The 57,671-nt window shown below is 44.9% G+C and carries 42 protein-coding genes (2 of these 42 cut by a window edge); 22 read left to right on the top strand and 20 right to left on the bottom strand.

From position 1 onward, the window contains the following. From purH to L2717_RS09415, 4 genes are all read left to right on the top strand, one after another. Positions 1-111: the final stretch of a bifunctional phosphoribosylaminoimidazolecarboxamide formyltransferase/IMP cyclohydrolase gene (purH, locus tag L2717_RS09430; RefSeq protein WP_220772249.1), read on the top strand. The gene continues 1,521 nt to the left of window position 1, outside the view; the window shows 111 of its 1,632 coding nt (coding positions 1,522-1,632); its start codon lies off the left edge, out of view; the stop codon is at positions 109-111. A 71-nt stretch (positions 112-182) separates the two neighbouring features. Beyond that, positions 183-1,481: a phosphoribosylamine--glycine ligase gene (gene purD / locus L2717_RS09425; protein WP_220772248.1), complete on the top strand. Its 1,299-nt coding sequence runs from the start codon at positions 183-185 to the stop codon at positions 1,479-1,481. A 177-nt stretch (positions 1,482-1,658) separates the two neighbouring features. Then, complete coding sequence (locus L2717_RS09420; protein ID WP_220772247.1) at positions 1,659-4,889, top strand: ImpA family metalloprotease; 3,231 nt, start codon at positions 1,659-1,661, stop codon at positions 4,887-4,889. Between the two features lie 161 nt (positions 4,890-5,050). Next, positions 5,051-5,278, top strand: coding sequence for a hypothetical protein (locus L2717_RS09415; RefSeq protein WP_220772245.1), 228 nt, complete (start codon positions 5,051-5,053; stop codon positions 5,276-5,278). A gap of 4 nt (positions 5,279-5,282) precedes the next feature. Here the strand turns inward: L2717_RS09415 and L2717_RS09410 are convergent, their stop codons facing one another. From L2717_RS09410 to hemE, 3 genes are all read right to left on the bottom strand, one after another. After that, entirely contained in the window at positions 5,283-6,086 is an 804-nt protein-coding gene (locus L2717_RS09410) for an SDR family oxidoreductase (protein ID WP_220772290.1), read from the bottom strand. A 74-nt stretch (positions 6,087-6,160) separates the two neighbouring features. Beyond that, positions 6,161-8,740, bottom strand: a complete 2,580-nt coding sequence (locus tag L2717_RS09405; RefSeq protein WP_220772243.1) for a putative bifunctional diguanylate cyclase/phosphodiesterase — start codon at positions 8,738-8,740, stop codon at positions 6,161-6,163. 350 nt (positions 8,741-9,090) lie between these two features. Continuing rightward, complete coding sequence (gene hemE, locus L2717_RS09400) at positions 9,091-10,155, bottom strand: uroporphyrinogen decarboxylase (RefSeq protein WP_220772241.1); 1,065 nt, start codon at positions 10,153-10,155, stop codon at positions 9,091-9,093. A gap of 458 nt (positions 10,156-10,613) precedes the next feature. Here hemE and rsd point away from each other — a divergent pair, with 458 nt between their 5' ends. Beyond that, entirely contained in the window at positions 10,614-11,099 is a 486-nt protein-coding gene (gene rsd, locus L2717_RS09395; protein WP_220772240.1) for a sigma D regulator, read from the top strand. Between the two features lie 135 nt (positions 11,100-11,234). On the opposite strand, the gene acnB is transcribed toward rsd, so the two are convergent. Further along, positions 11,235-13,832, bottom strand: coding sequence for a bifunctional aconitate hydratase 2/2-methylisocitrate dehydratase (gene acnB, locus L2717_RS09390; RefSeq protein WP_220772238.1), 2,598 nt, complete (start codon positions 13,830-13,832; stop codon positions 11,235-11,237). Positions 13,833-14,261: 429 nt separating this feature from the next. Here acnB and hxpB point away from each other — a divergent pair, with 429 nt between their 5' ends. Further along, on the top strand, positions 14,262-14,927 hold the full coding sequence (gene hxpB / locus L2717_RS09385; RefSeq protein ID WP_220772235.1) for a hexitol phosphatase HxpB: 666 nt from the start codon (positions 14,262-14,264) through the stop codon (positions 14,925-14,927). 77 nt (positions 14,928-15,004) lie between these two features. Here hxpB and L2717_RS09380 read toward each other — a convergent pair whose 3' ends face one another. From L2717_RS09380 to ampD, 9 genes are all read right to left on the bottom strand, one after another. Beyond that, positions 15,005-17,047, bottom strand: a complete 2,043-nt coding sequence (locus tag L2717_RS09380) for a M13 family metallopeptidase (RefSeq protein WP_220772233.1) — start codon at positions 17,045-17,047, stop codon at positions 15,005-15,007. Positions 17,048-17,284: 237 nt separating this feature from the next. Beyond that, positions 17,285-19,498 (bottom strand): patatin-like phospholipase family protein, encoded by a 2,214-nt coding sequence (locus L2717_RS09375; protein ID WP_220772231.1) that lies wholly within the window; start codon positions 19,496-19,498, stop codon positions 17,285-17,287. A gap of 236 nt (positions 19,499-19,734) precedes the next feature. Then, positions 19,735-24,177, bottom strand: a complete 4,443-nt coding sequence (locus tag L2717_RS09370) for an EAL domain-containing protein (RefSeq protein ID WP_248938036.1) — start codon at positions 24,175-24,177, stop codon at positions 19,735-19,737. 140 nt (positions 24,178-24,317) lie between these two features. Beyond that, the gene (lpdA, locus tag L2717_RS09365) at positions 24,318-25,745 is read right to left on the bottom strand and encodes a dihydrolipoyl dehydrogenase (protein WP_220772227.1); all 1,428 of its coding nucleotides are present in this window, start codon (positions 25,743-25,745) and stop codon (positions 24,318-24,320) included. Positions 25,746-25,892: 147 nt separating this feature from the next. Continuing rightward, on the bottom strand, positions 25,893-27,884 hold the full coding sequence (aceF, locus tag L2717_RS09360; protein ID WP_220772225.1) for a dihydrolipoyllysine-residue acetyltransferase: 1,992 nt from the start codon (positions 27,882-27,884) through the stop codon (positions 25,893-25,895). A 12-nt stretch (positions 27,885-27,896) separates the two neighbouring features. Then, positions 27,897-30,563, bottom strand: coding sequence for a pyruvate dehydrogenase (acetyl-transferring), homodimeric type (gene aceE / locus L2717_RS09355; RefSeq protein WP_220772224.1), 2,667 nt, complete (start codon positions 30,561-30,563; stop codon positions 27,897-27,899). Positions 30,564-30,645: 82 nt separating this feature from the next. Further along, a complete protein-coding gene (gene pdhR / locus L2717_RS09350) occupies positions 30,646-31,398 on the bottom strand; it encodes a pyruvate dehydrogenase complex transcriptional repressor PdhR (RefSeq protein ID WP_220772222.1) in 753 nt (250 codons plus the stop codon). A gap of 325 nt (positions 31,399-31,723) precedes the next feature. Further along, positions 31,724-32,575, bottom strand: a complete 852-nt coding sequence (gene ampE, locus L2717_RS09345) for a beta-lactamase regulator AmpE (RefSeq protein ID WP_220772220.1) — start codon at positions 32,573-32,575, stop codon at positions 31,724-31,726. Positions 32,576-32,653: 78 nt separating this feature from the next. Then, positions 32,654-33,217 carry a 1,6-anhydro-N-acetylmuramyl-L-alanine amidase AmpD gene (gene ampD / locus L2717_RS09340; protein WP_220772219.1) on the bottom strand — a complete coding sequence of 188 codons (564 nt, stop codon included), beginning with the start codon at positions 33,215-33,217 and terminating at the stop codon, positions 32,654-32,656. A 249-nt stretch (positions 33,218-33,466) separates the two neighbouring features. On the opposite strand from ampD, the gene nadC reads away from it, so the two are divergent. Then, positions 33,467-34,348 carry a carboxylating nicotinate-nucleotide diphosphorylase gene (gene nadC / locus L2717_RS09335; RefSeq protein WP_220772217.1) on the top strand — a complete coding sequence of 294 codons (882 nt, stop codon included), beginning with the start codon at positions 33,467-33,469 and terminating at the stop codon, positions 34,346-34,348. 523 nt (positions 34,349-34,871) lie between these two features. Next, positions 34,872-35,234 (top strand): prepilin-type N-terminal cleavage/methylation domain-containing protein, encoded by a 363-nt coding sequence (locus L2717_RS18130; protein WP_281421763.1) that lies wholly within the window; start codon positions 34,872-34,874, stop codon positions 35,232-35,234. A gap of 81 nt (positions 35,235-35,315) precedes the next feature. Here L2717_RS18130 and L2717_RS09325 read toward each other — a convergent pair whose 3' ends face one another. Continuing rightward, on the bottom strand, positions 35,316-36,692 hold the full coding sequence (locus L2717_RS09325; protein WP_248938035.1) for an O-antigen ligase family protein: 1,377 nt from the start codon (positions 36,690-36,692) through the stop codon (positions 35,316-35,318). 383 nt (positions 36,693-37,075) lie between these two features. On the opposite strand from L2717_RS09325, the gene pilB reads away from it, so the two are divergent. From pilB to L2717_RS09285, 8 genes are all read left to right on the top strand, one after another. Continuing rightward, entirely contained in the window at positions 37,076-38,788 is a 1,713-nt protein-coding gene (gene pilB, locus L2717_RS09320) for a type IV-A pilus assembly ATPase PilB (protein ID WP_220774286.1), read from the top strand. 177 nt (positions 38,789-38,965) lie between these two features. Continuing rightward, entirely contained in the window at positions 38,966-40,234 is a 1,269-nt protein-coding gene (locus tag L2717_RS09315) for a type II secretion system F family protein (protein ID WP_220774287.1), read from the top strand. Between the two features lie 51 nt (positions 40,235-40,285). Further along, entirely contained in the window at positions 40,286-41,212 is a 927-nt protein-coding gene (locus L2717_RS09310) for a prepilin peptidase (RefSeq protein WP_220774288.1), read from the top strand. 161 nt (positions 41,213-41,373) lie between these two features. Next, entirely contained in the window at positions 41,374-41,991 is a 618-nt protein-coding gene (gene coaE / locus L2717_RS09305; RefSeq protein ID WP_220774289.1) for a dephospho-CoA kinase, read from the top strand. After that, complete coding sequence (gene zapD / locus L2717_RS09300) at positions 41,984-42,718, top strand: cell division protein ZapD (RefSeq protein WP_220774290.1); 735 nt, start codon at positions 41,984-41,986, stop codon at positions 42,716-42,718. Before coaE ends, zapD begins: the two co-directional genes overlap by 8 nt. Positions 42,719-42,809: 91 nt before the next feature. Next, on the top strand, positions 42,810-43,019 hold the full coding sequence (yacG, locus tag L2717_RS09295; protein WP_220774291.1) for a DNA gyrase inhibitor YacG: 210 nt from the start codon (positions 42,810-42,812) through the stop codon (positions 43,017-43,019). A gap of 79 nt (positions 43,020-43,098) precedes the next feature. Next, positions 43,099-43,491 carry an 8-oxo-dGTP diphosphatase MutT gene (gene mutT, locus L2717_RS09290; protein ID WP_220774292.1) on the top strand — a complete coding sequence of 131 codons (393 nt, stop codon included), beginning with the start codon at positions 43,099-43,101 and terminating at the stop codon, positions 43,489-43,491. 212 nt (positions 43,492-43,703) lie between these two features. Beyond that, the gene (locus tag L2717_RS09285; RefSeq protein WP_115406838.1) at positions 43,704-44,240 is read left to right on the top strand and encodes a thioredoxin family protein; all 537 of its coding nucleotides are present in this window, start codon (positions 43,704-43,706) and stop codon (positions 44,238-44,240) included. A 58-nt stretch (positions 44,241-44,298) separates the two neighbouring features. Here L2717_RS09285 and L2717_RS09280 read toward each other — a convergent pair whose 3' ends face one another. Both L2717_RS09280 and rhlB read right to left on the bottom strand, forming a co-directional pair. After that, entirely contained in the window at positions 44,299-45,225 is a 927-nt protein-coding gene (locus tag L2717_RS09280) for a Ppx/GppA phosphatase family protein (protein ID WP_220774293.1), read from the bottom strand. Further along, on the bottom strand, positions 45,226-46,542 hold the full coding sequence (rhlB, locus tag L2717_RS09275; protein WP_220774294.1) for an ATP-dependent RNA helicase RhlB: 1,317 nt from the start codon (positions 46,540-46,542) through the stop codon (positions 45,226-45,228). Positions 46,543-46,696: 154 nt separating this feature from the next. Between rhlB and trxA the strand changes: the two genes are divergently transcribed. The 5 genes from trxA (at position 46,697) to L2717_RS09250 (ending at position 52,419) form a co-directional block, all read left to right on the top strand. Further along, positions 46,697-47,023, top strand: coding sequence for a thioredoxin TrxA (gene trxA / locus L2717_RS09270; RefSeq protein ID WP_076498805.1), 327 nt, complete (start codon positions 46,697-46,699; stop codon positions 47,021-47,023). Positions 47,024-47,230: 207 nt separating this feature from the next. Further along, a complete protein-coding gene (gene rho / locus L2717_RS09265) occupies positions 47,231-48,496 on the top strand; it encodes a transcription termination factor Rho (RefSeq protein WP_220774295.1) in 1,266 nt (421 codons plus the stop codon). Between the two features lie 419 nt (positions 48,497-48,915). After that, positions 48,916-49,638, top strand: a complete 723-nt coding sequence (locus L2717_RS09260) for a fumarate reductase cytochrome b subunit (RefSeq protein ID WP_220773871.1) — start codon at positions 48,916-48,918, stop codon at positions 49,636-49,638. Positions 49,639-49,681: 43 nt separating this feature from the next. Continuing rightward, the gene (locus L2717_RS09255; protein ID WP_220773870.1) at positions 49,682-51,688 is read left to right on the top strand and encodes a fumarate reductase flavoprotein subunit; all 2,007 of its coding nucleotides are present in this window, start codon (positions 49,682-49,684) and stop codon (positions 51,686-51,688) included. Next, positions 51,688-52,419 carry a fumarate reductase iron-sulfur subunit gene (locus L2717_RS09250; protein WP_115406834.1) on the top strand — a complete coding sequence of 244 codons (732 nt, stop codon included), beginning with the start codon at positions 51,688-51,690 and terminating at the stop codon, positions 52,417-52,419. Before L2717_RS09255 ends, L2717_RS09250 begins: the two co-directional genes overlap by 1 nt. 98 nt (positions 52,420-52,517) lie before the next feature. Here the strand turns inward: L2717_RS09250 and L2717_RS09245 are convergent, their stop codons facing one another. After that, on the bottom strand, positions 52,518-53,084 hold the full coding sequence (locus L2717_RS09245) for a phosphoribosyltransferase (protein WP_220773869.1): 567 nt from the start codon (positions 53,082-53,084) through the stop codon (positions 52,518-52,520). Between the two features lie 273 nt (positions 53,085-53,357). Then, positions 53,358-55,124 carry an alkaline phosphatase D family protein gene (locus tag L2717_RS09240; protein WP_220773868.1) on the bottom strand — a complete coding sequence of 589 codons (1,767 nt, stop codon included), beginning with the start codon at positions 55,122-55,124 and terminating at the stop codon, positions 53,358-53,360. Between the two features lie 242 nt (positions 55,125-55,366). Here L2717_RS09240 and L2717_RS09235 point away from each other — a divergent pair, with 242 nt between their 5' ends. Beyond that, on the top strand, positions 55,367-55,792 hold the full coding sequence (locus tag L2717_RS09235) for a CBS domain-containing protein (RefSeq protein WP_220773867.1): 426 nt from the start codon (positions 55,367-55,369) through the stop codon (positions 55,790-55,792). A gap of 63 nt (positions 55,793-55,855) precedes the next feature. Here L2717_RS09235 and L2717_RS09230 read toward each other — a convergent pair whose 3' ends face one another. Further along, entirely contained in the window at positions 55,856-57,217 is a 1,362-nt protein-coding gene (locus L2717_RS09230; RefSeq protein WP_220773866.1) for an MATE family efflux transporter, read from the bottom strand. Between the two features lie 336 nt (positions 57,218-57,553). Continuing rightward, positions 57,554-57,671, bottom strand: partial view of a prolipoprotein diacylglyceryl transferase gene (lgt, locus tag L2717_RS09225; protein WP_220773865.1) — the end only. Its footprint extends 662 nt past the window's final position; only the last 118 of its 780 coding nucleotides appear in the window; its start codon lies beyond the right edge, outside the window; its stop codon occupies positions 57,554-57,556.

Genomic DNA, 57,671 nt, shown 5'->3' with positions numbered 1-57,671 from the left:
AGCTGCATCATCCAACCGGGTGGCTCAATGCGCGATGCTGAAATCATTGCCGCAGCCGACGAGCACGGTATGGCGATGGTAATGACAGGTATGCGCCACTTCCGTCATTAATCACCAATTAAATCAAACTTAGCCCTAAGGATTTAGGGCGTTTTCTTTTACGATGTGTGGGAGTTTTAACCATGAAAGTGTTAATCATTGGTGGCGGTGGCCGCGAACATGCCCTAGCGTGGAAAGCCGCCCAATCGGCTCAAGTTGAAACTGTCTACGTGGCGCCTGGCAATGCCGGCACCGCCCTAGAGCCTAATGTTGAAAATCTGGCGATCAGCGCCACCGACATTCCTGCCCTACTTGATTTTGCCCAAACCCATAAGATTGAACTGACCATAGTCGGCCCAGAAGCGCCATTAGTGATGGGCGTTGTTGATGCATTCAATGCCGCTGGTTTAGCGATATTTGGCCCCACTAAAGCCGCAGCGCAACTTGAAGGCTCAAAGGCTTTCACCAAAGACTTTTTAGCACGCCACAATATCCCAACAGCGGGTTATAAAAACTGTACTGACATTAGCGATGCCAAAGCGTTTGTGCGTGAATTAACCGCGACCACAGGTTATCCAGTTGTGATTAAAGCCGACGGTTTAGCCGCGGGTAAGGGCGTTATCATCGCGTTAAATCAAGCAGAGGCCGATGCTGCGATTGATGACATGCTCGCCGGTAACAAGTTCGGTGATGCGGGTTCGCGCGTGGTAATTGAAGAATTTCTTAAAGGCGAAGAAGCCAGCTTTATCGTAATGGTCGATGGCAAAAATATTCTGCCAATGGCTACCAGCCAAGATCATAAAGCACGCGATAACGGCGACTACGGCCCAAATACCGGAGGCATGGGCGCTTACTCGCCAGCCCCCGTAGTCACTCAAGCAGTGCACGACTGGACGATTAATAACGTTATTCGCCCAACGGTTGATGGTATGGCCGCCGAAGGCAATGTCTACACTGGCTTTTTGTATGCCGGTTTAATGATCTCGCCAGATGGCAGCGCTAAAGTGCTTGAATATAACTGCCGCTTTGGCGATCCAGAAACGCAGCCCATCATGATGCGTTTACAGTCTGATATCGTTGAACTGTGCTTAGCCGCCACCCGCGGCGAGTTAGATAAAGTCACAGCCGAGTACGACGAGCGCGCCGCCGTGGGTGTGGTGTTAGCCGCAGGCGGTTATCCTGATGAGTACCGTAAGTTTGATGTGATTGACGGTCTAAGCCTTGGTGACAATAACGGCAAAGTCTTCCATGCTGGCACTGAGATGAAAAACGGCCACGTAGTCACTAACGGTGGCCGCGTCCTGTGCGCAACGGCCCTTGGCAATACAGTGACTGAAGCGCAAAAAGCCGCTTATAAATTAGTTGATGAAATTCACTGGGATGATGTGTATTTCCGTACCGATATTGGTTATCGCGCCATTGCGCGTGAGCAGCAAGGTTAATAATTAAACCATTAAAAAAACCGGTATCTCACCGGTTTTTTTATGCCTGTATTTTGACGCGGCGTCAATTATAAACACATGATTTTAAATGAAATTATAGAATTAAACCTATTTAAAATGATAATGACAATATACAATACCCCCAAAATATTAAGCCCCTACATACCAAGGACTCCCATGAGGATTCGACTGTTTTATGCCGCCATTACTCTACTTCTTAGCGGATGTGGGGGTTCTGAGGACGCGGGCACCACTCAGCCCCCAGTCCAACCACCTGTAACGCAATATACCGCCAGCAGCGTAGCAGCCACGGGCGGCGTACTAAGCCCCAACAGCCAAAAAGTCGAATCAGGCACCAGCGCTATTTTTAGCGTTATTGCCAATAGCGGTTTTACACTCGATGGCATAACGGGCTGTGGGGGAAATCTTAATGGGCTGACTTACACAACTGCGGCAATGGTGACCGATTGCACTATCACGCCGATATTTATCAGTAATGCCGAAAATGCCATTAAGCACCAAGACCACAAGCTTGCCAGTGCGAGTGAGTTAATTGATTTCAGCATCGCCGAACTCGCTAATATCGACGTCAAACGTAAAGTCCAGATAAAACAGTTATATCAAGGAGTAGGTAACAGCATAACTTGGCACCCGAGCCATGACTCCATTACTTTTTCGAGCTTTATGCCGGAAAACACTTTCACCGTGCTGCCATCAAATATCGATGCGAGTGGCGCAAGCACTGTGCGCGGTTTAGTGATGGCGGGCGAGCAACAGGGACAAAGATATGCGGCCATGGCGGAAAATCTTTTTTCCGTTAATACCTCAGCTCAAACCGATGCTTTACTGAAAAACCTTTTAGGCTGGCTGACCAAAGGCGCCGATAAAACCTGTGGCCTCAGCACCGATGTATTCAGTATAGTCACCGCCCAAATGCCAAGCGCCACCGACAGTTGGTACTTTCCTCATAATGAGGGGATCCGCACTTGGCTCACCAAAAACTACCCAGATGCCCATAGTATTAATGCCGCAAATACCTGTGACTACAGCCAGTTAAGCAACTGTATCGAAACGCTTAAACCAGATCTGATTGTGATTAGCGATATCGACCGTCAATCACTGGGTTTTGCCGGTATAAAAGCTGCTATAGCCAAAGCTAAGGCGGCGGGCATCCCCTTGCTGCTCTCTAATTACTGGCGTGATGAAAGCCCAATGCTCTCACCACTTTACGTTGATATGGGGCTGTCGACCGCAGGCAATTACTGGTCAAAACTCAATGCCAATAACCTCAGTGTCACCGATATTCTGGCCGAAGATACAACCCTGACCAAAGTAAATAATCTGCTTAGCAGTCTTAGTGAAGGCCGCTTCGATACCTCAGTGCTTAACGATTGTGGTGGCAATTATTTAAGCTGCAATGCTGCCGCTTTTATCGATTCATTCAAAGCTGGCGCCGATTGGTATCGAACCAATGCCGAAACCTTAGATAACCATGCTATCGATGTGTTTACCAAAGCTGAGTTCCCTTTAATGAAAGCTGGACTGCTGCTCGCCGACAAATACCGCAGCGAAATTGATTACCCTATTGCCTATAACGAATACGCCCAGTGGCAGCAGGCTCTATTTGCCGACTGGACAATAAGTTATGTCCGCGCCCATAACTTAGCCCAGCCTGATTTGGGGGAATATGTTACCAACAGTGCTAATCTCAGCAAGGGCAATAATGCCCATTACGCTTACCCTGCCACCATCTCCGAGCAAAAAACCATTAGCGTACCTTATGCTGGCCAATGGACGACCACCGGTTGGTATGCTCTACCGGGCCAAACCATCAAACTCACTCGTCTCGACAGCAGCACTGCTAATGTAGAGATAAAACTCAACTATCATAGACGCAATACTAACCGCGCCTATGAACAGAAAATTTATCGCGGCCCATTGGAGTTGGCGCAGCAACGCCTGCGCTTAGTACAAGGGAAAAGTATTGAGTTTTCCTCCCCCTACGGCGGGCCGATTTATCTATACATCAATGGTGATGCTTCGAGTGTTGATGGCGCGTTAAGTGTTGATGTCAACGCTGAGCATGTCGCTAAACATCCGACCATTATGGATTTCTCAAACCCCACTGAAATCGCAGCCTTTAACGATCGCATCCAAAATACCGAATTACCCCATGTGGACTTGCGCACCGATGGTGCCGAGCAGCATCTGCGGCGCGACCGCTTTTTAAACGCTATCGGCGGGGATGTACCCGATGTAAACGCGCTACTCAACAGTATTATCGATGACCATATCAACAGCGTTTACACCCTTGCGGGACTTAAGATCCAAGGCAAGAGCTTAAGTGAATCCTTACCCGCCGATGTGCTAGCGGCCTGCAAAGGACTGTTTGGTGGCGACTGTATCGATAATAGTCTGCATACCCGCACTATTGTTCAACACGCCAATTATGACCAAAATGCCCAGTGCGGCGCAGGTTGTAGCGGTAATCCTTGGGATGCAGCCTGGAACATCGACCCAACCGGTTGGGGTGATAACCATGAGTTAGGCCATAATCTGCAAACTAATCGTCTTAATGTGCAATATGCTGCGGCAAGTGACAGTGACAACTGGGCCGGTTATAGCAGCCGTGCAGGAGAAAACTCCAACAATATCTTCCCTTATGTAGTGAAGTGGAAAACCCATTATCTGCGCGATGGCAATACAGATACAGTGACAGATGGCCACATGAACCACAAAGATCTCTTCTATGTGTTTATGTCCGATGCAGCCGGCACAAAAGATACCCGCGGTAAACGTGTAGTATTTGGGGCTAACTGTAAAGTGCTTGATGCGGGTGAAGACAGATACACAGCGCCCTGGGCCAGCAATGATTATGCTGTGCATAACGGCTATCGCATGGCGTTTTACATCCAAATGGCGCTAAAGGCTCACGGCATAACGCTGAACGATGGCACCACATTGGAAAATGGCTTTAACCTGTTTACCTTGCTGTATCAACACAATCGCATTTTTGGCAAATATGCCAATAATGTCAGTGATTGGGAAGCAAACCGCAGCAAACTGGGCTTTAGCCAATTCCCGTTTGATGCTAATAGTGTCTACAGCGGCAAAACCGTGAGGGATATTCCGGGCAACGACTTTATGTTGGTGTCATTAAGTCAGCTCACAGGCAAAGATTGGCGTAGCCATTTTGATATGTTGGGTTTGCGCTACTCAAGCCTTGCGGCCGCACAAACCACCGCCAACGCAACATCGGGCGTAATGCCCATGGGCATGTATCAGTTAGAAACTGAGCTGCCGCCCGCCAATATGAGCCGAGGATTAACCTTTATACCTTTGTCGCTAAACGAGGGGACTACGCTGTGGAAAGGTGCAAACTCTCCCTCACAATGCGCAAAACCTTAGCTATAATAAGCAACTAAACAAGTTTCATTAGTTATAAACCTCGTATCAGCGGGGTTTATTTCACCTAAATATGTGAGCTAAATCGCATACCTTGCAGTAGATGACGGGCAACATCTATCTTCTTATATTTTAAATAATCATAAAATGAATGGGGTGAATATATGGGTTATTCGGTAAAAGATCTTATTTATCAAGGTGAAAAATCTGGCGTACATAACTGGCAAACCTTAGAAGGAAGTAGTTTTTACTGGCATCCAGACTGGCTGCATATTGCAGAGGATATAACAGGCTATAGTGCAACAGCAACGATAGCTGCAGATGGAAAAAAAGCGACTCAAAATGAGGCCACGCAAACCATCGTTGACCATCTCAATAAAAACGACAAATAAACTTTTAATGCCCGGAGGCGATAGCCCTACGGGCAATTTTGTCGATTAATCTCGGCGCGATTAATTTAAGCCAGCGCCCTAAACGCCCACGTAATGAAGTGATCAGTAAGCGTTCTCGCATAGCAATGACGGGCAACATCATCTCAGCACATTGTTCAGCGGTGAGAATTTTAGCCTCTTGCATAGGGGATTTACCTAGCGGTTTACCTGCACCATCCAAAGCACGTTTATGGATTTGTGACACCACAAAGTCAGGGCAAACAACGGTTACAGCCACATTATCGTCGGCTAATTCAATCCGCAATGAATCGAAAAAACCAATCACAGCATGTTTCGATGCGGCATAACCACTTCTGGTCGGCACGCCTGTTAAGCCCGCAACCGATGCCACGACCACGACTTGGCCTTCACTGGCTTTTAAATGGGGTAACGCGGCATGGGTTAAATATGCCGGCCCAAGATAGTTCACCCGCATAATATCATCGAGCACAGAGAGTTGTGTTAATTCATCAAAACGTGACCACATGGTCATGCCAGCATTATTAATTAAAATATCGAGGCGGCCATAATAGGCAACCGTGGCAGCAACCAAGGCTTGGCACTGTTCAGCACTCGATACATCGGCCGCAAAGACAAAGGGCGCTGGGCCATAATGAGCGATTTCTAAGGCAAGTGATGCTAGACGTGTTTCATTACGGGCGCTAATCACGAGCTGACACCCCTCTCGCGCCATAACCATCGCTAGTGCACGGCCAATGCCTTCTGAGGCACCCGTGATAATCACGACCTTACCTGTGAGTGTGTTTATCGCCATTGATTTGTCACCAGCTTGTTAATTATACCTTTTCTTAAATTGGCATAATCACGTTAAAAGCGCAATCCTCACGCGCCTTGTGCGCGCCTAATGTCATATTGCTCACGATAGTTAGCTAAAGGTTGTGGACGGCCAATCGCATAGCCTTGGGCGTAGTTGATACCTATGGTGTTCAATTTATCAATAATTTCTTGAGTTTCAACAAACTCAGCAACCGTTTCGATACCCATTACCCGGCACACATCCTGAATCGATTTCACTATGGCGTAGTCTTTAGCATTCACTGCAAGATTCTTAATAAAGCAGCCGTCGATTTTGACATAATCAACCGGTAATTCCCGTAGGTAACCGTAAGACGCGAAACCACTCCCAAAATCATCTAATGCAAAGGAAAAACCCCGTTTACGTAGCTGTTTGAGCATTTCCATGCCGCGATTACGATTTTGGATCGCGGTAGTTTCAGTAATTTCAAAGCAAATACATTGACTTGGAATATCAAAAATCTGCTGTTGCTGGATGATATATTCCACCATACCTTCAGCGCCCAAACTATTACCCGAAAGATTAATTGAAATACAGTGATCAGGCCAAAGCTTGGGGTGTAAAGACAACCATAAAAAGGCTTTGCGGATCACTTCTTTATCTATATCAGGCATTAACCTAAAACGCTCGGCGGCAGCAATAAACTGTGCAGGAGGCAGAATGCGACCACAGGGCTCTTGAATGCGTAACAAGATTTCCATACGTTGTCGCAGCGAGCCACCGCTTAAACCACGGATTGGTTGGTAATAAAGGATTAGCTCATTTTCTTCAATAGCCTGTGCAATACGCACCGCCCACTTAGGCGCGTTTCGCTGGTAGGTCAATTCTTTATCTTTATCATCATAAAAATGAATTTGATTAGCGCCCTTAGCTTTAGCGGCAATACAGGCAATGTCGGCGTCTTTCAATGATTCTTGCGCATTAATATAGGGCGCACGGCCAAAGGCAACGCCTATGCTTAGCCCCACCTTATAATGCGTATTCCCACTACTTAATACCTGTAATGAGACTTGTAAAATCAATTGCTTGAGTAGTTTAGCGACCGATAGTGCACTTCGACCACAAATCACTAAACCAAACTCATCGCCACCAAGACGCGCCAATAACTCCTGCGGCCCAAGACACGACTGCATCGCTTTCGAAACCATCGCCAGCATCCGATCGCCCGCTGCGTGACCACAGCTATCATTAATCAACTTAAACTGCTCGAGATCGAGATAACACACGGCGATGGTTTGCGCTGTTGCGGTAAAGTGGGGTAATTTTTCTTCAAAAGCCTGACGATTCAACAGCCCTGTAATACTGTCAAAATTGGCTCTTTTTTGTAATTGATGTTTAAGTAATTCTTCTTGAGTGATATCCCGCAATACCACCACAGTACCGACGATTTCTTTATCGTGACTACGCAAATTGCTGATACTGCGTTCCATAATTCGAGGGGAAGCGGTTAATAGCTTAATTTTCGCGATCTGTGGAGTTGAGTCGCAGCGGCTAATACAGCTAAATACCGCCTGATTAAGTTGCTCACTAGCCTTTAATAAACTCGCCAAACTTTGATCTATCGCGTGACAACTGGCTACGCCCAAGAGCACTTCGGCTCGCGGATTCATGTAAATAACCTTGGCATCAACATCAGTTAAAATAACCGCCTCGGCTATTGATTCTAAAGTAATTTTAGCGCGTTCTTTTTGTTGGTAAATTCTAGCTAACAGGCTATTAACTCTACTAGCAAGTAGAACGAGCTCCTCAATTCCTTCTCCCTTCACGGGTTGATAGACGCTGGCCATAGGATCAACCTGCGCCAACTGTTGAATTAAATTCTTAAAGGGCTTAAGTAAGCCCGCGCGCAGCCACATATAACCAAGGGCAACAATAAACACACCAAGCAAAATAAATCCAAGCGATACCCAATCGAGTTTAAATTTGACCTCTTGAAAAGGGCTCTCAAAGAACTGTACTTGAAGATAAACTGGCGTTTCTTTTAACAGGCTTGGGATTTCAATCGCATCATTATAAGTACCATTAACCTTTGACTGAGCCATATTCTCATGGCTTATCGCCACCTTAGACACCAAGGAGGCTTGGGCATATTCAAGTAAGTCACTCTCTGTCAGTTGTCGAACTAACAGCACATATTCATTGGGTGCAGAAGCCACTGCGGTGACCACATAAGCCTGAGCATCAATCAAATAAACGCCTGCAATACTTTGTTTGCCTGCACGACTGATAGCACTGGCAATGTTCTGCAGTTGATCCTTGCTTAAAGGACGTTCATTGGGAAAAAAACTCTGCAGTTCGCCATTGCGCAAAATATACCAACTGAGATTGGCCGATATAGCACTCTCGCGCCACGAGGACTCCAGTTTATTACGTTGTTCTTCATCTAATTGAGATAAAGGTAAGGCGTAGATATTATTGAGAAAGGTTAAGCGGCTGACATCAATTTGAAACTGCTGCTGGATATTGACCAGCTCGCCGTTAGCGCTGTCTTGACGCAATAGCTCGACACGATGGTCGTACCAATAACCAAGACAATAGGAGACAATGACGACCGCAGGCAGGCAAAATCCTGCAATAAAGACCAATATTTTTTTGCCAATGTGCATTTCATTCCACGGCTTATGATGACTAAATTAACTCACGATTTGGCATAACACTTAATTGCGCCACGCAACATATCTCATTGACCCATAGTATTAAACATTGCTTCACTTTATTCGTTGCGAAAATAAGCAATAGCTTGCAATTAAATTAATATTTCACCTTTGATTTAACGCATTAATTACCTCAATAACGGCTTGTGAGGGGTCATTTTATTTCGATAATGCAGGTTACATTTGATATGGCAATAACGTTTAATGTGCCGATAAGTCACATCGTCCCTGCCGCGCAATAATCAAGTTAAAGGTAAAAATAAAACAGGCCCGCAAGCGGGCCTGTTTGAATAAAACTAAGCTTACTTATGATACTGCTTTGATTGCGCATGCACAGCTTTAATAAAAGCACCGGCATGTTCTGGATCTACATGCTGATGAATACCATGGCCTAAGTTAAACACATGACCAGTACCTTCACCGTAACCGGCTAGAATATGACCGACTTCTTCTTCAATCCGAGGAATCGGTGCATACAACATTGAAGGGTCCATGTTGCCTTGTAGTGCCACTTTATGGCCTACACGACGACGGGCATCGGCAATATCTACAGTCCAATCTAAACCTAATGCATCACAACCGGTTTCGGCCATGGCTTCTAACCACAAACCGCCACCTTTAGTGAACAAAGTCACAGGGACTTTACGACCATCGGCAAAACGAGTCAGACCATCGATAATCTTCTGCATGTAACGCAAAGAGAACTCACGATAAGCACTGTGCGATAACGCACCGCCCCACGAGTCAAATATCATCAAAGATTGCGCACCGTTAGCAACTTGGGCATTCAAATACAAAATAACTGAGTCAGCCAGCTTGTCTAATAACATGTGTAATGCCATTGGCTCTGCATAAGCCATCTTTTTAATTTTTTCGAAGGTCTTGCTCGAACCGCCTTCAACCATGTAGGTGGCAAGTGTCCAAGGTGAGCCTGAAAAACCAATTAACGGCACAGCGCCATTCAGTTCACGGCGAATGGTGCTTACGGCACGCATCACATAACCTAGCTCATCTTCAGGATCGGGAATATGCAGTTTTTTAATCGCATCGATAGTGTTTGTAGGGCGCTCGAAACGTGGGCCTTCGCCCTCTTCAAAATATAAACCTAAGCCCATAGCATCAGGCACGGTCAGAATATCGGAAAACAAAATTGCAGCATCAAGGCCATAACGACGTAAAGGCTGTAGCGTGACTTCACAGGCAAGCTCATGATTTTTACACAAAGACATGAAGTCACCCGCCTGCGCGCGAGTCGCTTTATATTCAGGAAGATAACGGCCAGCTTGACGCATCATCCACACAGGGGTCACATCAACAGGCTCTTTTAGTAGCGCGCGTAAGTAACGATCATTCTTTAATTCTGCCATTGGGCTTAGTTCCTAGTCTTATTAAAATCCGCAGGGTCGGTAGTTTAGCATTTACGCGAATAATGTAACCTTTATGTGCAAATTTATGTGACCCAATCGCCATCGTTGACGGCGATTCAACCACATAATGTGGAAAATGTTATCGAGATAACGTATTGCAGTGTTTATTCGTAACAAAGTCACACTAAGACAGAAAAAAGTTGCGCCCGTTCCCTGCCTTTGGTATAAAAAGTCTGCGCTAGCAAGAACAATCAAGAAGCTCCTATAATCGAGCCTGCTACAAACGTTACTCGCCCAACGATAGGTTTCTATCGTTGGGCTTTTTATTTCTATTTTTTCAGACAAAACAACTGGTTTGTCCATTTCGCCATTATCCTCAATCTGTATTAAAAGAGTTGATCGAATAGCAACTTGTCCCTACATTAGAGTTATGTATAAGCACTTCAATGGAATGCATCATGCTGAGAAAACTTGAAAAAGCAGAACAAAAGTGGGGCGGTTCAAATAAGCTGATTGATCAATGGCTAAAAAGCCGCCGCAAACTGTTAGTGCATTACTGCCAAATTGCCGGACTTCCCCCCTACGGTAAATCAGAAAAATCTCTTCCTTCCTTCGAACAAGTTAAAATTTTCTGTGATTTATTAGTCGACTATGTCTCCGAGGGACACTTCGAGATCTATGACACCGTCGTCAATGCCTGTGGCGAATATGGGGAGTCAAGTAAAAATCTGGCGCAGCAAATGCTGCCTCAGATCACGCCAACTACAAATATCGCATTAGATTTCAACGATAAATATGCCGAGACTCAAGACGATCATGTATTTTCTCAACTCGATAAAGACTTATCTGAGCTTGCCCAAAATATGGAAAACCGTTTCGAGCTTGAAGATGAATTACTTGAAATGCTGTACCGTAAGCATTCTGAACACGCCCCACAAGTCTAAAGCATTTACAAACGGTGTTTAGCCTGTATTGGTTTTTTATCCTAACAGACGAATCAAAATATTCACCGTAGAGCAGACAACAAAAAGCCAGCTTTCGCTGGCTTTTTTACATCTAATGACCTTAACGGTAATCGATTACACAGCTGTCTGGAAAATCACTTCCGCAGCTTTTTTAGTGTAAGACTCAATTTGATCGAAGTTCAAATAACGGTAAGTGTCAGCGGCTGTCGCATCTAACTCTTTAGCGTACTCTTGATACTCTTCTGGTGATGGCAAACGACCTAACAACGCAGCAACCGCAGCCAGTTCAGCAGAGGCTAAGTAAACATTAGCGCCTGTACCTAAACGGTTAGGGAAGTTACGGGTAGAAGTCGATACCACAGTTGAGCCTTCAGCTACACGTGCTTGGTTACCCATACACAGTGAACAACCTGGGATCTCGATGCGCGCGCCTACACGACCAAAAATCGCGTAGTAGCCTTCTTCAGTCAGCTGGTCTCTGTCCATCTTAGTCGGTGGAGCAATCCACAAACGCGTTGGCAGTGTTTTAGCAAACTTGTCTAACATTTTACCGGTGGCACGGAAGTGACCGATGTTAGTCATACAAGAACCGACAAACACTTCGTCAATCTTAGTTTGCGCAACCGATGACAACAATACTGCATCATCTGGATCGTTCGGCGCACACAGGATTGGCTCTTTGATGTCGTTTAAATCGATTTCGATAACCGCAGCATACTCAGCATCTTTATCGGCGCTCATCAATTCTGGGTTAGCTAACCACTCTTGCATCGCTTTGATACGACGCTCGATAGTACGACGATCGCCGTAACCTTCAGCAATCATCCACTTAAGCATAATGATGTTTGAGTTCAGGTATTCAATAATCGGTTCTTTGTCTAACTTAATAGAGCAACCCGCAGCAGAGCGTTCAGCCGATGCATCAGACAACTCGAATGCTTGTTCCACTTTCAGTGACTCAAGACCTTCGATTTCCAGTACGCGACCAGAGAAAATGTTTACTTTACCTTTCTTCTCAACAGTTAACATACCCAGCTCAATGGCTTTAAGCGGGATAGCATGCACCAGATCACGCAGTGTGATACCTGGTTGCATTTTACCTTTAAAGCGCACTAATACAGACTCAGGCATATCGAGTGGCATAACACCCGTCGCCGCAGCAAACGCCACTAAGCCAGAACCCGCAGGGAATGAAATACCGATTGGGAAACGCGTATGTGAGTCACCACCAGTACCAACGGTATCTGGAAGTAGCATACGGTTTAACCATGAGTGAATTACACCGTCACCTGGACGCAGTGATACACCGCCACGGTTCATGATAAAGTCTGGCAGAGTATGATGTGTATTCACATCAACAGGCTTTGGATAAGCGGCAGTGTGGCAGAATGACTGCATAGTCAAATCGGCACTGAAACCTAAACAAGCTAAATCTTTCAGCTCATCACGGGTCATAGGACCTGTCGTGTCTTGTGAACCAACAGAGGTCATCTTAGGTTCGCAGTATTGGCCAGGACGCACGCCAGCAACGCCACAGGCTTTACCAACCATCTTCTGCGCAAGCGTATAACCTTTACCGGTATCTGCCACGTCTTGTGAACGCACGAATACTTCTGATAAACCTAAACCTAGCGTTTCACGGGCTTTATCTGTTAAACCACGACCGATGATCAGGGGAATACGGCCACCAGCACGCACTTCGTCTAACAGCACGTCAGTTTTCAAACTGAATTCTGAAATCACTTCATCAGAGTTGTGACGCTTCACTTGACCGGCATATGGGTAGATGTCAATCACATCGCCCATTTCCATCTTGTCGACATCAAGCTCGATAGGCAGTGCGCCAGCATCTTCCATCGTATTGAAGAAAATAGGTGCAATTTTACCGCCAAGGCAGAAACCGCCCGCGCGTTTGTTCGGTACAAATGGAATATCATCACCCATAAACCACAGCACTGAGTTAGTCGCTGATTTACGTGATGAACCGGTACCCACAACGTCACCCACATAAACCAATGGGAAACCTTGAGTTTTTAATGCTTCGATTTTTTTAATCGGGCCAATAACGCCAGCAACATCAGGCTCAATGCCATCGCGGGCGTTTTTCAGCATCGCTAACGCATGTAATGGAATATCAGGACGTGACCATGCATCAGGCGCAGGAGATAAGTCATCGGTGTTGGTTTCACCAGAGACTTTAAATACTGTTAGCGTAACCTTATCAGCCAGTTTAGGACGGCTTAAATACCAATCCGCATTAGCCCAAGCTTCAACGACTTGCTTAGCAAATTCGTTACCCGCTTCCATTTTCTCAACCACATCGTGGAAAGAGTCAAACATCAGCAAAGTATGCGATAAGGCTTTAACCGCTAATGGCGCTAACGCTGGATTATCCAACTGCGCGATCAATGGATCGATGTTGTAACCGCCTTGCATGGTGCCTAATAATTCAGTCGCACGCTCAGCAGATAAAATCGGTGACGTTGCAGTGCCCTTGGCAACCGCATCTAAAAAAGCAGCTTTTACATAAGCGGCTTCATCAACACCTGGGGGAATTCGATTTTCTAGCAGGTCGAGAACGAACGCCTCTTCACCTGCGGGTGGATTTTGAATTAACTTAACCAGTTCAGCCACTTGATGTGCATCTAATGGCTTAGGGACTACACCCTCTGCAGCACGCTCTGCGACGTGTTTACGATATGCTTCTAGCACGGCAACATTCCTCTTTTTTTGGCGCTCTAACAACAAACTGCATGTCTTCTCAATAGAAGCAGGCAGTCCGACATGATCGACCCGTATTTCTGGCCTGCAGTATACTACAGCTTTGCAAAAGTATGAATCTGGTCACACTCGGCAGAAGGCAAAATAAGGACTAAATCCGCCGACCATGGTTAACTTACGCGAATATTAAAACAAGTGAAATTAGACAATAGTTTGAAAACAACTAAAAAATCATATCTCACAACTGCTTAACGATATTTGCTAAATTTAAAATCAAACCGATGTTTTTCTGTATTCGCACTCAAATATATGTAAATTTTCTTATATTGCGGCCTCTTGGCTTTTAAGATCTTAAGCAAAAACTTACACTCGGGTTCAATAAAAGATATTCATTCCTATTACCTCAGCAGCGGAGTACCCATGACATCCCTAAGTCTTCAAGCGGTTATTTTTGATATGGATGGCGTTTTAATCGATTCTGAGCCCCTGTGGCAACAGATAGAGTTGGAAGTGTTATCAGCCTTAGGCGTCCCGATTACGATAGAAGCAATTCACCAAACGACTGGCTTGCGTATCGACCAATGTGTCGATTATTGGTATCGCAGAGCGCCTTGGCCTCATTATGATAACGCCAAGGTCAGCCAAACGATTGTAGATAAAGTAGCGCGGGAAATTTCACGCAGCGGCGAAGCCATGCTCGGTGTGCACCAAACGATGGCACACTGCCAAGCGCTGGGGCTAAAAATTGGTTTAGCAACCTCCTCATCCACACCGCTCATTGAAGCGGTATTATCAAAACTGGCACTGAGCGATAAATTTATGTCGGTGCAATCTGCCGAAAATCTCACCTATGGTAAGCCGCACCCTGAAGTGTATTTAAACTGTGCCAAGGCGTTAAATGTCGATCCCCGCTATTGCTTAGCCATTGAAGACTCTTTTAATGGTTTAATCGCTGCCCGCGCAGCCAATATGCAAACGGTTGCGATTCCTGCGCCAGAGCAACAAGGTGAAGCAAAATGGGTCATCGCTCACCATCAAGCGCGTAACTTGTTAGATTTACCTGCCATTTTGGCAAATTACGCGTAACGGCATGCCATAAAAAAGCCAGACATTGTCTGGCTTTTGCGTTTAAATTTAAGTTTAAGTTTAGCTAATCGCTTGCGTTACCAAATTTTCACTCGGTCATTGGGCGTTAAATACATTTGATCGCCCTCTTTCATCTCGAAGGCTTTATAGAAGGCTTCCACGTTACGTGGTGTGCCCATAGCACGATAATGACTCGGTGAATGCGGATCGGTGAGCAAACGGCGGCTCAGCTCTTCATCACGGTAGTTACGACGCCATACCTGCGACCAACCCACAAAGAAGCGTTGCTCACCCGTTAAGCCATCGAGCACGGGCGCGGGTTTACCGTTGAGGCTCATTAGATAAGAACGTGCCGCCACAGTTAAACCGCCTAAGTCACCAATGTTTTCGCCAAGGGTTAAATCTCCATTCACAAATTGACCCGGTAGCGCTTCGTAACCCGAATATTGTGCCGACAATTGTTTACCACGCTTTTGGAACTCTTCGCGGTCTTTATCCGACCACCAATCACGCAGGTTACCATCACCATCGTATTTGGCACCTTGGTCGTCAAAACCATGGCTGATCTCATGACCAATTACCGCACCAATGCCACCATAGTTGACTGCATCATCGGCATCCATATTAAAGAATGGCGGTTGCAAAATAGCCGCAGGGAAAACAATTTCGTTTTTCACCGGACTGTAATAGGCATTCACGGTTTGCGGCGTCATACCCCATTCAGTACGATCGATTGGCTGACCGAGCTTGTTGATCATGTCTTGATATTCAAACTGGGCATAACGCATATAGTTACCGACTAACTCGTCGGCTTTGATGTCTAAGCCTGAATAATCTTTCCATTTATCTGGATAGCCAATTTTATAGGTAAATTTGGACAGTTTTTCTTGGGCGGCAATTTTCGTTTCTGGCGTCATCCACTCAAGTTCATTAATGCTGACTTCAAAACCTTTGATCAAGTTTTTGATCATGGTTTCCATGCGTGCTTTGGCTTCTGGTTTAAAATATTGTTTAACATATTCTTCGCCCACCAGCTCGCCAATCACTTGGTCGGCACCATCCACGGCTTTTTTCCAGCGCGGTTGCTGCTCTTCAATCCCCATTAGAGTTTTACTCTTAAAGGCGAAGTTCAAATCGACAAAGTTTTTACTGAGCAGCTCTGCGTAGCTATCGACCAAATGGAAGGTGAGATAATCCTGCCAAGCTGCAACAGGAAAACTGTCAAAATTAGCACCAAGCTTTTCAAAGTAAGAAGGCTGACGCACAATTATGTCTGTTACTTTATCGTCTAAGCCTGCACTTGCGGCAAAGGCATTGATATCAAATTGACCCGTTAGCTTTTGCAGCTCAGCGCGATCTAACTTGTTATAAGCCTTATTGGCATCGCGAGACTCCACACGGCTCCACTGGCTTTTTGCAATCATCATTTCAATATCGGCGACACTTTTAGCCGCACGTTTGGCATTTTTATAACCCGCTTCGGTCAATAAGTCGGTGACATATTTCGCCATTGCTTGGCGGTTAGCGGCAAACTTAGGGTCATCTTTAAGGTAGTAATCGCGATCTGGCAGCGTCAGCCCCGATTGGCTTAAATATACCGCATATTGGGTTGAGTTTTTGGCATCGTTATTAACGTAAAAACCAAAAGGAATACCTGAACCATGAGTCAACAATGTTCCCATTACCGCGGGTAAATCGCGGTGTGTTTTCACCGAGGCAATATCGGCAAGCAATGGTTCAAGAGGAGCGGCGCCTAAGGTTTCGAGTAAATCGGTATTCATAAAGCTGGCATTAAAATCACCGATTTTCTGCTCATTAGAGCCTGCCGCTGGATTCTTTTTAGCCGCTGCTTCATCGATGATTTTTTTCAAAGCATCTTGGCTTTGATCGTACAACACTGAAAATGCGCCGTAGTTCGACTTATCAGCAGGAATAGGCGTATTGGCAAGCCATTTACCGTTAACGCTGTAATAAAAATCGTCTTGATGGCGAACTGAGGTATCAAAGTTTTGTAATTCAATACCAGATACGGCGGCGACTTCAGTTTTAGGCTCAGTACTACAAGCCGCTAAACCTAAACCCAAGGCAATGCCTAATGCTAGTGTGCTTATCTTTTTCATTGTTTTCCCCAGCTTCCATTGAGAGTGTTATTATTTTTCCAGTAAAACCTTAACATTTTGCATCTACTGTCTGTAGTCACATTTTGTAAATGGTTATGACTCTTTGTAACAACATCAGCTTACATTCACTGAGTTGAGTTAAACAGACTCTTTAAAAGTTGATTGGGATAAACCAAAATTAAAGGCATCAATATTGATGCCTTTAATTTTAATACGCGGTGAATGTTTGAACAAAATTTAGAAGTTTTTACCTACAAATAAATAAAATGATTTATCACCTAGATCGGAAACACCAAAGCCTAAAGCCGCAGGTCCCATGGAGGTGTCGGTACCAAAATAAATACTTGAGGCATAAATTAAATCAGTGAGAGACACATCACTGCGGACATCCCACACATTACCCGACTCTAAACTCCAACCTAAATATAGAGGGTAATCTGTCATACCAAGCACATCACGCCCCAAATCATATTGATATACAAAAGCACCAAATACTTTATGTGCACCCATCAAAGAATCTTTATGGTAACCCGATAGATTTAAAAAACCACCGAGCTCAGCCAAATGCAAGGTACTGAAATCATCGTTAATGGTCGCGAATGAGGCTTTACCCACAAAGGCATGATTACCCACACTTAACGCGCCTTTCCAGTCAGCTTCAATTTGCACACTGTAGCCATTTTTGCCATCGTCGAGAAGATAATCAAGATCTTCATTACGCACATAAACGTTTAAGGTCACCCGGTTTCCCGATGTCGGAAAGCTAATACTATCTAGGCTATCGTAACCAAATTTAAAATAAGCGCCGTAGGAGCTAAAATCTAAGTCCTCGGTTAGCCAAGCATCGTTAACGATAGCGCCTTTTTCTGCGACAATGCCTAACTCGATGCGCCCTTGAAGGGTGTAGTTGTAACCGATCCCAGACTCAACACTATGCGTTTGTTTATCTAAAACTAAGACACGACTATTATTATCGTAGAGATCCCAGTTTTTATTTTCATATTGGTAACGAGCACGCGTGTAAAACTGCTGATCCCTGTCTAAGGGTTGATAGAATTCAGTTGCGAATAACTTTTCAAAACCGAGTTTAACTTCGTTGCGCCACTCGCCGCCATTAAAGGTTAAATCAGTCATGGTGTAAGCCATATCAAAACTGATGGCAGACTCTGAGTTAAAATCATCCTCCCAATTAAAACCTAGCTGGAAATAATTAGGTCCCCAGGACTTCGCCCTCGTCGTGACCGTCAGTATGCGGCCATCCTCCCCTTCGGCAAACTCAGCATCGACTCGTTCAAATTTATTGAGGGAGTAAATGCGTTTTAATGCATCATTGAGATCATCTTTAGTGACTGACTGCCCCTCTTTCAGATTCAACGCTTCTTTTAACAGGTTCAAGCTCACCTTAGACTGGTTATCAAAAACAATCTCATTAATGGGATGGCTGACATCAGCCATTAAGGTTTTACCTTTGGCCCTTTTTGCCTCGACGTAGGCGGTATATTCTTCAGGGCTCACGCTCATCGCGCTCAATTTACCCAGCTGCTCGTTGGCGGCATCTTTTCCGAGGGTTAATGCCAAGGGCATAATAGTGAAATCAGTGGTGCTTAAGGCATCAATAGCGGGCCTGATCAATACATCTTTGTCTGTCAGTAGTTGCTTTTGCCTTGCCGTACTCGCGTTGGTCAAAAAGTTTGACAGCTGGTCTAATACAGCAATGGTGCTATCTAACTTATCTTGTTTAACTAAAGGTGAACCAATGTCCACCGCAATAATAATGTCAGCCCCCATAGCCTTAACGACATCGACGGGCATATTGTTAGCAATTCCGCCATCAACCAATAACTGCCCCTCAATAAGGGTAGGTTGGAGCGCTCCTGGTACTGTCGCAGAGGCTTGCATAGCATTCACCATGCTACCGTGGCTTAACACTACAGGTAAGCTGGTTTCTAAGTCGGTTGCTACAGCACGATAGGGAATCGCCAAATCATCAAAATTACCAAATTGCTGCACTAAATCGGTAGACTGACGCAAGAGTTGCGACATGGTCTGGCCACGCAGTACCCCACTTGGGGCTCTCACCGCACCTTCGTTATAACCAATGTTCAGTGGAATGTTATAGCGATCGCGTAACTGCTTATCCCGATAAGTCAAAATATTGCGAGGGATAGTATCCGAATAGCCACTGTCCCAATCGAGACCCATCATGATTTCTTCTACTTCACTGGCACTGTACCCCAGTGAATACATGCCTGCGACATAAGCGCCGATACTGGTGCCCGCAATATAATCGACTGGAATATTATGTTCTTCTAGCACTTTAAGCACGCCCACATGGGCAGCACCTTTGGCACCACCCCCGCTAAGAACCACCCCGATTTTAGGTCGTTCGGCAGCGATTAAGGGCGTGATCAACAAACACAAAAGACAAGAAGCGAATAATTGACGCATCATAATGAGGCTACTTTTTTATAGGATAAAAATCTGAATGATATTAACAAACTTATCGATTTAACCGGCAAACATATTTTATCTGACCGACTCTAATAGACAATACATCATATCATGTTGAGTTTAGGTAACGCCTCACTATGCGTAAGCATTGGATCACCCAGAAGAGCTTAAGTCCTTCAATTCAGCCCCATCACATCGACTATAATTTGAGTTAAGTTTTACTCTACTGAGGATATTTAGTGTTTTATCTGTAAATAATCTTCAAAATCTTTTCTACACATAGGCTTAGCAAAATAATATCCTTGGATAATGTAGCAACCACGGCTAAAAACCTGCTCCAGCTGCTCAACGGTTTCAATCCCTTCGGCCACCACATTGAGCTTAAGGTTACGTGCCAGCTCAATGATACTGCTTACAATCGCTTGGTCTGCAGTATTCGTGGCAATATCAATCAAGAAAGAACGGTCTATTTTGAGCGTATTGACCTCAAAATGGCGTAAATAAGCTAATGAGGAATAACCGGTTCCAAAGTCATCGATGGCAACCTCAATACCTAAAGATTTTAATTTTTTTAAGTAACTTTTAGCGATCTGCAGTTCTTTCATCAGTACGCCTTCGGTAATTTCTAATCCCAAAAACGCAGCTGGCATACCGGTTTCTAGCAAAATTTGTTGTACGCCTTCAATAAAATCCGCTTGACGGAAATGCACCGCTGAAATATTCACCGATAACTTAAAGGGCTCAGAACAAGATTGAGCCCATATAGCCCCCTGTATACAGGCTTGGCGCAGCACCCAGCGATCAATCTCAATAATCAGTCCGCAGGCTTCGGCAACCTCAATGAAAATATCAGGCCGAATCAATCCTTGTTGCGGATGATGCCAGCGGATTAATGCTTCCATACCGACAAATTTGTCGTTACGTAAAATATCCACTTGCGGCTGATAATAAAGCTCAAACTCCTCGCGTTCTATTGCCTTGCGTAAATCGGCCTCTAAGCGCAAATGATATAAAGCCTGTGCATTGCGTTCCGACGAATAATATTTGAAATTACCGCGGCCCTCTTCTTTGGCATGATACATAGCGAGGTCGGCATTTTTAATAAATGCTTCAGGTTGAACCGCATCATCGGGCCAAATGCTGATCCCAATACTGGTCGAAATATAAAACTCGCGCCCAAACAAACTAAAGGGTGTGACGATTTGTGCTAATAGCCGTTCTGCAACATGATTAATCTCATCAAGATTGTCGGCATTTCGCAATAGAATCACAAACTCATCACCACCAAAACGGCATAATAGGTGTTCACTACTAATGCAAGATTGTAATCGGTTAGCCGCTTCGACTAACAAAGCATCTCCCATACTATGGCCGTAGGAGTCATTAACATGCTTGAATCTATCCAAATCTAAAAACAGTAAAGCTAGTTTTTCACCGGTTTGTTGCGCATTTTGTATTGACTGCATTAGCCGCGCGCTAAATAAAGACCGATTAGGTAAGCCGGTGAGGACATCATAATTAGCTAGGCGACGTAAATCGGCTTCGGTACGTTTACGTTCGGTGATATCCGAAAAAACCACCACGTAGTAACTCACTTTATCATTGGCGCTTTGCATGACTGAAACGTTGAGCCATACCGGACACAAGCCATTACGACTCACCAGTTCACGTTCTCCAGTCCAAGAGCTACCTTGCTCTAACAAGAGGTTTATTTCTGCTGACAAATCTTCTCTTTCTTGCAAAAAATTTGACAAAGATTGTCCAACTAACGCGTCTTGCGTAACCCCAATAATCTGCTGAGCAGCAGAGTTAGCGACTTTAATCTTTTCATCTGCATCTAAAATCAATACGCCTTCAGACGTATTTTCAAAAGCTTGGGCAAGCAGCTTAACGTCATCTTCGAGCTGGCGCTGCACGGTAATATCACTGTAAATCCCTGCCACTCGCTCAATCTCATTGGTATGTTTGTTACGAGCAATAGGACGCCCTTTTACCCTTAGCCATCCCCAGTTACCATCTCGACGGCAATAGCGATATTCCGTATCAAAACGGTCAATCTCACCGGCAAGCATGCTGTCCCACTCGGCAAAAATCTTATCTTTATCTTGCGGATGCACAGGTAATTCATCCCGTGAAAGAATAATTTCAGTCGCATGATCGCCAAACACTGCACTGCGATTATCAAGGTGGAATGATTGCGTCTCTTTATGCCATTCCCAAAGATCAGAATCGCTACCACGTAGTGATTGCCTTAATCTATCATCACTCTCTATCAGCGCTTGGTTCATTTGCATAAACACGCGCGTTTGTCGTTGTCGATACCAAGCAACGCTTAATAGTGCCGCCGAAAAAAACAATAACAACACGCCTTTAAAACCCTGTGTTAACCACCAGTGTTGCCCAACATAAAATGGGTATAAAAACGGCTTACTTGACCAAATCCCATTGACTTGGCTCAATATATCCAGTACGTAATCGCCCGCAGCGAGTCCTGCAAGGTTTATCTGAGATTCACCTTGTAACAAGACATACTTGGCCTCTTCACCTTGATAACGGAGTCGATATTTAAACTGAATTGGCGCGTCATCAAGGTAATCAAGATTGGTTATTTGTAAGCTCACCATATTGGCATCGGGCTTGATGATCATCATAGGTTGAGGCAGTAACGATACTTCGGTGGCGTTATCGTAATATACCGAAACCGATTCAAGCATCACACGATTATTGTTGGCCCGATTGGTTAACTTATCGATATTCAGTCGCATAACCCCTTCTGGGGTACCTAAATAAAAACCCGTTTCAGGTGAGTAAAAATAGGCTCCCTCATTCATCTCGTCGGAAATAAAACCATCGAGTTGATTAAATACACTTACTTTTCCTGTTTTTGTGTCGTGTTGGATCAGTGAGTCTGCACAGCCAATGAGATCGGCATTGATAATTTTTTGAATAAAAAATACCGCACTGCAACTGACCTGCCACTCAGCAGTTAGATTACGTAATGGCTCACCTTGTTGATATTCAAATAGTCCTCTCTCGTAGGTACCAAACCATACAGCCCCTGACGACATTTCTTCAATATGGGTGACCGTGGGTGATGATGCAAAAGAACTAAACAAGCTACGCTGATTATGGAACTCACCTTGCTCATCAATGTAGCCAAACACCTTTTTACCGCCCAGCCATAATTTACCGTCTGAGGCACGATAAATAGTGCGAATAGTCGGCCTTAGCGGCTCATCCGTTGGTGTGGCTTTATCAATATTAAAGGGCTGTGGCACTGTAAGACCAGGCTCCCAAAAATATAGCCCTGCGGCCGTTGTTATCCAAACACGCCCTTTGAGTAATGGGTCAAGATAAGTTTTAAAAATAACTTTATTTTTAAATAAATCATCGCCCTTAGCCCAATCCGAAAAACGAGTGCCTTTAAGGGTTAACTCGTCAATAACGAAGAGTCCTTCGGTAGTGGATAGCAACAAGAGATCATCATTGAAACGGGCGATGTTGTAGATATATTCATGGGATTCTAGGCCATCAATGGGAATATCGATGGCCGTTTCATTGTCTTTACCAATAAACGCTAAATGTGAAGAACCCAGCCAAATACCAGCATCGTCCTTATAAACTGACCAAGTCATAGTATCGCTGAGTTTATATGGTTCGGCAGCGGTATAACTATCAAGAATAAAATCCGGCTGTGAGGCAAGTAAGGCTAAACCATCACCAGAACCTCCCACCCACATTAAACCCGCATCATCAAATAATATGGCCTTAAGTATTTCCATATTGGCCTGCGTTTTCAATTCCTGCTGATAATTATCAACTTTACGTGTTGCGGGTGACCATTTGACTAAACCAACTCGAGTGGCAAACCACAGTTGGCCTTTAGCGTCTTCAGTAATCAGGTCACTCCAATCCGGTAATTCAGGTACTGCGGTTATCTGTTGGCTATCGGGCTCAAGTTGATAAACGCCTCGCCCCGTTGCAACCCAAACTCGATGGGACGAATCCACCTTCATATCGAGAATATTCCCCTTCGCTTCGTCCCACGGATATTGGATATCCAATGTGCCATCAGAGTTAAGTCGTTCGAGTTGCAACTGTCCCGCTAAGAGTATTTTTCCACTTGGCATAACCTGTAATTTACGCCATGGTAAATCGCGGTTCACCGTTAATTGCGTGAGTAAGGTGAGCTTAGGGGCTGTCGGCGTAAATTCGAAAATACTGCCGCTATTCGTTAGCAGCAACCAAGTGTGTAGGTCTTTACGGGTCGCAGAGATCAGTGCACCACCGGTATAGTCGGCAAATAAATGGGCTGAACCAAAAGCGGTAAATTTGTTTTTAGCGATGTCGTACAGGTAAAGCGCAGAAGTGGTACTCACTAACAAAAGATCACGGTCGATATTGGTAACCGAAGTCACAAAATCATCGGCGATTCGTGATTCTGTACCCACTTTGTCAATTCGTCGCACCTTAGAATTACTGACCCGATATAAACCTTGCTCAGTCGCCGCCCACACAAAACCATGATCATCTAAGGTTAACCCACGAATACTGGTTGCGGCTAAACCATCTTTGTCGGTAAAAACACGCTGCACAAAACTACCCGCCCAAACTGCGTTTAGACCAGTCAAAAATAGGATGAAACATGTCAGAATTATTTTAATTATTTTTGTTTGCATGTGACTACTTACTTCATACCAGAGTCTCACTGTAGCAGTTCAAAAGTCTCAATTCACCCGCTTGTTTACATAACAGCTACATTTTTTACCGAAGCAATAAAAAAGCGCTCAAATGAGCGCTTTTTTAATCATTTGTTAAATTACTTTTTCTTTGCCTTTGGGTTTGGCAAATCAGTAATTGAACCTTCATACATTTCAGCCGCTAAGCCCACTGACTCATGCAGTGTTGGATGCGCGTGAATGGTTAATGCTAAATCTTCAGCATCACAACCCATTTCAATCGCTAGGCCGATTTCGCCTAACAGCTCACCGCCATTAACACCCACAATGGCACCACCAATAACCCGGTGAGTGTCTTTGTCGAAAATCAGCTTAGTCATACCTTCGCTACAATCAGAAGCAATAGCACGGCCACTTGCAGCCCATGGGAAAGTTGCGGTTTCATAAGCAATACCTTGCTCTTTCGCTTCTTTCTCAGTTAAACCAACCCAAGCGACTTCTGGGTCAGTATAAGCAATCGATGGAATAACTTTTGGATCGAAGTAGTGCTTCAAGCCAGAAATCACTTCGGCAGCCACATGGCCTTCATGCACGCCTTTGTGTGCCAACATAGGTTGACCCACGATGTCGCCGATAGCATAAATGTGCGGTACGTTAGTGCGCAGTTGCTTATCAACCTTGATAAAGCCACGTTCATCAACGTTAACACCTGCTTTTTCAGCATCTAATGACTTACCATTTGGTGAACGACCAATAGCCACTAATACGGCATCGTAACGAACCGCTTCTGCTGGTGCGCTCTTACCTTCCATAGAAACATAAATACCGTCTTCACGGGCTTCTACCGCTGTGACTTTAGTTTCAAGGATCAGGTTGAATTTCTTCTTGATTTGCTTAGTAAATACGCGAACCACGTCTTTATCAGCCGCAGGGATCACTTGGTCGAACATCTCAACCACGTCAATTTGGCTACCTAAAGAAGCGTACACAGTACCCATTTCTAGGCCGATAATACCGCCGCCCATTACGAGCAACTTGCCAGGAACTTCTTTCAGTTCTAATGCGTCAGTCGAATCCCAAATACGTGGATCTTCATGCGGAATGAATGGCAATTTAATTGGGCGAGAACCCGCAGCAATAATCGCTTGCTGGAAGTGAACCACTTGAGTCGTACCGTCTTCGGCGGTGACTTCTAGCGTGTTAGGGCCAGTAAATTTACCAAAACCGTTAACCACGTTAACTTTACGCATTTTGGACATACCGCCCAATCCGCTGGTTAATTGGTTAATTACTTTTTCTTTAAAGCCACGTAACTTATCTAAATCGATAGTTGGCTCACCGAAAACCACACCATGGGCAGCAACGGCTTTGGCTTCTTCGATGACTTTAGCTACATGCAATAGGGCTTTAGATGGGATACAACCCACGTTAAGACACACGCCGCCTAAAGTGCTAAAACGTTCAACAATAATAGTTTCCAGACCTAAGTCTGCTGCACGGAAAGCCGCAGAATAACCTGCAGGACCTGCACCTAATACCACTACTTGAGTTTTGATTTCGTTACTCATGTTTTCCTCTAATTCTCATTCAATCCGTTGGAGGAGTTAGCCTACCAACCGAATATGCGCCAACGCGTAAGGTGGGCGCATTTTAACCTGTGTTTGACACCGATCACAATAAACAAAAGGCTACTCAAGATGAGTAGCCTTTTATGTTTACAGCACCAATGTGCGAATATCGGACAGAATTCCTGACAGCGTCACACTAAAGCGTGCAGCCATTGCACCATCAATCACCCGGTGATCGTATGATAGCGACAGTGGCAACATCAATTTAGGCTCGAAATCTTTACCATTCCACTTAGGCTTAATTTCAGACTTAGACACACCTAAAATCGCCACGTCTGGGTAGTTTACGATAGGCGTAAACGCCGTACCGCCAATGCCACCTAAACTCGAAATAGTAAAACAGCTACCTTGCATATCAACAGATTTCAGCTTGCCATCACGGGCACGAATAGAAATGTCAGCCAATTCACGAGATAGCTCGATAACACCTTTTTTATCTACATCACGCACAACTGGCACAACCAAACCGTTTGGCGTATCAACCGCCACACCGATATGGAAGTACTTCTTCATTACCAGTGATTCGCCATCGGCACTTAAGCTCGAGTTGAATACCGGGAACTGTTGCAACGTCTTAGCTACCGCTTTGAGCATAAACACTAAAGGCGTGATCTTGTAATCGGCCTTTTTCTTCGCTGCGACATCGTTTTGCTGCTTACGGAACTCTTCCATTTCGGTGATATCAGCTTCATCGAACTGCGTCACATGTGGAATCGTCACCCAGTTGCGGTGCAAGTTAGGGCCAGAAATCTTCTGGATACGGCTTAATGGAACTTCTTCCACTGCACCAAACTTACTGAAATCAACTTTAGGCGCCGCAATCACTTGCAAGCCACCGTTACCTGAACTGACTGAGGTTGCCGCATTGGCTTTTGGACGCGACAGTTCGTATTTCACATACGCCTGCACATCTTCTTTCATGATGCGACCTTTACGGCCAGAACCCGTCACTTGGGTTAAATCAACACCAAACTCACGGGCTAAACGACGCACTGCAGGTGATGCATGTACCGCACCTGTTGATATTGGCGTACCCGCACTTGGGTGATGTGGTACCGGTGGACGGCTCATCGGCGTCGGTGCAACTTGTGCAACTGGCGCAGCGGCTTGCTGTGCTGGAGCAGCTTGTACTACAGGCGCAGCGCCTTTAGTAACAGTTTCAATGGTGGCAATTAAGCTACCTTGCGATACTTTATCGCCCACTTTAACAGTCAAAGACAGCAGTTTACCGGCGAACGGCGCTGGCACTTCCATCGTGGCTTTGTCTGTTTCTAGCGTGATAAGACCTTGGTCCGCGGTGATTTCATCACCAACAGATACTAGCACTTCGATAATATCGACATCGCTAGCATCGCCAATATCTGGCACATGGATTTCTTTAACTTCAACGACGTCACTAGTAGGTGCCGCTGCTGGCGCTGGCGTAACCGCCGCTGCAGGTGCTGCCTGAGAAGCTGTAGTTGATTGTGCTTTTGCAGGTGTGGCAGCTGGAGCTGCGCCGCCCACTTCAAGCATAATCACCAGTGAACCCTGCGACACTTTATCGCCCACGGCCACTTTAACGTCTTTAACCACACCCGCCAAAGGTGAGGGTACGTCCATGGTCGCTTTGTCGGTTTCGAGGGTGATTAAACCACTATCAACGTCAATCTTATCGCCAACAGCCACCAGCACTTCGATAACGGACACATCGGTGTCACCACCGATATCGGGCACAGTCACTTCAACCACTTTTGTTTCAGTCGCTTGCGTTGGCGTTGCGACTGGAGCGACTTGAACGAGTGCTGCAGCTGGCGCAGGTGCCGCTTGAGCAACCGGAGCAGGAGCAGCTTGCGCCGCGCCCGCTGCTTGCATCATAGCAATCAAGGTGCCTTCAGACACTTTATCGCCCACAGCCACTTTCAACTCGGTTAATACACCAGCAAAAGGCGCTGGAATATCCATAGTCGCTTTATCGCTTTCAACGGTGATAATCGATTCTTCTGCCGCGAGGGTATCGCCCACAGCAGCACAGATTTCGATAACTTGTACTTCATCACCGCCGATATCAGGAACAAAAACTTCTTTTAATTCAGCCATTTTTATTACCTCTTACGCGTACTGTGGATTGATCTTGTCAACATCAATGCCATATTCTTTAATGGCTTTTGCTAACACATCAACAGGCAGTTCTTTACGATCTACCAGTGATTTCAGCGCCGCAATCACGATGAACTTAGCATCGACTTCGAAGTGATGACGTAAGTTTTCGCGGCTGTCGCTGCGACCAAAACCGTCAGTACCTAATACTTTGTAATCGGTTGGCATGAAAGCACGTAATTGTTCGCCGTAAATCTTCATATAGTCAGTAGCAGTAATGGCAGGCGAATCGCTTGAAATCACTTGGCTGATATAGGCTTGTTTTGGCGTTTGCGTTGGGTGCAGCATGTTCCAGCGTTCAACCGCTTGGCCATCACGGGCCAGTTCGTTAAAGCTGGTTACGCTAAATACGTCGGCTGTGATACCAAAGTCTTTCGCCAGTGCTTGCGCCGCTTTACGAGTTTGTTCCAAAATGGTGCCACAGCTCAATAATTGAACCTTGCCTTTACCTGAACCCGCAACGGTTTCTAACTTGTAGATACCTTTGACTATGCCTTCTTCCGCGCCTTCTGGCATGGCAGGTTGCTCATAGTTTTCGTTCATTGTAGTCAAGTAGTAGAAGATATCTTCTTGACTTTCACCGTACATACGACGAATACCATCTTGCACCACAACGGCGATTTCGTAGCCGTAAGTTGGGTCGTAAGAAATACAGTTAGGGATAGTGTTCGCCAATACGTGGCTGTGACCATCTTGATGCTGCAGTCCTTCACCGTTTAGCGTTGTACGGCCAGACGTTCCGCCTACTAAGAAACCACGAGCACGGATATCACCTGCCGCCCATGCCATGTCGCCAATACGTTGGAAGCCGAACATAGAGTAGTAAATATAGAACGGGATCATCGGTACATCGTTAACCGAGTAGCTGGTCGCAGCCGCTACCCATGATGACATTGCACCGAGCTCGTTAATGCCTTCTTGCAACACTTGACCGGTTTTATCTTCGCGGTAGTAAGCCACTTGATCAGAATCTTGCGGTACGTATTTTTGGCCTTCGTGAGCATAAATACCCACTTGACGGAACAGACCTTCCATACCAAAAGTACGTGCTTCATCAGGAATAATCGGCACAATCTTCTTACCAATTTTCTTATCTTTTAGCAGTGCGGTTAGTACACGGACAAATGCCATCGTCGATGAAATTTCACGGCCATTTGAGCCCTGTAAAATTGAATCGAAAATTTTCAATGATGGGATTTCTAACTCTTCAGTAAACTTTTGACGACGTTGTGGCACGCTACCATGCAGCGCTTCACGACGGCTCATCATGTATTTTACTTCTTCAGAGTCAGGACCTGGATGATAGAAAGGCAAGTCTTCTAACTGGTCATCTGGAATAGGAATATTAAAGCGATCGCGGAAGTAGCGAATCGATTCAGCACCCATTTTTTTGACGTTGTGAGCGATGTTCTTACCTTCACCCGCATCACCTAAGCCATAACCTTTAACGGTTTTAGCCAGAATAACGGTTGGACGACCCTTGGTTTTTTGTGCATGTTCTAATGCGGCATACACTTTAACAGGATCATGACCACCACGATTTAAGCGCCAAATGTCATCATCTGACATATTAACAACCATTTCAGCGGTTTCTGGGTACTTACCAAAGAAGTGTTCGCGAGTATAAGCGCCACCTTTGGCTTTACAGTTTTGGTATTCACCGTCAACGGTTTCTTCCATTAACTGTAATAATTTACCGCTGGTGTCACGGGCCAATAATGGATCCCAATAACGTCCCCAAATTACTTTAACGACTTCCCAGCCTGCGCCACGGAATTCGCCTTCAAGTTCTTGGATAATCTTACCGTTACCGCGAACAGGACCATCAAGGCGCTGTAAGTTACAGTTAACGATAAAGACTAAGTTGTCTAATTCTTCACGGGCAGCTAAACCAATTGCGCCTAAGGCTTCGGGTTCGTCACACTCGCCATCACCTAAGAAACAATAAACCGTTTGTGCTGAGCAATCTTTAATACCGCGGTCAGTCAGGTACTTTAAGAAGCGCGCCTGATAAATCGCTTGGATTGGCCCTAAACCCATAGAAACCGTTGGGAACTGCCAATAGCTCGGCATCAGTTTAGGATGCGGATAAGAAGATAAACCTTTGCCATCGACTTCTTGACGGAAGTTAGCCAATTGTTCTTCAGTTAAACGACCTTCTAAGAATGAACGAGCGTAAATACCAGGGGCGATATGGCCTTGGAAATACACTAAATCGCCACCGTCTTTTTCATTTGGGGCACGGAAAAAGTGGTTAAAACAGACGTCATAGATTGTTGCGCTAGACGAGAAACTCGCGATATGTCCACCTAGCTCTAAATCTTTCTTAGAACCACGCAGTACCATAGCTAATGCGTTCCAGCGGATGATAGCGCGAATGCGACGTTCCATCTCTTGGTTGCCAGGCATGTGCGGTTCTTGACCAGCAGGGATAGTGTTTAAATAAGCCGTCGTCGCAGTGTAAGGTAAGTGTGTACCATTACGGCGCGCTTTATCGATCAGCTTTTCGAGTAAAAAATGTGCGCGCTCTGGACCTTCTTGTTCCAATACGGCTTGCAGGGCATCAACCCATTCCTGAGTCTCTAATGGATCTACGTCTTGTAGCATATCTTCAGACATGACACTGTCCTTCTCTATATACATGATAATGAATGGTGTTTGCGGCATATTCCGATTTAGCGAAGGGCTAAATCACAGGAACTTAAGCGCCACTTTTTAAGCGGCGCAAGCTTCGCTGCAACCGGCTATCTTCTTCCCGCACAGATAACATCACCTCTTCGATATAACTTAAATGTTCGTTCGAGGCTTCTCTGGCGGCTTCGGGATCACGACGAACGATGGCAGCGAGCAAAGCCCGTCTGTGTTCGTTAGCCTTGGTAGAAGCTTCTTCGCGGCGGCTTAAAAGCTCCAGGTTTTGCGCCACATTTTGATGCAGCACAGGGGTTAAACTGAGAACAAGATGTAACATAGCCACGTTATGCGAGGCTTCGGCAACCGCACGATAAAAACGCACAATCGCAGCAGCTTTTTGTTCGATATCGGTGGCGGCTTCCACCTCGAGGATCATACGTTTGATATTTTGCATATCAGCGTCAGTACCGCGCAACGCTGCATAATACGCCATCATGCCTTCGGTAGCATGGCGGAACTCCAGCAAGTCATATTGACTCTCTGTGTCAGAATTCATCAGTTCAACAATGGGATCGGCAAGACTCTGCCAGAGTTGCTCTTTAACATAAGTGCCACCACCTTGGCGACGCATTAACAGTCCTTTTGCCTCAAGCTTTTGAATCGCTTCACGCAAAGAAGGCCGAGACACTTCAAACTGAATTGACAGCTCGCGTTCTGGCGGTAACTTCTGACCAGGCTGTAAACTGCCTTCTAGAATCATCCGCTCTAATTGAGCCATGATCACATCAGAAATCTTTGGCTGACTAATTTTACTATAGGCCATCACGCGCACTGCTCCGCTGTAAATTGGTCTTACCAATTTTTTTGAGTGAGCGCACTTTATCAAATCGCTGTTTTGATGTCCAGATTGAAATTAGTTGCTACAAATCGATCTGGATCATTGAGGCTCACGCTGAAACAGCATAGCCGAAAAAAAGTTTTATGGGGTCAGACCATTTGACAGAACCGCCGCAATATTGGCGCTGATGATCACTTTAAGCTAACGCGGCAATGACTAAAAACAAATCTAAAGTTTAAACCTGAATGTAAGGCACTCAGGTTTAAACGCATCACAGCATAAAACATAAAGGTTAAACCGCAATACTGCTTTAGTTCACTAAACCTAATATCGTCAGTAACGCCAGTATTGCCACAATAAGTGTAAAGTTACGTTTACTCAGTACTAATAACGCCAAGGTGGACTGTACACATATAGGTGCAGTTGCGACTTCTGGCAACGGTTGCGCCGCTAATGCTGTTTCAGTAACCACAGTACGGGCACTGCTATTTAAGCTCAAACTATAACGGCGCCATGCGGTTAAACCTTCACTAAATTGGCCACTTAACGCATAACCGAAGGCAAAAATACGGCTGGGTAACCAATCCAGTAAAGTAATCACCTGATTAACTAAAGGCAGTTCAAGGGATTTACGCGCACTTTCCTCAGCATAAAAGCGCACAGTGCAATAAAGCATTGCACCTACTGGGCCTAAAAAAATCAGATACAGGGCTACGGCGCCATAATAACGATAGTTAATCCAAGCTACGCTCTGGCCAACTTTAATACCAAGATCCTTTTCAGATACCGCATCTAAACACTCACTACAATCGAGTTCTGCCGCATAGTGGTAGCAAGCCTGCACATCAGAGCGGCAAGCCGCCTGCATATATTTTTTAAAAATATCCCGCTGTTTTTGATGGTTAAAACACACTACCGCCACTAAAACCCACAAGGCTAAACTCAGCAGCCCCCAAAACATCCCCGCCACTAACCAGCTTAAAACATAGATAAACAAAGCGGGCAACACTAACGCTATCGCCATCATCACCTTTGTCAGTGACGCTTTATCGCCAAAAAAAGTCGCTTGGTAGGATTGCAATAATCGGTCACATTGCCACGATGCAGGCAAAAATTTAAGTCGCTCCACTAAAATAGCGACCAAGAGTGAAAATAATGCCATGGGCTGTACCTCTATAATTTGTCCATAAATAACTTAGGTTTATGAGAAATATGCTAAGGTTTAGGAGCTAAAAATAACCTAAGAGCGCATGGCCTCAGTATATTCTTTTAGTTTTCCTAAATATCTCTCCCACGCAAAACTTTGTCCCGGATCCGTTTTACGTATTGGCGCAATATCACAATGCCCCACAATACGGTCAGTCGTTAATAATGGATACTCAAGCAATAATGCCTGCGTCAACTCGATAAGCGATTGATATTGCTCGTCAGTATAAGGCTCTGTATCGGTACCTTCTAACTCAATACCTATCGAAAAATCATTACAATTATCCCGTTCTCCATAGCGCGACAAGCCCGCATGCCAAGCCCTGTCGTCACAACTCACATACTGCACGCGCTCGCCATTGCGGCGAATTAAAAAATGTGCCGAGACTTGTAACCCTTGCAGCGGTGCAAAACTGGCATCGGCATCGGTATCTAAACAGCCTTGAAATAACTGATCAATATAGGGTAAGCCAAAGCAACCCGCGGGCAGGCTGATATTGTGGATCACCAACAAGCTCACTTCACCCAAGGGGCGTTGATTAAAATGCGGCGACACGCAGCGCAGCGCCCCATCACACCAACCTGAATCAAACCGCATATCTGCTTATCCTCTGCATCCTGCTATTAAACAGGATTACTCTACCAGCATTCACCCGCGCAAAGAAGAAACACACAACGCAGAGTGCAATGAAAATACAGCAAAAAAGTATACTTATAGATGACGCTAGCCCACTACAACAGTAATAGCCACAACTTAAACACAAGTCGGCAACCTGTTCCGTGGGACCCTAGGGCGTGGTAATCTTAAGACAAAATGTACATAGGCAGTCATGCAAGGATCCCACCCATGTTAGAAAACGATATTCGTCACGCAGTCAAATCCGCCTTAAATGAAGACTTAGGCGGCACCGAAATCAACGACCAGACTAAAGCCATTGCCTATGGTGATATTACCGCGCTATTAATTCCTGCAGATAAACATGCCCAAGCAACACTTATCACCCGTGAAGAAGGCGTTTTTTGTGGTAAAGCCTGGGCAGAGCAAGTGTTTAATCAATTGGGCGGCGAAGTGGCATTACACTGGCACGTCGATGATGGCGATTTAGTATTACCCAACCAGCTGTTATGCGAACTCTCAGGCCCTGCGCGCATTATTCTCACCGGCGAGCGCACCGCAATGAACTTTATCCAAACCTTATCTGGCGTCGCCACCTTAACCAAACATTATGTCGATAAGTTGGCAGGCACTCACACGCGCTTATTAGATACACGCAAAACCATTCCAGGCCTGCGTACCGCGCAAAAATATGCCGTGACCTGCGGCGGCGGTAAAAACCACAGAATGGGTTTATATGATGCTTTTTTAATTAAAGAAAACCACATCATGGCCTGCGGCAGCATTCGCCAAGCAGTAGACACTGCCCGTAGCTTGTACCCCAATAAGCCAGTTGAGGTGGAGGTCGAATCACTCAACGAACTCGACTTAGCCCTCAATGCGGGCACTGATATCATCATGTTAGATAACTTTGACGTGACTATGATGCTCGAGGCCGTTGAAATGAATAATCAATACAAAGCCAAAGGCCACGGCGCTTTGCTTGAAGTATCTGGTAATGTCACGCTAGACACCTTAGCCGAGTTTGCCAAAACTGGGGTGGATTATATCTCCGTTGGCGCGCTCACCAAGCATGTACGCGCCTTAGATCTATCGATGAGATTAAAAGCCTAAATTCTCTCCATGAGGTTAAAAAACCTAAATTTTCCGATAAACGGATTTACCCAAGCAAAACAACCATAGTTAAAATTTTGTTATAAATTAATGATTAAACATTGAGCTGTTTTATGTAAAAGCGATGCAAAAGCATAATTTATTAACGCTTTATGCTTAAAAGTTGTTTCATTTAATGTAACTTTGTACTAACTTTCACAAAGGTGGACAGACCATTAGGTCAACTCCATCTGATGTCAGCACTGGAGTGTCATTTAAACAGCCAATACGTATACGTTGTGACGCAGCGGCCATTCCAGAACAGCGGTGCACTGTTAAATGTTGCAAGGATTAAAATAAGTTATACAAATGGATTTGTTAACATAAACAGTAACAAAGTTTGACAAGGTTAAGCCTTTATGGTGTAACACAATAGTTGTGTTTAATGCCGTATTCAACAAAGGGTTGCTAGCAAGTGCGTATCATATGACCAGCATATGAACCACAACCAATAGTGACTACACATTAGTGAGTGGAGAGAAAAATGAAAGCCATGAATTTACGTAAAAAAGCCCAGGGTTTTACCCTAATTGAATTAATGATCGTTGTCGCCATTATCGGTATTTTGGCAGCCATCGCATTGCCAGCTTATAAGGAATACGTTAACAAAGGTAAAATCAACGCCTGTTTGAGTGAAGCTTCTACATATGTAAAAGCTGCTTCTGCGGCTGTTATAGGCGAATTAACAGTAGTACCAACTCATACAGCTAGCGCATGTAGCGTTGTAATCACAGCACCAACAGATATGGCATCTCTAAAAGATACTGTAACAACCAAAGCAAGAGATGAAAATACGACCACTATCAGCTGTGATTGGGCAAATGCCACCTGTAAAGCCGGTTCTTAAGTACATTGTTTTGAACCAAAAAAGCCGCTAACAATAGCGGCTTTCTTATACTTCCAAAATTTAATATATCCCGCATTCAACTCAGTAATGAATTAATCCATTCAACCACACACGAGGAAACAAGGCTGGGAGCAATTCCTCATTCTTATAGCTATTCATTAATACTAGCGTCATAACGTTCACCATTAAAAATAATATTATTTTGGTCCATATACCCGCTTTATAAAACTGAAATACATTATCTTGTACTTGCATCGCAATCACAAAAACCAACATCAACTGAGCAAACGGCATAACCATCACACCGCTAAATAATGAATAAACAAGGCCAGATAACAGCGCGTAGGTCACTGGGATAGTTGCCGTCGTAGTATCTTGAGATAAACAAGTAACTTGAGATAAATATCGCAATCTATAATAAACGCGGCTCATTACCCATCCTATCATAACAATGCAGCTGATAATTCCGTATTCATAAAGTAACTGCATAACTGAGTTGTGTGGGTGGGCGTTAGGTAACGGCTTACCTTCAGCCCAAGAAAAACTCATGGGGCCAAACCCAAGCAATGGACTATCTGAGATAGATTGAAGAACATACAACCATAAATCTAATCGCCCTGAGCTGCTTGTTCTTATTTGAAAATTAGCCCCATTAATTAACCAATAAGGGATAATAACGATAAACACCAGCCACAAAAAAATGCCAGACAATATTGTTTTTAGTGTAAGTAAAACGAGTTTTTTGCGTGCTTCTGCATTAACAAAATATAAAAGTATAGTTAATGCCAGAATAAGAGATATCATTGCCCCCCGAGCTTCCGTCTGTAATAACACAACCCAATGCAATGCAATCATCACCATAGATATACGTTTGAACTTAGCTAAATGTTGATTGAAAAATGGTAACAATAATAATGGTACTACCATTACCTGTAGCTGATTAAAAAAACGCACATTTACGTAACCAGATAACAAGCCATGAATGTCAAAACTTTGGGTATCTGCATAAGAAAAAAATAAAAATAAAATGTATTTAACAAGCGTTAGTATAGAAAACAGTAAAATACCGACATAAACTGCAAAGTTTAAACTATCGCGCTGAATAGCTTTCATGCTTATCGTAAATAAATAAAACGCCGTAATAAGTAATCCGTTATTAGCAATTTCAACTATTCCCCAAAAAGGGTGTTTACTGGCAAATGCAGATGCGATAGCTAACACAAAAAAAAGACTTAAAGATAGTAAGCTTACTGTTGACACTCTTACCAGCTCAACGCCCTTAACAAAGCATAATCCCAACGCATAAAACCAAATAAAGCCAATCACCAGAATACGCTTTATATCGTATTCATTATCAACGCCTATAAAGTGAGAAAAGTTAACTGCAAACACTGTTCCAAGCAAAAAAACACATAAGAATGCTATGACTACCATCCAAGAGTAGGCTCTCAACGGCATATAAATACTCCATTTTTACATCTTATCTAACGCGCACAATTATTGGCTATCATACCAATCAATTTATGCATTAGATTCGTTTTTGATATTTAAAATAGATTAATTACAATAAAAATATATTTCATCAAAACTCCTAATTTAACCTATTGAGTACGGTTTTAATCAGGTAGAGATGCAGCGCCAACAAAAGGAAGTCATGCGTACAGCATATGAGTAAAACCTTGTTAACAGAATAATCAATTCCCCTATTATTTCAAAGTTTTGACGAACCATAGTGTACACTTGTTATCATGCTCTAAATAATAGCTTTTTCAATAGACTAAGCATGACAAAATGCTAGAAAGACGTTATTATTTTAACACTTTTGTACAACTGGAGTCTCTATGCCATCTACAGGCCTACATTTGGGTTTATCGACCCTGTTTACCCGTAAGGGCCTGCTAAGTGAAGAGCAGATGGCCAGTGCCATCACTAAATCCCGCCAAAACAAACATGCGCTGGTGAGTACCTTAGTCCAAAGCAAACTCATATCCGCCCGTGCAATTGCAGAGCTTTGTTATGAAGAATATGGCACGCCGCTGCTGGATTTAAATGAATTTGATTTAGGCTCCATCCCAGAAGAGTTCCTCAATAAAAAACTAATCGAAAAACACCGCTGCCTGCCATTATTTAAACGCGGTAATCGCCTTTATATTGGCACCTCTGACCCCACCAATATCGCAGCCCTAGAAGACTTTCAATTTAGTGCTGGCCTGCACGCCGAAGCGATTTTGGTAGAAGAAGATAAGCTAGCAAAAGCATTAGAGAAAATCCTCGAAGAAGATATCAGCGGCCTTGATCTAGGCGGCATGGATGAAGCAGCGCTAGCGGCTATAGAAATTACCGATACTAACAATCGTAGCGATGAGTCCGCAGGTGAAGCCAGTGATGACGCGCCGATTGTGATTTATATTAATAAAATTTTAACCGATGCAATTCGCAAAGGTGCGTCGGATTTACACTTTGAACCCTATGAAAAGCGTTACCGCATTCGTTTTCGTATTGACGGCATATTGCATGAAGTATCAGAGCCGCCCATCAGCTTAGCGGGACGTTTATCTGCCCGTTTAAAGGTGATGTCAAAGCTCGATATTGCCGAGCGCCGCGTGCCACAAGATGGCCGCATTAAAATGAAACTATCGCGCACTAAGTCTATCGACTTTCGGGTCAGCACTTTGCCAACCCTGTGGGGCGAAAAAATTGTAATGCGGATTTTAGACTCTTCCTCCGCGCAATTGGGCATCGAAAAACTCGGCTACGAGCCAGACCAAGAAAAGCTCTACCTTGAAATGCTGGCCAAACCCCAAGGGATGATTTTAGTCACAGGCCCGACTGGTTCCGGTAAAACGGTATCACTCTATACTGGGTTAAATATTCTCAATACCGAAGAGCGCAATATTTCGACCGCCGAAGATCCGGTTGAAATTAACCTTGAAGGCGTTAACCAAGTTCACATTAATTTAAAAGCAGGGCTGACTTTTGCCTCGGCGCTACGCTCATTTTTACGCCAAGACCCTGATGTAGTAATGGTCGGTGAAATTCGCGATCTAGAAACCGCCGAAATTGCCATTAAGGCCGCGCAAACAGGCCACTTAGTATTATCCACATTGCACACTAACTCGGCCGCTGAAACCTTGACCCGTTTAATCAACATGGGCGTACCAGGTTATAATATCGCCAGTTCAGTGAATTTGATTATTGCCCAGCGCCTTGCCCGCCGTCTCTGCCCCGAATGCAAACAAGCTGAAGTTGTCCCAGAGCATGAATTACAACGTTTAGGCTTTAGCCAAGCGCTGATTACCCAAGGCTTTACCACCTTTAAACCTGTAGGCTGTGAGCATTGCTCTGGCGGCTATAAAGGCCGAGTCGGTATTTACGAAGTCATGAAAATGTCCGATGAAATAGCCCGTACTATTATGGAGGGCGGTAACTCCTTACAAATTGCCTCCCAAGCTAAAGCGCAAGGCATGCGAGATTTACGTCAATCGGGATTATTAAAAGTGATCCACGGTGTCACCAGTATTGCTGAGGTCAACCGCGTTACCAGTTTTGGCTAGACCATGCTTGCGTGACAATAGTATTAAGTTAACGCTAGATTTTAGTAACGCCTATGTTTCAGCTAATATTAGCCATAATCGATACATAGTCGGCCTTAACCCACAGGCATCATTACTGTTATCAATGTGGTTTGCCGTTAATGGTTATTTACACATTTTATTTTATAGGGATCATTTATGGCAACGGCAACCACGGGCAGAAAATCTCGCGCTAAAAAATCAGATAAAAAAAGCCAGCCAAAAATCTATACCTTCGAATGGAAAGGCATTAATCGCGACGGTAAAAAAATATCCGGTGAGCTCAGAGGTGCGGCTGCGGCTGAAATCCGCAGCCAGCTTAAATCTCAAGGGGTTAACCCCAAAAGCGTGCGTAAGCAATCTTCTCCCCTGTTTAAGCTCGGTGAAGCTAACATATCCCCGATGGATATCGCCATGATGACCCGCCAAGTCGCGACTATGCTCGCAGCAGGCGTACCTTTGGTGACTACCATTGAACTGCTTGGCCGTGGCCACGAAAAAGCCAAAATGCGTGAGTTATTAGGTACCATCCTCACTGAAATCCAATCGGGTATTCCCTTATCCGATGCCCTGCGCCCCCATAGGCGTTACTTTGATGACTTATATGTCGACTTAGTTGCCGCAGGTGAACACTCAGGCTCGCTCGATACCGTATTTGATCGGGTTGCAACCTACAAAGAAAAAACTGAACAGCTTAAATCTAAAATTAAAAAAGCCATGTTTTACCCCGCTGCGGTGGTCATCGTTGCTATATTGGTGACCTCGTTATTACTGCTTTTTGTAGTGCCACAATTTGAAGATATTTTTAAAGGCTTTGGCGCAGAACTGCCAGCCTTTACTCAGCTCATTGTGGGTATTTCACGATGGATGCAAGCTGCTTGGTATATCATATTGGCGGCAGTGGTACTGGCGATATGGCTGTTCGTAAGAGCCCATAGAAACTCACAAATGGTGCGCGATAGAGTCGATGAAATTATTCTTAAAATTCCCGTTATTGGTAATATTTTACATAAAGCGGCCATGGCGCGCTTTGCCCGAACCTTAGCCACTACCTTTGCCGCAGGCGTGCCTTTAATTGATGGTATGGAGTCCGCCGCGGGCGCATCGGGTAATGCGGTTTATCGCAAATCGATATTAAAAATTCGCCAAGAAGTAATGGCGGGGATGCAGATGAACGTTGCGATGCAAACCACGGGGCTATTCCCCGACATGATGGTGCAAATGGTGATGATCGGTGAAGAATCAGGTTCCTTAGATAATATGCTCAATAAAGTTGCCAACATTTATGAGATGCAAGTTGATGATGCCGTGGATGGTTTATCCAGTTTGATAGAGCCAGTGATGATGGTGGTCATTGGTACACTGGTAGGTGGCTTAATTGTTGGTATGTATCTGCCTATCTTCCAAATGGGAAATATCGTAGGCTAGCGCCTCGCTTTAATTGCAGCAATTTTAATAATTTAATAATAAGAACCGTTAATGAATGAATTTATCTCTCTTTTTAGCCAATCTCTAAACCAGAACCCTTGGCTGTTTATTGCTTTAAGCTTTATTTTTGCCGCCACCATTGGCAGTTTTTTAAACGTAGTCATTCATCGCTTTCCGGTGATGATGAAGCGCGAATGGCAGCAGGAATGTAACCAGTATTTGCAGGAGTATCACGCCGATATCGTTACGCAAATCGGCATTGATAAACTTAATAAACCTATCGATAGTTTCCCCGATAAATATAACCTGCTGCTGCCAGGCTCTGCCTGCCCTAAGTGTAAAACGGCTATTAAACCTTGGCATAACTTACCCATTTTTAGCTGGCTAATGCTCAAAGGTAAGTGCGCAGCTTGCCAAGCGCCAATCTCTGCCCGCTACCCCATTATTGAGTTAATCACAGGGTTATTGGTAGCAACACTCGCTTGGCATTTTGGCCCAAGCTGGCAATTTGTATTTGCTAGCATACTCACCTTTGTACTGGTAGCGCTCACGGGGATTGACCTAGATGAAATGCTACTGCCCGACCAAATGACCTTGCCCTTGCTTTGGCTAGGTTTGATTATTAATTTAAATCATACCTTTGCCAGCCCAACCGATGCCATTATTGGCGCAGCGGTAGGTTATTTAAGTTTATGGTCTATTTTCTGGTTATTTAAAATAATCACAGGTAAAGAAGGTATGGGCTACGGCGACTTTAAGTTGTTGGCCGTATTCGGAGCTTGGTTAGGTTGGCAAATGCTGCCGCTGGTGATTTTACTCTCGTCCCTTGTCGGCGCTGTTATTGGCGTAACTATGATTGTCAGTAAACATCTCAAGCAAGGAAACCCTATCCCATTTGGCCCTTATATTGCGGCGGCGGGTTGGATAGCACTGCTCTTTGGTCAACAAATTGTGGATTGGTATTTAGGAACTCTATAGAGCGGACTTCGTCCTTCTAGGGTGCTGCAAAAAACGCAGCGGCTAGAAAATGTAGAACGGGCTTCGCCTTTATAGATTCTCGCAGGACAAAGTCCGCCTTAGCAGCGAAGCGCTCTAGCTCCTAGTAGAGATTCGTCCTTCTTGGCTTTTAAGAGAAAGTTATGTCCAAATTTATTGTTGGTTTAACGGGTGGCATCGGTAGCGGTAAAACGACTGTCGCCAATTTATTTGCCGCACAAGGGATTACCTTAGTCGATGCCGATATCGTTGCCCGTGACGTTGTGGCTCAAGGTTCTGTCGGACTTAAAGCGATTGAGGCCCATTTTGGCGCTGAGATTTTAACCCTAGAGGGCGAGCTTGACCGCGCCAAACTGCGACAACGAATATTTAATCATCCAGACGAACGGGAATGGTTAAACCAATTACTCCACCCCATGATCCGCGCAGAAATGCTCGCTCAAGTCGAAAAAGCCACCTCAGCCTACGTAATTATGGTAGTGCCCTTGCTATTTGAGAATGGGTTAGATAGGTTAGTCAATCGGACTTTAGTGGTGGATATTTCGCCTGAGTTACAAGTCAACCGTACTGTAAAGCGGGACAATGTTGATGTGTCGCAAGTTAATAACATCATCAATAGTCAGTGTAGTCGTAGTGAAAAGCTCGCTAAAGCCGATGATGTTATTGATAATCAGGGAGAGATATCCAGCTTAAAACGACAGGTGCTCGCCTTGCATCAGCAGTATTTACAATTATCGGGTAATGATAACGCCTATGACTGAATTAGTTTACGAACAGCCCTTAAACGAGAAAATTCGTAGCTACTTGCGGCTCGAATATCTCGATAAGCAGCTGCAAAGTAACCTAAGCCACGACCACCAACATCGCTGTTTTTATCCGCTGTTTTCCCTGTGTGAATTATCTGAACGCTGTGATTACCGCAATGAAATATTAAAAGACATTGAGCGGCACTTGCTGCAACTCAATAAATGGCAAGAGTTAGACAGCGCCGACCACCAGCAAATTAATATTTACATCAACGCCCTCACCCAAGCTCGCGAACATCTACAAAAACCTGAACGCTTCGGCAGCCAATTAAAACAAGACCGCTTTATCTCGGCACTACGACAACGTTTTGGCATGCCAGGCGCTTGCTGTAACTTCGACCTACCGCAATTACATTTTTGGCTCTCCAAGCCATGGGAAGAAAAACAGCAGGATTATCGCACTTGGATAGCACATTTTGAGCCTTTACTCACACCCATAGCACTATTACTGCAATTAACTCGTAGCACCGCCCATTATGATAATGCCATTGCCCATGCAGGCTTTTATCAAGGCGACAGCGCCCAAGCGCTCGCTTTAGTGCGGGTTAAAGTCGATGCTGCTCACGGTTGCTACCCTACTATTAGCGGCCATAAAAACCGTTTTGCCATCCATTTTGTACAGTTTGAACACCAACGCCACTCTGACCGTTCGATTGATTTCTTACTGGCTACCTGTGCATGAAGCCTTTACACTAACGGCCTGAAAACCGTTCGTTGGGGTAGACGCATTATCGCTGTAACCCAAAGAATCGCCGTAAACCAAGAGAGCCATTATGCCATTAACTGTTAACTGCCCCATTTGTAAAACTGCTGTTGAATGGGTACCACAATCGGCCTTTAAACCCTTTTGTAGCGAACGCTGTAAGCTGATTGATCTCGGCGATTGGGCATCAGAAAAACATGTTATCCCTGTCAAAACAGAATTTGATCCCGAAGCATTTGATGAGTTTGATCTCGATGAAGGCGACTTTTTCAAAGAATAATTTGTAGCATGATGCAGCGATACTCAGCTTAAATCCTCACTGTGATGACTTTTCCAACCCTAATCAATAGACAAACATTATGACTAAACGCATCCATGTGGCCGTAGGTGTTATTACCAATTCGGCTGGTGAAATACTGTTAGCTAAACGGCCAGACCATTTACATCAAGGTGGCAAATGGGAGTTTCCGGGCGGAAAAGTTGAAGCGGGAGAAACCGTTACGCAGGCACTTATCCGTGAATTAAAAGAAGAAGTGGCTCTGGACGTCACAGATAGCCGCCCCTTTATGGCGCTGAGCTTTGATTATCCCGATAAACAAGTGCTACTTGATATCCATTTGGTTACCGAGTTTAACGGCACAGCCCAAGGGCTAGAAGGTCAACTAATTGCTTGGGTGACTAAAGCCGATTTAATAAAATACGACTTCCCCGATGCTAATAAGCCGATTCTGGAAAAGCTTCTCGCACCCTAATCTGTAGAGTAATCAGCACTGCAGAAGTAAACTCAAGTGCGCGACCAAATAGCCACTGCGCCCTCTATAGAGCTACGTGACTAAGCCAGTTGGTGAGTTTATATAAGTAATGCGTGATCTTGCTTGCAGCAAATTAATAATCCGCTTTTATCACATAGAGAATAATGTTTGAATCAAATCTCATTCTTTCTCTTCGATTTTAAGGGCGCATCATGCACAATAACATTAAGGCATTTATAGCCACTACCGCCTTGTTTTTTAGTTGTCAGGTACTTGCCAACGGTGGCTGTGGATTTGAAGAACAACAACAGGGTTTAATTGCCACCTGCAGTGAGGAGAAACAAGAAGTGATATTAACTGGCGTAGTAGAAGCACAACATTTAGTCACAGATCTTAATGAGTTTGCCGACGGCTATAAAAGCTATCAAGTCGATACTGCAGCCATTGCCCCGCTAAAAACCGTTACCGAACCGACTGAGATTATTGTAATCATTGGTACTTGGTGCCCAGATTGTCACCGTGAAACACCGCGCTTTATCCGTATCATGGAAGAAGTCGCTAATCCCAATATTAAAGTGACTTATATTGGTGTCGATCGCAGCAAAAAAGATCCACAAGGCTTAGCGGCTAAATACGAATTTACTCGTATACCGACCTTTATTGTGCTGCAGCAAGGCAAAGAAATTGGCCGTATTGTAGAGCGTCCAACCGTTTCCTTAGAAAAAGATTTAGCTGAAATTGTAAAATAATCAACTCAGTAAAAACAACAAAGGCCGCTATGCGGCCTTTAATATTTTATCCATCAGGCTAGTTAGCCTCGTCAATAATCCGCTGGGCTAACATTACTAATACCCCTTCACGCAATGCCCCGCCCGATAAAGCTAACTGTTCAATACCCAATAACTCAAACAAAGCCAATAAGATAGCGACACCTGCGGTAAAAGTTGGTGCCCGTTCACTGCAAAGCCCTAAAATACCTGTTAGGCCAATATCATCTTGGATAAGAATTTCAGCCTTTAGCTGATGTAACACATCAAGAGTTATCGTCTCAGACAAACCACGGTGAAGTAGCACTTCGACCACAGATTGCACCGCACCAGAAGCCCCCACAACACAGTGCCAACCGAGATCACGTAAAGTATGCCTATGCTCAGCTAGCGTTGTTAACACCTGCTGTTTAGCATCATCAAAATCAAGCTGTTGCAACGGCATACTACTGAAAAACTGGCGGTTATAAGTTACGCTACCAAAAGGTAAACTGGTTTTGAACAATACTTGCTGCCCATCACCAATAATAAACTCAGTACTTGCGCCGCCAATATCAATCACTAAACGTCGGCCATGACCGCGAGTCGTGGCCACCATACCTTGATAGATAAGCTCAGCTTCACGCATACCAGAGATAATTTCGATCGGATGACCAAGCAGTGGCAATGCACGTCGACTAAACTCATCGGCATTACTAACATTACGTAGAGTCGCGGTGGCAATCACTGCGACATGATTGGCCTCTATCTTATGTTGCACTAACATCTGGGCAAACATGCTCAAACAGTCGAGACCGCGTTGCATCACGTCATGGCTTAATATGCCATCATCGCCAATGCCTTCGGCAAGCCTCACCTTTCGTTTATATTTCGCAATAATATGTGGCTGATCACCACGGGTTCTGGCGATCAGCATATTAAAACTATTTGAGCCTAATGTTATGGCTGCATAAGCGGGTGTTGGCATTTACGAATGTCTACGAGTCCTGTCATGACGAGGAGGACGCGTCCCACTCCGTGGCGCACCTGAACGGCTTGCCCCTGAACGATCACGCAAATTACGTGTGCCGCTAGGATGTTTACGGTGGATTTTTGCAGGAGTGGGTATATCGGCCAGCAAAGCGTCACTGTCGTAATCGCTAACAGGAATCGAATGATTAATATAGCTTTCGATAGCGGGTAAATTCAACGCATACTCTTCGCAGGCAAAACTTATCGACATGCCTTTATTACCCGCACGACCCGTACGACCGATACGGTGTACATAGTCTTCGCAATCATCAGGTAAATCATAGTTATACACGTGTGACACATCAGAGATATGTAAACCACGCGCAGCAACATCGGTCGCCACTAATATATCTAACTGACCACTGGTAAATTGCTCAAGAATACGGATACGTTTCTTTTGCGGCACATCACCCGTTAATAAACCGACACGATGGCCGTCACCTTCAAGCCATGACCAAAGCGTTTCACAGCTGTGCTTAGTGTTGGAGAAAACAATGGCTTTTTCTGGCCAATCTTCTTCAATTAAGGTCAGTAGTAAACGCATTTTATGTTCTTGCGAAGGATAAAAAATTTCTTCTTTAATATTTTTAGAGGTTTTTTCTTCAGGCTCAATTTCAACTTTAACCGGCTCGTTCATATGATCATAAGCCAGCTCTTGCACTTTCATCGACAAGGTTGCTGAAAATAGCATGTTCAGACGTTGATTAGCCTCAGGCATACGTCTAAACAAGAAACGGATATCTTTAATAAAACCAAGATCGAACATGCGATCGGCTTCATCTAATACCACAGCCTGAATTGAATTTAAGCCAATAATACCTTGGCGAACGTAATCAATAATGCGGCCTGTAGTACCGATCAAGATATCAACACCTTGGTCCAACACTTTACGCTGAACGTCGTAACTTTCGCCGCCGTAAACAATACCCACCTTTAAGTGTGTGTGTTTAGCGAGTAAAATAGCGTCTTTAGCAATTTGAATGGCTAATTCGCGAGTCGGGGCCATTATGATGGCGCGAGGCTGATTTATCAGTCGACCTTCAGGAATGGGTATTGATAGCAGGTGGTTAAACGTGGCGACCAAAAAGGCCATTGTCTTGCCTGTGCCCGTTTGTGCTTGACCAGCGATATCTTTTGATTGAAGTAATATAGGCAGAGATAACGCCTGAATCGGCGTACAAAATTCGAAGCCGTTCTCGGCAAGAGCCTGTTTAACCTCAGGATGTAGAGGTAGGTCGGCAAACCTTTGGGTAGATAGATGTGTTTCGCTCATAGCGCAAGCTTACCTGTTGAGGTTGCAATAAGATACTCGATCGTTTGAAATAGCCACATTGTAAAAAAAGGTAACTTGAAAAGCTATTTTTCAACCCCAATATACATGGTAAGCCATTAACAAACCAGCAATGGCAGCCAAACTGGAGAACATCATGAGCGATAAAATTATATACCTGAGTGACGACAGCTTCGAAAGCGACGTATTAAAGTCTGATTTGCCAGTATTGGTAGACTTTTGGGCCGAGTGGTGTGGCCCTTGTAAAATGATCGCTCCAATTTTAGACGATGTGTCTGAAGAATATGCTGGTCGCCTGACTATCGCTAAATTAAACGTTGACCAAAACAATGTTTCTCCAGCGAAATATGGCGTTCGCGGCATTCCAACGCTACTGTTGTTCAAGAACGGTGAGTTAGCGGCGACTAAAGTTGGCGCGCTATCAAAAACACAATTGAAAGAATTTATTGACGCGCAAATCTAATTTAATCGCGTAATGAATGACCTCCGACACAAGCAATAAATTAATTGTGTCGGAATCTCCCTAAATTTCTGGACGCCCCGCTTTGTTAGTGCTACTTTAATAACCAGATTCTTTCTAATAACCTCTTCTCGCTCGTCAATCACTATCCTGAATTACATCCTTACTGATTGAGCGGTAAGCTTTGTCGCGTAACACAAGACCCCCAAAATGAACTTAACTGAATTAAAAGACACGCCGATTTCTGACCTAGTCTTGCTAGCTGAAAATATGAAGCTCGAAAATATGGCCCGCGCTCGCAAGCAGGACATTATTTTCTCAATCCTTAAAGCCCACGCAAAAAGTGGAGAAGACATTTTCGGCGGTGGGGTATTAGAAATACTCCAAGACGGCTTCGGCTTCTTACGCAGCTCAGACGGTTCTTATTTAGCTGGCCCAGACGACATTTATGTCTCGCCAAGCCAAATTCGCCGCTTCAACATGCGCACGGGTGATACCATTTTTGGTAAAATACGCCCACCTAAAGAAGGCGAGCGTTATTTTGCCCTATTGAAAGTCAACGAAGTTAACTTCGATAAACCTGAAAACTCTCGTAATAAAATCCTCTTTGAAAACTTAACGCCACTCCACGCAGAAGAACGTATGCGTATGGAACGCGGTAACGGCTCAACAGAAGATATTACCGCGCGTATTCTGGATTTATGCTCACCGATTGGTAAAGGTCAACGTGGTTTGATTGTTGCACCGCCAAAAGCTGGTAAAACCCTATTACTTCAAGGCATTGCTCAAAGCATCAGCTACAACAACCCAGAAGTGGTGTTGATGGTATTGCTGATTGATGAACGCCCAGAAGAAGTAACAGAAATGCAGCGTCTTGTTAAAGGCGAAGTTATTGCATCAACCTTCGATGAGCCAGCCAGCCGCCACGTACAAGTTGCTGAAATGGTGATTGAAAAAGCGAAACGCTTGGTTGAGCACAAGAAAGACGTCGTCATTCTACTCGACTCTATCACCCGTTTAGCCCGTGCCTATAACACTGTCATCCCTTCATCGGGTAAAGTGTTAACCGGTGGTGTCGATGCTAACGCCCTACACCGTCCAAAACGCTTCTTTGGTGCAGCACGTAACATCGAACACGGCGGCAGCTTGACTATTATCGCCACGGCGTTGGTCGATACCGGTTCTAAGATGGACGAAGTGATCTACGAAGAATTTAAAGGTACAGGTAACCAAGAGCTACATTTGTCACGTAAAGCGGCAGAAAAGCGTGTGTTCCCGGCCATTGACTTCAATCGCAGCGGCACGCGTCGTGAAGAAAAACTGACGACTCAAGAAGAGCTGCAAAAAATGTGGATCCTGCGTAAGATTTTGCATCCTATGGATGAAGTCAGCGCAATGGAATTCTTAATCGATAAATTGGCGATGACCAAAACTAACGAAGAATTCTTCACTGCGATGAAACGCTCTAAGTCTTAAGCTTAGATCGCAACATCAATCTAAAAGCCGCATTCTGCGGCTTTTTTGTTATCTACGCTTTTTTACTCAAATACTTTATTCAAGTTTTACTCAAAACTTGACCATATTGCCAACGTATCACCCGCTGTCACGGTATATCACATCAACAATATAAGCCCTTGTAATCACTAGCATGATTAGCACAAAAAACCAAATTGTCAGTTTTGTTTTTAGGCATAACGCAATGGAATGCATTAATTCAATTGTTTTATATTTGTTTGTTTTTATGATTGATTTTGTGATCTTATTCTAAGAATTGCACTCTGTCTGGTGAGTTAGCTCACGCTTTAAATCTGTAATACTGACCGCTAATTTAGGTTGTTGCTATCGTGTAAATTGCCAGAAGGTACCCAACAATAAATGACATAGGTAAATCCAAGATGACAAACGTGACGCGAGCTCACAAGAAGGTGAGTACACAACTCAGTCACCCATGGTCAGCAAAAGCTGATTGGTTACAGAGTGCGACGGGCATTCTGCTCGGTTTGTTTTTACTGCTGCACATGCATTTTGAATCCAGCATTTTGCTCGGAAAAGAAGCCTTTTATCAGGTAGTGCAATTACTTGAAGGCGGAATGTTTAGCCCCTCAGGGCATGGTTTTCCACTTGTCACCAAAGTGTTTTCAGTGTTCATGTTACTGGTGGTGATACTACATGCAGCGCTAGCGTTACGGCGTTTTCCTGCGCAATTGGGCCAATGGCGCGCCTTACGCACGCACATGAAAAATATTAACCATAAAGATACTCACGCGTGGTTCTGGCAGCTGGTCACTGGATTTATCTTATTTTTCCTCGTACCAGCACATCTCTTTACTATGATTATGAATCCCGAAATTGGCCCGCATTTATCGGCCGAACGGGTGTATCACGATAATGCTTGGTTACTGTATGCCCTGCTACTGCCTGCAGTTGTGATACACGCCATGATTGGCTTGTATCGAGTCGCACTGAAATGGGGTTTATCTAGCCGACGTACGGCCCTAAGTAACGTCGCTAAGATGTTGATTACCTATCTATTATGTCTTGGTGCTGCCAGCCTGATTACCTACTTATTTATTGGCAGTGAACTTGGCACACCAGTCCAACCCTTTGTGCCGAAATAACAATGAAGCTGACAATAACAACAGATCCGATTAAGGAGCAGGCGTGAAACTGATTTATACCGATTCATTAGTGGTAGGTGCTGGATTGGCGGGGTTAAGGGTGGCCATCGCGTCAAAAGAGCGTGGGCTTGATACCTTAGTGTTATCACTCATTCCTGCGAAACGCTCTCACTCAGCAGCCGCCCAAGGTGGCATGCAGGCAAGCTTAGGCAATACCGTTAAAGGCATGGGCGATGATGAGGATGTACATTTTCAAGATACGGTAAAAGGCTCTGATTGGGGCTGCGATCAAGATGTCGCGCGCATGTTTGTCCACTGTGCGCCTAAAGCCGTGCGCGAGCTGGCTAATTGGGGCGTGCCTTGGTCAAGGGTGAGTGCAGGCCCAAGGGACGTGATTGTTAACGCGCAAAAAGTGACTTTGCATGAGGCGCAGCAAGCCCATGGCCTGATTAACGCCCGAGACTTTGGCGGCACAAAAAAATGGCGCACTTGCTATACGGCCGATGGTACCGGCCACTCCTTGTTATATGCTATGGATAACAAAGCGATTGCTATGGATATTCCTGTGCATGAACGTATCGAAGCATTGGCACTCATTCACGATGGCAAGCGCTGCCATGGCGTGATCGCCCGCTGTTTGATAACCGGTGAACTCAGGGCCTATGTGGCTAAGTCCACCACTATCGCTACTGGCGGATATGGCCGCATTTATGAAGTGTCGACCAATGCGATTATCTGTGAAGGCATTGGCCAAGCGCTGGCGCTAGAAACCGGCGTAGCAAGGCTTGGCAATATGGAAGCGGTACAATTCCATCCCACTGCCATCGTTCCTGTGGGTATTTTAACGACGGAAGGGTGCCGTGGTGATGGCGGTTTATTGCGCGATAAAGACGGTTATCGCTTTATGCCTGACTATGAGCCCGATAAAAAGGAGTTGGCATCGCGGGATGTAGTATCGCGCCGCATGACCGAACATATACGTAAAGGTAAGGGCGTCGATAGCCCCTATGGGCCGCATTTGTGGCTGGATATTACCCAGTTAGGTCGCAAGCATATTGAAACCAACCTTAGGGAAGTACAGGAAATCTGCGAAAACTTTTTAGGCATCGATCCCGCTAAAGATTGGATCCCTGTGCGCCCAACCCAGCATTATTCTATGGGCGGCATTAGAACCAATGCCACCGGTGAAAGTCCGCAGCTTAAAGGCTTGTTCAGCGTCGGCGAAGCGGCGTGTTGGGACATGCATGGGTTTAACCGTTTAGGCGGTAACTCGTTGGCTGAAACCGTGGTTGGCGGTATGATTATCGGTAAGTATGTCGCCGATTTTTGTGAGAACAATAGCTTAGAAATCAACACTCAACTTGTCGAGCAATTTATGCAGCAAGTACAAAGTGAAATTGATCTGCTCCTCGAGGGTGATGGTGCTGAAAGTGCCTTTACACTCAAACACGAAATGCAGCGCATCATGATGAATTATGTGGGGATTTTCCGTAATGGCCCCGAGCTTGATAAAGCCGTTGCTGAGCTTAAAGTGCTGCTTGAACGTTCGCGCAAACTTGGGCTCAAGTGTAAGAAACGTCACGCTAATCCTGAGCTAGTTGAAGCTTTGCGGGTCAAGCGTATGCTCAAAGTCGCGCTGACAGTGGCCTGCGGCGCAGCGGCGCGAACCGAGAGTCGTGGGGCCCACGCCCGTGAAGATTTTCCGCAGCGAAATGACCGCGATTGGTTAAATCGCACCTTAGCCAGTTGGCCCGATCCCGAGGCACTCGAACCTGTGCTTAATTACGAAGCGCTCGATGTGATGAAGATGGAACTCCCGCCGGGTTATCGTGGTTATGGCATCAATAACGCCATAGCCCATCCCGATACCGAAAAACGTGAGCAGCAGATTGCCGAGATTTTAGCTGAGCTAGGCGACGATGCCGACCGTTATCAACGCCAGCGCGCCCTTATGCCCTTTGAATTGCCCGAAAGCTTGCAACCCAGTAATGAACGATTGAGTGATACCTTAAAAATCCCATCTGCCAATGTGTTAGGAGAGAAATCATAATGACTCAAGGTCGCTTACTCACCTTTTATATCTTTCGTTATGATCCACAGGAGCCAGACGATAAGCCCAAAATGGTGCGTTATCAGCTTACTGAAACGCCGGGTATGACAGTATTTATCGCCCTCAATAAACTTAGGGAAGAGCAAGATACTTCGTTGCAGTTTGATTTTGTCTGCCGAGCAGGTATTTGTGGCAGTTGCGCTATGGTGATTAACGGTTTTCCGACGTTGGCTTGCCGTACCTTAACCGCCAAATATCCTAAGGGCGACATCACCTTAATGCCACTGCCAGGCTTTGAATTGATTGGTGACCTATCGGTGAATACCGGTAAATTTATGCGCGAATTAGCTGAGCGTTTAAAGTTGTGGTTACACCCTAAGGCTAATGATAGCGATGTGCATCGCCTCGAAGATCCAATGGATCCAGTTGAAGCTGCACGTCTGTACGAGCTAGAGCGCTGTGTTGAGTGTGGCGTATGTGTTTCAGCTTGCGCGACCAAACAAATGCGTGACACCTTTGTTGGCGCTGTAGGTATGATGAAAATAGCTCGTTTTGAAATGGATAGTCGCGACGCTCGCACCGCAGAGGATTTTTACCACGTGATTGGTAATCAGGATGGGGTGTTTGGTTGCATGACTTTGCTCGGTTGCCAAGACAACTGCCCCAAGGATTTACCGCATATGCAGCAAATTGCTTATCTGCGGCGAAAAATGGCCATGACCTTGATTTAGCGCGCTTTATAAATCATAAAAAAGCGCCAATAAGTTTGGCGCTGTTTATCAAGACCATAGGCGTTGCCACTTTAAGTATCAGCTTCGCCGTGAACAACCTATTTAAATAGGTACTGGATGTTCTTTAAATCACCCTTACCTTCGGCAATTTCTTCAGGCGTTAGGCCCGTCACTTCGTGTGGAAACACCAACCAGTCTTCTGAAGCGTGAATGTAGTAATCTGGTTTTAAAGGCACTGCGGTATTTTTAGGTTTGTAATATGGGCAAGCGATACGGATATCGGTTGGCATATTCAGGCGCATAAGTTGGCCTAATTTTTCTTTTAATGCGTGGATACTACGGCCAGAGTCAAACACGTCATCAACAATCAATAAACCGTCACTCGCGTTAGCATTTTCAACAATGTAATGCAGACCGTGGACTTTAATTTCTTTGTTTTGTTTATCGGTACCAATCCCATAATAGGAAGAAGTACGCACGGCAATATGATCGGTTTCGACTTGTTTAAAATCAAAAAACTCCTGCACCGCGATCCCGATTGGAGCGCCGCCACGCCAAATACCCACGATAAACTGCGGCCGAAAGCCACTCTCATAGACCTGCGAAGCTAATAAAAATGAATCTTCTAGCAGTTGTTGGGCGGTTACAAAATACTTTTCTGACATGACACAGTCCCCATCACATTGATTTTATTCTTAGGTCGTTAAAGCAAAAGCTTGTAAGGTCTGTTCGGCGGGTAATTAATCCCAAAACAGCTTTGCCTTAGCAAGTGTAGGCAGCCACCGAATTTGGGAGCGAATTTTATACCAAAAAAATATGATGTGCTGCAGTAATAGTAAGAACTTGCATGACAACAGACATTTATTTTGCCTTTTTAGGCCAAAAACAACAAAAAGGCCACCCTAAGGTGGCCTAAAAGCAGCGAGTACATACCTGCATTAAACGATAGGCGTAATCACATGCTGGCCTACTTTTGCCTTAGCACTATAACCACGGGTCGTTGCAGCTTGGAAGTCCTTCGACAGAATAGTATCCACATAATACCAATCACTGCGAACCTCTTCGGCAGTGAAAGTGAGGGTCATAAAGCCACGATCGCTTAAGTTAGCGTACTTAAGATCGGGCACTAATTCGACGATAGCCGCTTCAGTCGCGGGGAGCTGTTCCGCGGGTAGATTCAAGTAATATTCAAGCCCCGGCGAGGACACTGAACTAGTCGCAAACTCAACACCAACGGTATCGCCACTGACGTCTTTAAGCTCATTCGCCCACGCATTGTGCGTATCACCGGCGATCACCACTAGGTTGAGGTTTTTCGATTTAGCCGTACCTAAAATGATTTCACGCTCATAGGCATAACCATCCCAAGCATCTAAGTTGTATGGGATGGCGGGTAATTGCAGTAACGCGATTGTTTCAGGTGTTAATAGCGCTTGATTGACTTGCAAATATTGCAACTCTTGGGCTGTAAGTGTGGGATCATTTGCCGCCGCGCGCGCCGCTAACTTAGCTAAAGCGCCTAACATGGCATATTGCGGAATGCTCATCTGCTGAGTCGCAATCGCAGCAGGCAATGACATCTTACCCATTAAAACCTGTTGCCCTAATACCTGCCACTTGCCCGTTGCTTGCAGCAAAGTGCCCTGCAGCCAAAGTAATTGCGTCAGGCCCAGCATAGTGCGAGTGGTCGATGTGACATCGGCAAGAAAACGCTCGCCCGCAAATGAACCCGTTGTGGCATCCATATAGTCAGCATAATCAAGCTGTTTATCACGGGCTAATACACGAGTATCCAACATATGCAGATCGACTAAATTACCGTAGCTAAAACTGCGGTAAATCTCTTCATGGTTCCCTTCGCGCCATGGACGAATAGGTAACCATTCGAAATAAGCTTGCAGTGCCGCTTCTTTGCGGACGGCAAAATCCCCTTCGTCTTCGTTGTGATTCTCGGCGCCATCACGCCAAGTATCATTGGCGACTTCATGGTCATCCCACACTGTGATAAAAGGCACTTTCGCATGTAACTTTTGCAAACTGGTATCAGTATGGTACTGACCATAACGAGTGCGATAATCATCCAATGTCAGTAATTCATTGGCGGGTAATACTTCACGGCCAAGTTCTGCTGCATGCTCACTAGCATAGCCGCCACGGGCATATTCATAGATATAGTCGCCTAAATGCACCACAGCATCTAAGTCTTCCTGCGCCGCAGCTAATTCATATACGTTAAAGTATCCGGCTGGAAAGTTAGCACAGGACATAACAGCTAATTTGACAGAGCTTACATCGCCCTCAGGCAGAGTGCGGGTTTTACCCACTACGGAAGTTTTGCCACCTGCCATAAAGCGATAAAAGTAGTTTTGTCCCGCACGTAAACCACGGGCATCAACCTTAACGGTATAATCACGGCGAGCATTAGTCACCATCTCACCTGTCGTCACTAATTGAGTAAAGGCCGCATCACTTGCCACTTGCCAGCTCACTTTCACATCGCCCTCAGACTCAGGCGTGACACGGGTCCAAAGGATCACGGCGTAAGCCGCTGGATCGCCACTGGCAATCCCATGTAAGAACTGTGCGGCCACAGAATTATCGTTATCACTATCGCTACAGCCCATCAAGCCGTAAGAAATCACAGCAACGCCAACACCTTTGGCTGACATAGCCAAAAAATCACGACGAGTTACGGTACGATTCATTATTATTCCTTGCTAGCTAAAGCTTCACTGGTATGAGGTCTAATGAAACACCGATTGTGGGACATCACTGTTACACATTTATGACATCTTTATCAGCCTTTTATGATTTCCATAAATTCAAATACTTATACTGAATTATGTACTTTATCTGTACAGGGCTAGCGCAGCCAACAAGGAAGCTGTTAACATCGGTAAAGGCTAACGCAGCCGGTTGAATGCACGCCAAGAGAAGGAATTTATACATGAAAGTCAGCGACATTATGAGTGACCAAGTCATCTGCATCAGCGATGGCGCCAGTTTGAAAGATGCCCATCATCTGATGCAAACCCGTGGCGTACGCCACTTACCGGTGATTTCTGAAATAGATGGCACCCTCGTTGGCGTACTCACCCATAAAAAGATGATCGCCAGTGTGATGTCGATGCTAAATAAATACGGCCAAGGTGCGCTTGACCGTAAAGAGCGTTACACACCGATTGATACTGTGATGGATAAAGACTGCCAGCATCTGACCGCCGATGAGCCTTTAACTGTGGTGGTGGAATATTTTATCGAGAATAAGCTAGGCTGCTTACCCGTTGTTGATGCCGATAAAAAGGTACTAGGTATCGTCACCTCATCGGACTTTATTAAACTGTGCCGCACTTTACTACAGCAAAAAAACTAATATTATTATCAAGAATACGCAGCCGATGTGTGCTGCGCTATCATTGAGTGCACTCAAAAATCGCTAAAGCGAATTCACAGTAGGAATACGATTAAAACGTTGCCAACGGCCAGAGCGCCAGCGATATACCATAATCAAACCACGCACCCATTCATCGGCAGCAACAGCCAGCCAAGCAGCAAGTACGCCATAACCTAAGTGAAGGCCAAACAACCACGCAAATAAAACGCCTATCCCCCACATGCTAAAAAGGCCTACCCATACAGGAAACGCCACATCACCAGCACCTTTTAATGCCGAAATAATGACTAAATTAAATACCCGCCCAGTTTCAAGCGCGATAGAACCAGCCAGTAATACCGCCGTTAATTGGATGACTTCCTCGTTTTCACTCAACCAGCCGATAATAGTGAATCGCTGCCAATAAAAAATTAACACTATGGCTAACGAAGCCACAAAACCCACCAGACAGTAACGCTGCACCCTAGTGGTTATTTCATCAAACCATTGTTTACCGACATAGTACCCAGTCTGAATTTGCGTCGCTTGTCCAAGCGCCACCGCAAAACAATAGATAAAACGGCTGATGTTTAAACCATAGGTGTAAGCCGTAAGCGATAAAGTGCCCATTTGGCTGATAAAATAGATAATGGTCATCTGCGCGACATTATAAGACAGCATCTCACCGGCATTGAGTAGACCAATGCGCATCACGCGCCAATAAGTGCTGCGCGGCAATAATTTAAGACGGTGCAGTGGCAGCGGGATTTTTTTATGGCGGATCACCAGTAACATAATCACAGCGCCGATAATCTGGCTGGTCACTGTGGATATCGCTACCCCAGTCACGCCATAAACGGGCAAATCAAAGGGAGAATATAGGGCAATATAGTTACCGATGACGTTCATCAAACCTGTACTTGACGTCACTAACATAGCCGAGCGAGTGAAACCGTAACTCCTTAAAATTGCAGCAAAAGCAATGTTCATCACTAGGCCAAGACTCAAGCTGCCGCAAATCACTAAATAGTCATAGCCAAAACCTGCTACATCGTGTTCCAGCGCAAACAGGCCGATAATTCCCTCAGCGCCGAAGAACATTGACGTGCCCATAATCAGCGCGAGTAACAAACTCAATGCAATACTTGCCACCCCTATATCGACAGCCTGCTGCGACTGACCAGCACCATTATTTTGGCTTATTAAAATGCTCGCGCCTGTGCTCACCATCATCGACATGACCATCATGAAGAACATCAACTGAGTCGTGAGCCCCACCGCCGCTACCGCGTTATCGGAATAATGGCTGAGCATAAAAATATCACTGATCCCAAGCAGCGACTGCAGTAAGGTCTCGATAAAAATCGGCCATGTGAGGGCGACGATACTCATGCGTTGTTGCAATGTTTTAGGTACTTTAGCCACGGAAAATCCTGCAAATAGAGAACGAATAGCGATGTGAGCGCTGGGTCAATGAATTTGTCTAAACAATATATAGGCAAGCGACAGAATAAATACTGAAAGCAACTTTCACAAACAAACCATAAAGCATAATAAAACGCTGATAAAGGCGAAAAAACAAGCACCAACGCCCTTAACCTCAACTTTACAGGTAATTTTATTACAATATTATGCACCACTCAATTGGCAAAGTGACCAATGTCGTAAAAACCTTAACCAACTCTCAATGATATACATTTACCAATAAAAAAAGGCTTTCTATTGGGATAGAAAGCCTTTTAAACACATTAATATTAGGACTTAAGCGCGCTTATTTCGATACGCCAAAAACAACAAGATGATGCCTACAGCGAGGAAAGGTAAGCTGAGTAATTGGCCCGCGCTTAAGAGCGTTTCAGAGTAAGCCGCTTGGCTGACT

This window comes from Shewanella glacialipiscicola (assembly GCF_023283485.1).
Lineage (GTDB): Bacteria > Pseudomonadota > Gammaproteobacteria > Enterobacterales > Shewanellaceae > Shewanella > Shewanella glacialipiscicola.
The sequence above is the reverse complement of the archived record's forward strand: the minus strand, read 5'-3'. Positions and strand labels throughout refer to the sequence as shown.

Coding starts and splice junctions, on each gene's coding strand:
- rhlB (WP_220774294.1), bottom strand. CDS start 46,542: ATGAGCGAAACACATCTATCTACCCAAAGGTTTGCCGACCTACCTCTA.
- L2717_RS18130 (WP_281421763.1), top strand. CDS start 34,872: ATGAAAGCCATGAATTTACGTAAAAAAGCCCAGGGTTTTACCCTAATT.
- hxpB (WP_220772235.1), top strand. CDS start 14,262: ATGACATCCCTAAGTCTTCAAGCGGTTATTTTTGATATGGATGGCGTT.
- L2717_RS09250 (WP_115406834.1), top strand. CDS start 51,688: ATGACTCAAGGTCGCTTACTCACCTTTTATATCTTTCGTTATGATCCA.
- mutT (WP_220774292.1), top strand. CDS start 43,099: ATGACTAAACGCATCCATGTGGCCGTAGGTGTTATTACCAATTCGGCT.
- L2717_RS09415 (WP_220772245.1), top strand. CDS start 5,051: ATGGGTTATTCGGTAAAAGATCTTATTTATCAAGGTGAAAAATCTGGC.
- L2717_RS09420 (WP_220772247.1), top strand. CDS start 1,659: ATGAGGATTCGACTGTTTTATGCCGCCATTACTCTACTTCTTAGCGGA.
- purD (WP_220772248.1), top strand. CDS start 183: ATGAAAGTGTTAATCATTGGTGGCGGTGGCCGCGAACATGCCCTAGCG.
- hemE (WP_220772241.1), bottom strand. CDS start 10,155: ATGGCAGAATTAAAGAATGATCGTTACTTACGCGCGCTACTAAAAGAG.
- trxA (WP_076498805.1), top strand. CDS start 46,697: ATGAGCGATAAAATTATATACCTGAGTGACGACAGCTTCGAAAGCGAC.
- L2717_RS09285 (WP_115406838.1), top strand. CDS start 43,704: ATGCACAATAACATTAAGGCATTTATAGCCACTACCGCCTTGTTTTTT.
- L2717_RS09245 (WP_220773869.1), bottom strand. CDS start 53,084: ATGTCAGAAAAGTATTTTGTAACCGCCCAACAACTGCTAGAAGATTCA.
- pdhR (WP_220772222.1), bottom strand. CDS start 31,398: ATGGCCTATAGTAAAATTAGTCAGCCAAAGATTTCTGATGTGATCATG.
- L2717_RS09240 (WP_220773868.1), bottom strand. CDS start 55,124: ATGAATCGTACCGTAACTCGTCGTGATTTTTTGGCTATGTCAGCCAAA.
- ampE (WP_220772220.1), bottom strand. CDS start 32,575: ATGGCATTATTTTCACTCTTGGTCGCTATTTTAGTGGAGCGACTTAAA.
- L2717_RS09375 (WP_220772231.1), bottom strand. CDS start 19,498: ATGATGCGTCAATTATTCGCTTCTTGTCTTTTGTGTTTGTTGATCACG.
- L2717_RS09260 (WP_220773871.1), top strand. CDS start 48,916: ATGACAAACGTGACGCGAGCTCACAAGAAGGTGAGTACACAACTCAGT.
- L2717_RS09310 (WP_220774288.1), top strand. CDS start 40,286: ATGAATGAATTTATCTCTCTTTTTAGCCAATCTCTAAACCAGAACCCT.
- ampD (WP_220772219.1), bottom strand. CDS start 33,217: ATGCGGTTTGATTCAGGTTGGTGTGATGGGGCGCTGCGCTGCGTGTCG.
- L2717_RS09380 (WP_220772233.1), bottom strand. CDS start 17,047: ATGAAAAAGATAAGCACACTAGCATTAGGCATTGCCTTGGGTTTAGGT.
- L2717_RS09235 (WP_220773867.1), top strand. CDS start 55,367: ATGAAAGTCAGCGACATTATGAGTGACCAAGTCATCTGCATCAGCGAT.
- yacG (WP_220774291.1), top strand. CDS start 42,810: ATGCCATTAACTGTTAACTGCCCCATTTGTAAAACTGCTGTTGAATGG.
- aceE (WP_220772224.1), bottom strand. CDS start 30,563: ATGTCTGAAGATATGCTACAAGACGTAGATCCATTAGAGACTCAGGAA.
- L2717_RS09405 (WP_220772243.1), bottom strand. CDS start 8,740: ATGCACATTGGCAAAAAAATATTGGTCTTTATTGCAGGATTTTGCCTG.
- pilB (WP_220774286.1), top strand. CDS start 37,076: ATGCCATCTACAGGCCTACATTTGGGTTTATCGACCCTGTTTACCCGT.
- rsd (WP_220772240.1), top strand. CDS start 10,614: ATGCTGAGAAAACTTGAAAAAGCAGAACAAAAGTGGGGCGGTTCAAAT.
- coaE (WP_220774289.1), top strand. CDS start 41,374: ATGTCCAAATTTATTGTTGGTTTAACGGGTGGCATCGGTAGCGGTAAA.
- aceF (WP_220772225.1), bottom strand. CDS start 27,884: ATGGCTGAATTAAAAGAAGTTTTTGTTCCTGATATCGGCGGTGATGAA.
- L2717_RS09325 (WP_248938035.1), bottom strand. CDS start 36,692: ATGCCGTTGAGAGCCTACTCTTGGATGGTAGTCATAGCATTCTTATGT.
- rho (WP_220774295.1), top strand. CDS start 47,231: ATGAACTTAACTGAATTAAAAGACACGCCGATTTCTGACCTAGTCTTG.
- L2717_RS09370 (WP_248938036.1), bottom strand. CDS start 24,177: ATGCAAACAAAAATAATTAAAATAATTCTGACATGTTTCATCCTATTT.
- zapD (WP_220774290.1), top strand. CDS start 41,984: ATGACTGAATTAGTTTACGAACAGCCCTTAAACGAGAAAATTCGTAGC.
- L2717_RS09280 (WP_220774293.1), bottom strand. CDS start 45,225: ATGCCAACACCCGCTTATGCAGCCATAACATTAGGCTCAAATAGTTTT.
- L2717_RS09315 (WP_220774287.1), top strand. CDS start 38,966: ATGGCAACGGCAACCACGGGCAGAAAATCTCGCGCTAAAAAATCAGAT.
- lpdA (WP_220772227.1), bottom strand. CDS start 25,745: ATGAGTAACGAAATCAAAACTCAAGTAGTGGTATTAGGTGCAGGTCCT.
- nadC (WP_220772217.1), top strand. CDS start 33,467: ATGTTAGAAAACGATATTCGTCACGCAGTCAAATCCGCCTTAAATGAA.